The organism is Pseudaminobacter sp. Soil_N_29 (genome assembly GCF_057656055.1).
Map to the genome: position 1 here is coordinate 1167006 of NZ_JBDGLC010000001.1, position 56928 is coordinate 1223933.

At 64.8% G+C, this 56928-nt stretch carries 51 protein-coding genes and 1 tRNA gene (2 of these 52 running past the window's edge); 17 read left to right on the forward strand and 35 right to left on the reverse strand.

Translation table 11 applies throughout. The annotated features are described in order from the left end of the window. Positions 1 to 26 carry the 5' end (the start) of a metallophosphoesterase family protein gene (locus AC3A4H_RS05555; protein ID WP_487765775.1) on the reverse strand. Its footprint begins 1099 nt before the window's first position, so the window shows 26 of its 1125 coding nt (coding positions 1-26); it begins with the start codon at positions 24 to 26; its stop codon lies beyond the left edge, outside the window. A 275-nt stretch (positions 27 to 301) separates the two neighbouring features. On the opposite strand from AC3A4H_RS05555, the gene AC3A4H_RS05560 reads away from it, so the two are divergent. Next, on the forward strand, positions 302 to 1039 hold the full coding sequence (locus AC3A4H_RS05560; RefSeq protein ID WP_487765776.1) for an SIS domain-containing protein: 738 nt from the start codon (positions 302 to 304) through the stop codon (positions 1037 to 1039). A 129-nt stretch (positions 1040 to 1168) separates the two neighbouring features. After that, the gene (locus tag AC3A4H_RS05565) at positions 1169 to 1618 is read left to right on the forward strand and encodes a universal stress protein (protein WP_487765777.1); all 450 of its coding nucleotides are present in this window, start codon (positions 1169 to 1171) and stop codon (positions 1616 to 1618) included. Positions 1619 to 1660: 42 nt separating this feature from the next. On the opposite strand, the gene AC3A4H_RS05570 is transcribed toward AC3A4H_RS05565, so the two are convergent. From AC3A4H_RS05570 to AC3A4H_RS05590, 5 genes are read right to left on the reverse strand one after another with little or no spacing between them, the layout of a single operon-like run. Beyond that, positions 1661 to 3604, reverse strand: a complete 1944-nt coding sequence (locus AC3A4H_RS05570) for a molybdopterin biosynthesis protein (protein ID WP_487765778.1) — start codon at positions 3602 to 3604, stop codon at positions 1661 to 1663. Next, complete coding sequence (locus tag AC3A4H_RS05575; RefSeq protein WP_487765779.1) at positions 3601 to 4737, reverse strand: molybdopterin-binding protein; 1137 nt, start codon at positions 4735 to 4737, stop codon at positions 3601 to 3603. The genes AC3A4H_RS05570 and AC3A4H_RS05575 overlap by 4 nt, the downstream gene beginning before the upstream one ends. 50 nt (positions 4738 to 4787) lie before the next feature. After that, positions 4788 to 5621: an ABC transporter substrate-binding protein gene (locus tag AC3A4H_RS05580; protein ID WP_487765780.1), complete on the reverse strand. Its 834-nt coding sequence runs from the start codon at positions 5619 to 5621 to the stop codon at positions 4788 to 4790. Positions 5622 to 5654: 33 nt separating this feature from the next. Continuing rightward, positions 5655 to 6377 (reverse strand): energy-coupling factor ABC transporter ATP-binding protein, encoded by a 723-nt coding sequence (locus tag AC3A4H_RS05585; protein ID WP_487765781.1) that lies wholly within the window; start codon positions 6375 to 6377, stop codon positions 5655 to 5657. Further along, positions 6377 to 7072, reverse strand: a complete 696-nt coding sequence (locus tag AC3A4H_RS05590) for an ABC transporter permease (protein WP_487765782.1) — start codon at positions 7070 to 7072, stop codon at positions 6377 to 6379. Before AC3A4H_RS05590 ends, AC3A4H_RS05585 begins: the two co-directional genes overlap by 1 nt. A gap of 87 nt (positions 7073 to 7159) precedes the next feature. Between AC3A4H_RS05590 and AC3A4H_RS05595 the strand changes: the two genes are divergently transcribed. Then, positions 7160 to 8041, forward strand: a complete 882-nt coding sequence (locus AC3A4H_RS05595) for a substrate-binding domain-containing protein (RefSeq protein WP_487765783.1) — start codon at positions 7160 to 7162, stop codon at positions 8039 to 8041. Between the two features lie 14 nt (positions 8042 to 8055). On the opposite strand, the gene AC3A4H_RS05600 is transcribed toward AC3A4H_RS05595, so the two are convergent. From AC3A4H_RS05600 to AC3A4H_RS05635, 8 genes are all read right to left on the reverse strand, one after another. Further along, positions 8056 to 8181 carry an MFS transporter small subunit gene (locus AC3A4H_RS05600; protein WP_487765784.1) on the reverse strand — a complete coding sequence of 42 codons (126 nt, stop codon included), beginning with the start codon at positions 8179 to 8181 and terminating at the stop codon, positions 8056 to 8058. Positions 8182 to 8191: 10 nt separating this feature from the next. After that, complete coding sequence (locus tag AC3A4H_RS05605) at positions 8192 to 9607, reverse strand: L-lactate MFS transporter (RefSeq protein ID WP_487765785.1); 1416 nt, start codon at positions 9605 to 9607, stop codon at positions 8192 to 8194. A gap of 361 nt (positions 9608 to 9968) precedes the next feature. Next, complete coding sequence (locus AC3A4H_RS05610; RefSeq protein WP_487765786.1) at positions 9969 to 10832, reverse strand: ABC transporter permease; 864 nt, start codon at positions 10830 to 10832, stop codon at positions 9969 to 9971. A 4-nt stretch (positions 10833 to 10836) separates the two neighbouring features. Continuing rightward, positions 10837 to 11706 (reverse strand): ABC transporter permease, encoded by an 870-nt coding sequence (locus AC3A4H_RS05615; RefSeq protein ID WP_487765787.1) that lies wholly within the window; start codon positions 11704 to 11706, stop codon positions 10837 to 10839. Positions 11707 to 11710: 4 nt separating this feature from the next. Continuing rightward, positions 11711 to 12787 carry an ABC transporter ATP-binding protein gene (locus AC3A4H_RS05620; RefSeq protein WP_487765788.1) on the reverse strand — a complete coding sequence of 359 codons (1077 nt, stop codon included), beginning with the start codon at positions 12785 to 12787 and terminating at the stop codon, positions 11711 to 11713. 88 nt (positions 12788 to 12875) lie between these two features. Continuing rightward, complete coding sequence (locus AC3A4H_RS05625; protein WP_487765789.1) at positions 12876 to 13955, reverse strand: extracellular solute-binding protein; 1080 nt, start codon at positions 13953 to 13955, stop codon at positions 12876 to 12878. 135 nt (positions 13956 to 14090) lie between these two features. Beyond that, positions 14091 to 15569 carry an aldehyde dehydrogenase family protein gene (locus AC3A4H_RS05630; protein WP_487765790.1) on the reverse strand — a complete coding sequence of 493 codons (1479 nt, stop codon included), beginning with the start codon at positions 15567 to 15569 and terminating at the stop codon, positions 14091 to 14093. Further along, positions 15569 to 16672, reverse strand: a complete 1104-nt coding sequence (locus tag AC3A4H_RS05635) for a mandelate racemase/muconate lactonizing enzyme family protein (protein WP_487765791.1) — start codon at positions 16670 to 16672, stop codon at positions 15569 to 15571. Before AC3A4H_RS05635 ends, AC3A4H_RS05630 begins: the two co-directional genes overlap by 1 nt. A gap of 213 nt (positions 16673 to 16885) precedes the next feature. On the opposite strand from AC3A4H_RS05635, the gene pdxR reads away from it, so the two are divergent. Continuing rightward, complete coding sequence (pdxR, locus tag AC3A4H_RS05640; protein ID WP_487765792.1) at positions 16886 to 18382, forward strand: MocR-like pyridoxine biosynthesis transcription factor PdxR; 1497 nt, start codon at positions 16886 to 16888, stop codon at positions 18380 to 18382. Between the two features lie 23 nt (positions 18383 to 18405). Here the strand turns inward: pdxR and AC3A4H_RS05645 are convergent, their stop codons facing one another. Beyond that, positions 18406 to 20022, reverse strand: coding sequence for a GMC family oxidoreductase (locus tag AC3A4H_RS05645; RefSeq protein WP_487765793.1), 1617 nt, complete (start codon positions 20020 to 20022; stop codon positions 18406 to 18408). A 445-nt stretch (positions 20023 to 20467) separates the two neighbouring features. Between AC3A4H_RS05645 and AC3A4H_RS05650 the strand changes: the two genes are divergently transcribed. Beyond that, complete coding sequence (locus AC3A4H_RS05650) at positions 20468 to 21142, forward strand: BA14K family protein (protein ID WP_487765794.1); 675 nt, start codon at positions 20468 to 20470, stop codon at positions 21140 to 21142. Positions 21143 to 21173: 31 nt separating this feature from the next. Here AC3A4H_RS05650 and AC3A4H_RS05655 read toward each other — a convergent pair whose 3' ends face one another. Next, positions 21174 to 21680, reverse strand: a complete 507-nt coding sequence (locus AC3A4H_RS05655; RefSeq protein WP_487765795.1) for an N-acetyltransferase family protein — start codon at positions 21678 to 21680, stop codon at positions 21174 to 21176. A 440-nt stretch (positions 21681 to 22120) separates the two neighbouring features. Continuing rightward, positions 22121 to 22573 carry a pyridoxamine 5'-phosphate oxidase family protein gene (locus AC3A4H_RS05660; RefSeq protein ID WP_487765796.1) on the reverse strand — a complete coding sequence of 151 codons (453 nt, stop codon included), beginning with the start codon at positions 22571 to 22573 and terminating at the stop codon, positions 22121 to 22123. Positions 22574 to 23036: 463 nt separating this feature from the next. Here AC3A4H_RS05660 and ggt point away from each other — a divergent pair, with 463 nt between their 5' ends. Continuing rightward, entirely contained in the window at positions 23037 to 24620 is a 1584-nt protein-coding gene (gene ggt, locus AC3A4H_RS05665) for a gamma-glutamyltransferase (protein ID WP_487765797.1), read from the forward strand. A 103-nt stretch (positions 24621 to 24723) separates the two neighbouring features. Here ggt and glpK read toward each other — a convergent pair whose 3' ends face one another. The 12 genes from glpK to AC3A4H_RS05725 all read right to left on the reverse strand — a co-directional run bounded on the left by glpK (position 24724) and on the right by AC3A4H_RS05725 (position 38677). Next, positions 24724 to 26220, reverse strand: a complete 1497-nt coding sequence (gene glpK, locus AC3A4H_RS05670; RefSeq protein WP_487765798.1) for a glycerol kinase GlpK — start codon at positions 26218 to 26220, stop codon at positions 24724 to 24726. 99 nt (positions 26221 to 26319) lie between these two features. After that, entirely contained in the window at positions 26320 to 27753 is a 1434-nt protein-coding gene (locus tag AC3A4H_RS05675; RefSeq protein ID WP_487765799.1) for an aldehyde dehydrogenase family protein, read from the reverse strand. 32 nt (positions 27754 to 27785) lie between these two features. After that, positions 27786 to 29402: a GMC family oxidoreductase gene (locus AC3A4H_RS05680; RefSeq protein ID WP_487765800.1), complete on the reverse strand. Its 1617-nt coding sequence runs from the start codon at positions 29400 to 29402 to the stop codon at positions 27786 to 27788. An 8-nt stretch (positions 29403 to 29410) separates the two neighbouring features. Then, positions 29411 to 30643, reverse strand: coding sequence for an alpha-hydroxy acid oxidase (locus AC3A4H_RS05685; RefSeq protein WP_487765801.1), 1233 nt, complete (start codon positions 30641 to 30643; stop codon positions 29411 to 29413). Further along, on the reverse strand, positions 30640 to 31275 hold the full coding sequence (locus tag AC3A4H_RS05690) for a glutathione S-transferase family protein (protein ID WP_487765802.1): 636 nt from the start codon (positions 31273 to 31275) through the stop codon (positions 30640 to 30642). The genes AC3A4H_RS05685 and AC3A4H_RS05690 overlap by 4 nt, the downstream gene beginning before the upstream one ends. Positions 31276 to 31280: 5 nt before the next feature. Then, on the reverse strand, positions 31281 to 32522 hold the full coding sequence (locus AC3A4H_RS05695) for an aminotransferase-like domain-containing protein (protein ID WP_487765803.1): 1242 nt from the start codon (positions 32520 to 32522) through the stop codon (positions 31281 to 31283). 18 nt (positions 32523 to 32540) lie between these two features. After that, positions 32541 to 33602, reverse strand: coding sequence for an ABC transporter ATP-binding protein (locus AC3A4H_RS05700; RefSeq protein WP_487765804.1), 1062 nt, complete (start codon positions 33600 to 33602; stop codon positions 32541 to 32543). A 70-nt stretch (positions 33603 to 33672) separates the two neighbouring features. Continuing rightward, a complete protein-coding gene (locus AC3A4H_RS05705; protein WP_487765805.1) occupies positions 33673 to 34680 on the reverse strand; it encodes a DUF2804 domain-containing protein in 1008 nt (335 codons plus the stop codon). Between the two features lie 103 nt (positions 34681 to 34783). After that, positions 34784 to 35464, reverse strand: a complete 681-nt coding sequence (locus AC3A4H_RS05710; protein ID WP_487765806.1) for a GntR family transcriptional regulator — start codon at positions 35462 to 35464, stop codon at positions 34784 to 34786. A gap of 45 nt (positions 35465 to 35509) precedes the next feature. Continuing rightward, complete coding sequence (locus tag AC3A4H_RS05715; protein WP_487765807.1) at positions 35510 to 36373, reverse strand: carbohydrate ABC transporter permease; 864 nt, start codon at positions 36371 to 36373, stop codon at positions 35510 to 35512. Beyond that, positions 36370 to 37296 (reverse strand): carbohydrate ABC transporter permease, encoded by a 927-nt coding sequence (locus AC3A4H_RS05720; protein ID WP_487765808.1) that lies wholly within the window; start codon positions 37294 to 37296, stop codon positions 36370 to 36372. The genes AC3A4H_RS05715 and AC3A4H_RS05720 overlap by 4 nt, the downstream gene beginning before the upstream one ends. Before the next feature lie 28 nt (positions 37297 to 37324). Further along, positions 37325 to 38677, reverse strand: a complete 1353-nt coding sequence (locus AC3A4H_RS05725) for an ABC transporter substrate-binding protein (protein WP_487765809.1) — start codon at positions 38675 to 38677, stop codon at positions 37325 to 37327. A 212-nt stretch (positions 38678 to 38889) separates the two neighbouring features. On the opposite strand from AC3A4H_RS05725, the gene AC3A4H_RS05730 reads away from it, so the two are divergent. After that, positions 38890 to 40029: an acyl-CoA dehydrogenase family protein gene (locus AC3A4H_RS05730; protein WP_487765810.1), complete on the forward strand. Its 1140-nt coding sequence runs from the start codon at positions 38890 to 38892 to the stop codon at positions 40027 to 40029. Between the two features lie 31 nt (positions 40030 to 40060). Here the strand turns inward: AC3A4H_RS05730 and AC3A4H_RS05735 are convergent, their stop codons facing one another. Then, positions 40061 to 40909 (reverse strand): IclR family transcriptional regulator, encoded by an 849-nt coding sequence (locus AC3A4H_RS05735; RefSeq protein ID WP_487765811.1) that lies wholly within the window; start codon positions 40907 to 40909, stop codon positions 40061 to 40063. 382 nt (positions 40910 to 41291) lie between these two features. On the opposite strand from AC3A4H_RS05735, the gene AC3A4H_RS05740 reads away from it, so the two are divergent. Beyond that, a complete protein-coding gene (locus tag AC3A4H_RS05740) occupies positions 41292 to 42503 on the forward strand; it encodes a CaiB/BaiF CoA transferase family protein (protein ID WP_487765812.1) in 1212 nt (403 codons plus the stop codon). A gap of 460 nt (positions 42504 to 42963) precedes the next feature. Here the strand turns inward: AC3A4H_RS05740 and AC3A4H_RS05745 are convergent. Both AC3A4H_RS05745 and AC3A4H_RS05750 read right to left on the reverse strand, forming a co-directional pair. After that, positions 42964 to 43039 (reverse strand) — tRNA-Ala (locus AC3A4H_RS05745). A 166-nt stretch (positions 43040 to 43205) separates the two neighbouring features. Then, a complete protein-coding gene (locus AC3A4H_RS05750; protein ID WP_348779694.1) occupies positions 43206 to 43589 on the reverse strand; it encodes a TIGR02300 family protein in 384 nt (127 codons plus the stop codon). A gap of 206 nt (positions 43590 to 43795) precedes the next feature. Between AC3A4H_RS05750 and aroA the strand changes: the two genes are divergently transcribed. The 4 genes from aroA (at position 43796) to AC3A4H_RS05770 (ending at position 49544) form a co-directional block, all read left to right on the forward strand. After that, complete coding sequence (aroA, locus tag AC3A4H_RS05755) at positions 43796 to 45154, forward strand: 3-phosphoshikimate 1-carboxyvinyltransferase (protein WP_487765813.1); 1359 nt, start codon at positions 43796 to 43798, stop codon at positions 45152 to 45154. Further along, a complete protein-coding gene (gene cmk / locus AC3A4H_RS05760) occupies positions 45151 to 45798 on the forward strand; it encodes a (d)CMP kinase (protein WP_348779692.1) in 648 nt (215 codons plus the stop codon). Before aroA ends, cmk begins: the two co-directional genes overlap by 4 nt. Positions 45799 to 45999: 201 nt before the next feature. Beyond that, a complete protein-coding gene (gene rpsA / locus AC3A4H_RS05765) occupies positions 46000 to 47706 on the forward strand; it encodes a 30S ribosomal protein S1 (RefSeq protein ID WP_487765814.1) in 1707 nt (568 codons plus the stop codon). 188 nt (positions 47707 to 47894) lie between these two features. Continuing rightward, positions 47895 to 49544, forward strand: coding sequence for an MFS transporter (locus AC3A4H_RS05770; protein WP_487765815.1), 1650 nt, complete (start codon positions 47895 to 47897; stop codon positions 49542 to 49544). A gap of 237 nt (positions 49545 to 49781) precedes the next feature. Here the strand turns inward: AC3A4H_RS05770 and AC3A4H_RS05775 are convergent, their stop codons facing one another. The 3 genes from AC3A4H_RS05775 to AC3A4H_RS05785 are packed head-to-tail and all read right to left on the reverse strand — an operon-like array spanning position 49782 to position 52887. After that, on the reverse strand, positions 49782 to 51371 hold the full coding sequence (locus AC3A4H_RS05775; RefSeq protein ID WP_487765816.1) for a 5-guanidino-2-oxopentanoate decarboxylase: 1590 nt from the start codon (positions 51369 to 51371) through the stop codon (positions 49782 to 49784). Then, the gene (locus tag AC3A4H_RS05780; protein WP_487765817.1) at positions 51368 to 52018 is read right to left on the reverse strand and encodes a TetR family transcriptional regulator C-terminal domain-containing protein; all 651 of its coding nucleotides are present in this window, start codon (positions 52016 to 52018) and stop codon (positions 51368 to 51370) included. Before AC3A4H_RS05780 ends, AC3A4H_RS05775 begins: the two co-directional genes overlap by 4 nt. Then, positions 52015 to 52887, reverse strand: coding sequence for a dimethylarginine dimethylaminohydrolase family protein (locus AC3A4H_RS05785; RefSeq protein ID WP_487765818.1), 873 nt, complete (start codon positions 52885 to 52887; stop codon positions 52015 to 52017). Before AC3A4H_RS05785 ends, AC3A4H_RS05780 begins: the two co-directional genes overlap by 4 nt. Positions 52888 to 53097: 210 nt before the next feature. On the opposite strand from AC3A4H_RS05785, the gene AC3A4H_RS05790 reads away from it, so the two are divergent. From AC3A4H_RS05790 to AC3A4H_RS05810, 5 genes are all read left to right on the forward strand, one after another. Continuing rightward, entirely contained in the window at positions 53098 to 53913 is an 816-nt protein-coding gene (locus tag AC3A4H_RS05790) for an ABC transporter ATP-binding protein (RefSeq protein ID WP_487765819.1), read from the forward strand. 53 nt (positions 53914 to 53966) lie between these two features. Further along, positions 53967 to 54749, forward strand: a complete 783-nt coding sequence (locus AC3A4H_RS05795; protein WP_487765820.1) for a transporter substrate-binding domain-containing protein — start codon at positions 53967 to 53969, stop codon at positions 54747 to 54749. Positions 54750 to 55015: 266 nt separating this feature from the next. Beyond that, complete coding sequence (locus tag AC3A4H_RS05800) at positions 55016 to 55732, forward strand: ABC transporter permease (protein WP_487765821.1); 717 nt, start codon at positions 55016 to 55018, stop codon at positions 55730 to 55732. Then, entirely contained in the window at positions 55729 to 56541 is an 813-nt protein-coding gene (locus tag AC3A4H_RS05805) for an ABC transporter permease (RefSeq protein ID WP_487765822.1), read from the forward strand. Before AC3A4H_RS05800 ends, AC3A4H_RS05805 begins: the two co-directional genes overlap by 4 nt. A 136-nt stretch (positions 56542 to 56677) precedes the next feature. Then, a protein-coding gene (locus AC3A4H_RS05810; RefSeq protein ID WP_487765823.1) for a hypothetical protein crosses the window boundary here: on the forward strand, positions 56678 to 56928 show its 5' portion. The gene runs 10 nt beyond the window's last position; 251 of the gene's 261 nt are visible here — the first part of the coding sequence; the start codon lies at positions 56678 to 56680; its stop codon lies beyond the right edge, outside the window.

Consider the following 56928-nt stretch of genomic DNA (forward strand, 5'->3'; position numbering starts at 1 on the left):
GCCGTGTGAAGAAACCGGAACGCCATGCCGACCCTTGTTCTTGCCCGCCGAACCGGCGCGGCGGCGGTGCTTGCTTGTCCGCCCATCGGTCGAATCGGCGGGTACCCGAGATTGGGTCTGGATGCGGGAATGTCAATTCGCCGGGCTGGGCCAAAGGTTAGACGGGCGCGGCCCGTTGCGGCGGCGCTTTGGATTGGTATCATGGTGGTATTACTTTTGTATCAATATTTGCCGGAAAGGGCGTGAACGGAGCCCTGAACCGGTCATCAGGTTTCAACCCGTGCCCGAAACGGACCCTGCCATGAGCACCACGCCGATTGCCGCCGCCTATCTTGCCGAACTGACGGCCCGCATCGGCCGCCTCATCGAAGACAACGGGGCGGCGATCGCGGCCGGGGCGGACGCCATCGAGCACGCCGCCCGCAATGACGGGCTGGTCTATATCTTCGGCACCGGCCACAGCCACATGCTGGCGCTGGAGGCGCACTACCGCGCCGGTGGGCTGGCGCTGACGGTGCCGATCCTTTCCAGCGCGGTGATGCTGCATGAGGGCGCGGTGGCCAGCACGGTCTATGAGCGCATTCCCGGCGCGGTGGCGCCGATCTTCGCGCGCTATCCGATCGGCGCGAAGGACGTGCTGATCGTGATCTCCAACAGCGGCGTCAACGCAGCACCCGTGGAGGCGGCGCGCATCGGCAAGGAACGCGGCGCGACCGTGATCGCCGTGACCTCCGAGACCTATTCCACCCAGGCAGCGCAAGGGCGCCCGCGCATCGCCGACATTGCCGACATCGTGCTCGACAACGGCGCGCCGGCCGGCGACGCCATTGTCGACGTGCCGGGCAGCGAGCTGCGCGTGGGCCCGATCTCGACCTCGGTGGGTGCGGCGATGATGAATGCCATGTTCGCCGAAGTCGCCGCGCGCCTGGCTTCCGCCGGCTCCGACGCGCCGATCTACCTCAGCGCCAACATGCCGGGCGCCAAGGAGGTCAACGACGCGCTGGTGGCGCGCTATCGCAAGCGCAACCCGCATCTGTAACGGTTGGCCGGCCTCTGGCTCATGGCCGACGCCGGTCCTTGGCGCGCGCAGCCATCGGTGTTTGATCCATGTCAAGGACGGCGGCGCCGGCCCTGAAATGATATTCCTGCAACAGGAGAGGACTAGGGAATGTACAAGCACATACTCATCGCCACCGACGGTTCCGAACTGGCGCAGAAGGGCGTCGACCACGGCCTGTCGTTGGCCAAGAGCCTTGGCGGCAAGGTCACTATCATGACCGTGACCGAACCCTTCCCGATCTACGGCATGGCCGGCAGCTTCGCCTGGGCGGGCAGCCCGGCCGACATCGAGAGCTACAACGCAAGCAGCAAGGAATTTGCCGAGAAGGTGCTTGGCGCGGCCAAGGAAGCCGCCGACAGGATGGGCGTCCCGGCCGAGACGATCCACGCCGACGACAGCACGCCGGCCGAAGCGATACTCGCCATGGCCGAGGCAAAGGACTGCAGCCTGATCGTCATGGCATCGCACGGCCGCCGCGGGCTGGGCCGCATGCTCCTGGGCAGCCAGACGCTGGAAGTTCTGACCCATAGCAAGGTGCCGGTGCTGGTCGTCAAGTAAGGGCCCCGCACCCGAGCGCGCCAGCGGCACAGGCCGGACGCTCTAGGCCGGCCTGAAACCCGCCGCCTCCAGCGCCTGCCGGACCTCGGGCGAATGCAGCGCGGACAAGAATGCCTGCACCGCCGGCCGCTCGCGCCGCACTGACACCAGCGCGAAATCGTAGTGCTCTTCCGTCAGCGGAATGAAGCCGAGCCCGGCGGCTTCCGCTACCGGCGCGATGGTGACGCCCCAATCCGCCCTGCCCTGCAGCACTGCGGCCGCCACCGCATTGTGCGACTTCGGCTGGTTCCAATAGCCGTCGGGCCGCGCGCCGGCGAGCAGCGCGTCGATGAGGATGCGCGTGCCCGCGCCCTGGTTGCGGTTGACCATCAGGCAGGCTGGGTCGGCAAGGGCTGCCCTCACCGCTCCCTCGGCCGAAAGGCCCTCGAAGCGCATGTCGTGCCTGCGATGGACAATGCCCTGCATGCGCCGCCAGCCCGGCACCAGTTCGAGGCCGGGCGAGAGGAAGGGCTCGTTGTAGCTATGCGTCTTTTCATCAAAAAGATGGATGGGCGCGAGGTCGCATTCGCCGCGCCGGGCGGCGGCCAGCCCGCCAAGGCTGCCGACTGAAAGCGAGCGGACCAAAAACCCCTGCCGCGCCAGCGACGCCAGCACGCGGTCGAGCCCGGTGCAATGGCTGCCGATGATGACGAGATCGGGCACGTGGAACTGCGGCGTGAACAGCGTCACTTCGACCGCAGCGCCCGCCGGCAGGTGGTCGGCCAGCGCCTCGATGCGCACGAACCCGTCGGCCTGCGCAAAGGAGGTGATGGCGCCGGAGCCCTTGCCGGTGGGATAGGCGACCAGCCCCTCCTGCCCTTCGACAAGCGAAACCATGACGAATTCCGTGCGGCCGAGCTCGGAAGGGACCCGCAACGGCACGGTGGCCGCGACATGGGCATCCGAGCGCGGCGGCAGGCCGGCCATGCGGCGCAGCACCGGCACGATCATGTCGTGGAAGGTGAACATGGCCGAGGTGGGAAAGCCCGGCAGGATGACCACCGGCTTGCCATCGCACACTGCCAGGCACAGCGGCTTGCCCGGCTTGAGCGCCACGCCATGGGCGATGATGCCGGGCTTGCCGAGCCGCGCAACGATGCGGTGGGTGACGTCGCCCGCACCCTTGGAGGTGCCGCCGGACAGGATCAGCATGTCGTGGCCGGCCAGCGCCTCCCGCATGGCCGCTTCCAGCGTCGGCTCGTCGTCCGGGAAGGCGCCGAGGAATACCGGCTCGCCGCCGTTTTCGGCAACCGCCGCCGAAACGATGGCGCCGTTGGTGTCGTAGATGCCGGCGGGCGGCAGGGGCATGCCGGGCTGCACGAGTTCGTCGCCGGTGGAGAGCACCGCGACCTTCGGTTTTTGCGCCACCGGCACGACAGCGATGCCGCAAGCGGCGAGCATGCCGATCTCGCGCGAGCCGATCATGGTGCCGGCGCGCAGCAGGGTTTCGCCGCGCGCGATGTCGGAGCCGGCATAGGAGATGAACTGGCCGGGGCTGGCCGCGCGTCGCACCGAAATGCTCTCGCCGGCCGGCTCGGTGTGCTCGACCATGATGACGGCATCGGCGCCCCGCGGAATGGGGCCGCCGGTAGAGATCGGCGTCGCCGTGCCGCCGAGCACTGGCAGGATGGGCTCGGTGCCGCAGGCGATGCGCTCGTCGTTGAGCGCCAGCCGCACGGCGCGCGCTTCGCCGGCATCGGCAAGGTCGGCCGAGCGCACGGCAAAGCCGTCGACATTGGCGCGGTCGAAGGGCGGCACGTCGATGGGCGCAACGACGTCTTCAGCCAGCGCGAGCCCCAGCGCATCGGGAAGCGAGCGTTGCTCCATTGCGATAGGGCGCGGAAACAGTGCTGCCTCGAAGCGCGCCAACGCCTCCTCGCGCGACAGGATGGTCAAAAACTGCTCCTGCTCGATGTCGGGGCGGGGAGCCGGGCCGGGCTTGCTCATGAAGCGGTCCAATCGCGCAGAGGAAATGCCGTGACTTCAGTGCCGGCGGAAAAGCCCTCGCTCTCGGCCGGCACGGCCAGCCAGGCGTCGGCATCCGCGATTGCATGCAGGGGCAGGACGCCGGTAGCGAGCGGCAGCCACGACGCCTGCTCGCGCTTCAACAGCACAAGCTCCGTCACGCCGACGATGGAGGCGATTTTTCGTGCCAGCGGCAGGGCGAGCCCTCTGCGTGGCACGCGGCCCGAGAGGCGGTCGAGCACCGGCAGCGCGAGCGTCAGCCAGACGGCAAGCGCCTGGTCCGGCGCGCCGGGCAGGGCCACGACCGGCGTTTTCCCAAACTGGCCGACGGCGGCGCTGCGTCCCGGCTCCAGCGCGATGCCGTGGGCGGCCAGGGCCTGGCGCCGGGTCAGCGCCATCGCCGTTTCGTCGTGTCGCCCCTGCCCCGTGCCGCCGATGAGCAAGATAAGGTCGGCCGGTTCCGCGTCGAGCGCCTCAGCGATGGAAACCGCGTCGCGCGCGACGGCCTCGATGCCGACCAGCCAGCCGCCCGCCGCACGCCCAAGTTCGGCGACCAGTTCGGTGGTGGCGGTGCCGCCATCGCTGGCGGCAACATCGATGATGCGGAACGACGGTCGCCGCACCGGCAGGCGCTCCATGCCTGCGCGGCGTGCAAGCAGGAGATCGTAGGGCGAAATCGCACGGCCGGCCGTGACCAGCGGCTGGCCGGCTGCGATTTCCTGCCCGGCGCGGCGCACCCCCTGCCCCGGAACGGCATCGGCAAGCACCTGAACCAGCGACCCCACGGTCTCGACCAGGCCGGGCTCGATGACGCAGTCACAACCCCGTGGCATGGGCTGGCCAACTTCGACCCAGCGCGGCTCATTTGCCGGCATCACCGGCGAATAGGAAGACGCCCCCACCAGATCGCCTGCTGCAAAGGCCCAGCCGTCGGCTGCCGCTTCGTCGGTTTCGGGCACGCCCTGCTTGAGCGGCGGCATCCCGGCCGCAATGCGGCCCAGCGCCTCGGCCAACGGCACTTCCACCGGCACGACCGGCTCGAGGCCGTCGAGCAGCAGCGCAAGTGCTGCTTCGACGCCGGTCAGCGCAGTGACTTGCGGACGGGCGGTCATCATGGCCCATGATGAGCCATGATGGGCGCGCTTTGCAACGTCGCTCTGCGCGGTCAGGAGCCCCTGGCGGCGTTGGGGAAGAAAAGCTGCTGGCCGTCTATTCTGTAGGCGGCGATTGCCTGCTGCCCTTCCGGCGAGATCAGCCAGTCGACGAAGGCCTGGCCGAGATCGGCCTTCACATTGGGGTGCTTGGCCGGACTGACCAGCATGACGCCATACTGGTTGAACAGCCGCTTGTCGCCTTCCACCGCGATCTCGAGGTCGCCGCGGTTCTTGAAGGAAAGCCACGTGCCGCGATCGGACAGCACATAGGCGTTCATGGCGGCGGCGGTGTTGAGGGCAGCGCCCATGCCCTGGCCGATCTCGCGGTACCAGGGGCCCCTGGCGGCGTCGATGTCGATGCCGGCGTCCTTCCAGAGCTTTAGCTCGGCCGAGTGCGTGCCGGACTTGTCGCCGCGCGAGACGAAGGGCGCCTGCTTCTGCTCGATCGCCTTCAGCGCCGCGACGATGTCCTTGGTACCTGCCACGCCGGCCGGATCGCTCTTGGGGCCGACCAGCACGAAGTCGTTGTACATGACGTCGAAGCGTTTTACGCCATAACCCTCCTCCAGGAATTTTTCCTCCTGCGCCTTGGCGTGGACGAAGACGACGTCGGCATCGCCGCGCCGCGCGGTGTCCAGCGCCTGGCCGGTGCCTTGCGCCACGACCTTCACGTCGATGCCGGTCTTTTCCTTGAACAGCGGCAATATGTGCCCGAACAGGCCGGAATCCTGCGTGGACGTGGTGGAGGCGACGATGATGGAGCGCTCCTCGGCAAGCGTTGCGGCAGACCCCGCAGCGAGGAGGAACAGGGCGGGCAGGCAGAAAAGGAAGGCTCGGCGCAGCATCGGAAACTCCATTTTCAGCGGTTGAAGAAAAGGTCACAGAACGAGGTCGCCGCGCAGGAAGGCAGCGGCCTCCGGCGTCGACGGATTGTCGAGGAATTCCGCGGCCGCGCCCTGCTCGCACAGGCGGCCACGCACAAGAAAAAGCACCTCGCCGGCCAGACGGCGCACCTGGCCGAGATCGTGCGAGGCCATGACGATCTTGATGCCCGAGGCGGCGGCGGCCAGCACGATCTCTTCCACGCCGCGCGTGGCGGCGGGGTCTAGATTGGCGGTCGGCTCGTCGAGGAACAGCAGTTCGGGATCGCGCGCCAGCGCGCGGGCTAGCGCCAGCTTCTGCTGCTCGCCGCCCGACAACGAGCGCGCCGCGCGGTCCGCATGGCCGAGGAGACCGACACAGTCGAGCAGTTCATCCACCCGCCGGCTGCGCATGGCGCGCGGGCAGCCGGCCCGCGCCAGCGCATAGGCGACATTGCCGGCCACCGACCGGCGCAGCATGACCGGCCGCTGGAACAGGAAGGCGCGGCGCAGGGGGGGCGCCTCGCTGCGCCCGCCCCAGGTGACGGCGCCTTCGCTGGGCGGGACAAGGCCCATGCAGACGCGCAGCAGCGAACTCTTGCCCGCCCCGTTGGGGCCGATGACCAGCGTCGGCGAGCCGGGGCCGATCGAGAGGCTGATGCGGTCGAGGATCGTGGTTTCGCCTACGCGCAGCGACACGTTGTCGAGGGTCAGTGGCAGGTCGCTGAGGGAGGCCCGCATCACCCGCCCGCCCGCTGTTCGGACCACACGCGCACACCCCAGGCGGCGGCGTTGATAGCCAGGATGAGGCCGATGAGAATGAAGCCCAGCCCCATGGCGAGCGGCAGGTTGCCCTTGGAGGTCTCCAATGCGATCGCCGTGGTCATGGTGCGGGTGAAGCCGTCGATGTTGCCGCCCACGATCATCACCGTGCCGACCTCCGCCGCCGCGCGGCCGAAGCCGGCCAGAAGCGCCGTGAGCAGGCTGAAGCGGCTATCCCACAACAGCGTTGCGACGCGGCCGGCGGGGCCGACATCCATGGCGGTGAGCTCGTCGCGATATTCGCGCCACAGGTCCTCGATGGTCTGGCGCGCCAGCGCAGCGATGATGGGCAGCACCAGCAGCGCCTGGGCCACGACCATGGCGAGCGGCGTGAACAGGATGCCATAGACGCCGAGCGGCCCCGAACGCGACAGGAGCAGGTAGACGGCAAGCCCCACCACCACCGGCGGCAGGCCCATGAAGCCGTTGAGAAGAACGATGAGGGCGGTGCGCCCCGGAAAGCGCGTCAGCGCCAGCACAGCCCCGAGCGGGAGGCCGACGAGTGCGGCGATGGCTACGGCCGAGAGGCTGACGGCGAGCGACAGGCGGACGATTGCGAACAGCGTCGCATCACCGCTGACGATGAGCTGCCAGGCACCCAGACCATCCGGCATAGCCGCCTCCTTCTCCCATTCTGACAGCAACAATTCCGCAACTGTCAAATTATTGATCTAACGCAGGAATATGCATAGAAATGCAGGATGGAGTTCCTGACCACGGGCGAAGCGGCAGACTATCTGCGCATCGGCGAACGCAAGCTCTATGAGCTGGTCGCCGAGGGCGCCATTCCCTGCAGCAAGGTCACCGGCAAATGGCTGTTCCCGCGTCACGAGCTGGACCGCTGGGTGCTGTCAGGACTGATGCGCCCGGCAGGCATGACGGTCGCCGAGCCACCGCCCATCGTCGGAGGCAGCCAGGACGATCTGCTGGAATGGTGCCTGCGCCAGTCCGGCTCGGGACTGGCGACGCTGGCCGAAGGCACGGGAAGCGGCGTCGAGCGCCTGCTGCGCGGCGAGGCCATGGCCGCCGCGGTCCACTTCCATGACGGCGACGAAAGCGACGACCCCAATATCGCGGCCGTTCGCGCCATGCCGCGCCTGCACGACGCCGTGCTGGTGGGTTTTGCGCGGCGCGAGCAGGGCCTGCTGCTGCCGCCGGGCAACCCGAAGGGCTTGCAGTCGCTGGAAGATGTTCTTGGCTCCGGCGCAAAAATGGCGCTGCGGCAGAAGGGTGCCGGCGCGCATATGTTTCTGGAAGCACAACTGGCAAGGCTTGGCGCCAGCCCGGCGGAACTGAACCGGCTGGAGCGGCCCTGCCTGACCGGGCCGGACCTGGCCGTTGCCATCCGCACCGGCGCAGCCGATTGCGGCGTGGCCACCCGTGCCGCGGCTCGCGGCGCGGGTCTCGACTTCGTGCCGCTCGCCTGGGAGAATTTCGACCTGCTGATGCGCCAGCGCAGCTATTTCCAGCCGCCGTTCCAGGCCCTCACCGCCTTTCTCGCCAGCGATGGCCCTGCCCGCCGCGCCGCCGAGCTGACCGGCTACGACGTCTCGCCCGCGGGCCAGATCCGCTTTTCCAGCTGAACGCCGCCGCGAGTCTACTGGAACAGCTTCATCGCATCGAGCAGGGTTTGCGAGACGCCCCAAAGCAGGGGAATGCCGACGAACCCCCAGGCCAGCACGAGCTCCAGCGTGGTGGTGCCGCTTCGTTCGCTCTTGTCCATGGCGGCTCTCCTATTGCCGTTCCGCTGCCGTCTGCACCGGGCGCACTCCGTCCTTCATGTGGTAGCGGGCGTCTACCGCCTTGACGAGCAGGTTGCAGATGAAGCCGATGACCAGCAGCCCGGCCATGATGTACATGGTGACGTTGTAGGCTTCCGCCTTGGGCACGCCGTGGCTGATGTTGTATTCGCGGATGTAGTTGACCAGCACCGGGCCGAAGATGCCCGCCGCCGACCAGGCCGTCAGCAGCAAGCCGTGGATGGCGCCGACATAGCGCGTGCCGAACATGTCCTTCAGATAGGCTGGCACCGTGGAGAAGCCGCCGCCATACATGCTGATGATGATCAGGAAGCACAGCACGAAGCCCGCCACGCTGCCGACCCTTCCGGTGTAGGGCACGGTGCAGTAGAGGATAAAGCCCAGCACCATGAACACGAAATACGTGTTCTTGCGGCCGATATAGTCGGAAGTCGAGGCCCAGACGAAGCGGCCGCCCATGTTGAACAGGCTCATGAGGCCCACGAACCCCGCCGCCGCGACCGCGGTGACGCGGCCGGGAAACATCTCCTGGCTCATGGCCGATGCCTGCCCGAGCACGCCGATGCCGGCGGTGACGTTGAGACACAGGATCCACCAGATCAGCCAGAACTGCGGTGTCTTCAGCGCGTCATAGACATAGACGTCGCTTCTGGTGATGAGCTTGCCTTCTTCCGCCGGCGGCTCGTAGCCCACCGGGCTCCAGCCCGGCGGCGGCACCCGCACGATGGCCGCGCCGACCATCATGAAGATGAAATAGACGATGCCGAGCACGACGAAGGTTTCCATCACGCCGACATGGGTGGGCGTGGAAAACTCCCTCATCAGCCACACCGACAGCGGCGAGGCGATGAGCGCGCCGCCGCCGAACCCCATGATGGCCATGCCGGTCGCCATGCCGGGACGGTCGGGGAACCACCGGATCAGCGTGGAAACCGGGGAGATGTAGCCGATGCCCAGCGCGATGCCGCCCAGCACGCCGTAGCCGAGATAGATCACCCACAGCGCGTGGATATAGACGCCGAAGGCGGAGATGAGGAAACCGCCGGCCCAGCAGATGGCAGCGGTTGCCATGGCGCGGCGCGGGCCGCCCTCCTCCACCCAGCGGCCGAACACGGCCGACGAGACGCCGAGGAAGAAGATCGCCAGCGAAAAGATCCAACCGAGCTGCGTCAGCTTCCAGTCGCCCGGCGCCGACTCGGTGATGCCGATCAGCTTCGTCATCGGCAGGTTGAACACGCTGAAGGCATAGGCCTGGCCGATGCACAAATGCACGCACAAGGCCGCAGGCGGCACCATCCAGCGGCTGAAGCCGGGCTTGGCGATGGTGCGGGAGCGATGGAGCACCGAGTACAGAGAGGCTGAGCGCCCCTTGCTTGCAGCGTCGTTCATGTGGGTTGCCTCCGGTTCCCTCCGGGGCGCCGGCATGGCTGCCGGTTCGCTCGGAGAAGCTTCGCCGCGGGCGGGGCGGCAAAGGGAAGGCTGGCGCGAGGCGCTCGCGGGCCGCCGGCCAGGCGAAGGTTGGCCTGCCGACACTGCGCGGCATGCGGGCGGGAAGCCCAGTCACGGGCATTGTCGGCGCATTTCCGGCCGGGAACAATCGTTAATTGGTAGGAACGGGCCGGCACACGCGACAGGCCGATACCCTCGAAAAAAGAACGGACCGCCCGCGCCAAGCGGGGCGATCCGGTAGTGGAATGCACCCTTGCGGATGCATTCGGCGGCATGGCGGCTACATAGGCCGCCGCCGGGTTCAACTGGCGGGCTTGCCGCGCTGCGCGACGATGCTGAGCAGCGCCAGCAGGCCGGAGCCGATCATCAGGAAGACCGAGACCGCGTTGAGAACCGGGGTGGAGCCGACCTTGACCATGCGGTCATACATGGTGATGGTCAGCGGCGCGTCGGAGCCGACGAGCATCAGCGTGGTGTTGAAGTTCTCGAAGGAGACGAGAAACGCCACCACGAAGGCCGAGAACAATGCCGGCGCCAGATAGGGCAAGGTCACCGTGCGCAGCACCCGCACGCGCGATGCGCCGAGGTTCAGCGCCGCCTCCTCCAGCGCCACGTCGAACTTGCGCAGGCGTGCCGCGATCACCAGCGAGGTGATGGTGACGAGGAAGGAAAACTGGCCGAGCACGACGAGCAAGGTGCCGGGGCGCAGAAAATCCCATTCCAGGTTGAGCGTGTCTTCCACGCCGTTGGCGATCATGCTGGCGAAGACCAGGATGGAGATGCCCAGGATGACGCCGGGAATGACCAGCGGCACGATCATCAGCACATAGAGCACGCTCTTGCCGGGGAATTGCTTGCGCTCGAACAGGAAGGCATTGCAGGTGCCGACCACCACCGACAGCGCCGACACGATCACGCCGATATAGAACGAGTTGCGCAGGCCCTCCATGAGCCGCCGGTCGTGGAACATGCCAAGCTTGGGCTCGGTGGTGCCGAAGAACCAGTCCAGCGTGAAACCCTTCCACGGAAGCGCCGGAAACAGCGAATCGTTGAAGGCGAACATCGCCGCCGCCGTGAGCGGCGCCGCGAGGTAGAGGAAGAAGGCGAGCATGTACCCGCCATAGATCCAGCGCAGGACGTTTGACTGAGGTGCAGCAACGTTCATGGCGTTAGTCTTTCGCGACAGTGGAGGCCAGGCTCTGGCCGGTCAGACGCAGGCCAAGCCAGACGACGAAGGAGGTGAACGCCAGCAGCAGCACGCCGAAGGTCGCGCCCGATTCCCAGTTGTAGCGGGTCACGAACTGCTCGTAGATCTGTTCGGTGAACCACATGCTGTTCTTGCCGCCCAGCAGGATGGGCGTGAGGTAGCTGCCGGCCGTCAGCATGAAGACGATGATGCAGCCAGCCACGATGCCCGGCATCGCATAAGGCACGACGATGCGGCGGAACACGGTGAAGCGGCTGCCGCCCAGATTGTAGCCGGCCTCGAGCATGGAGTTGTCCATGCCGTCCAGCGTCGACACCAGCGGCACGATCATGAACAGGACGACCGTGTAAACCAGACCGACGACGACCGTGATGTCGTTGTAGAGCAGTTCCACCGGGCCGCCGATGAGACCGATATCCTGCAGGAAGCTGGAGATCAGCCCGGTCTCGCGCAGCAGCACGATCCAGCCGAACGCGCGCACCAGGTCGCTGACCCAGAGCGGGATGAGGCACATGAGAAACAGCGCCGCACGCGAACGCTGCTTGGCGATCTTGGCGATGTAGTAGGCGACCGGAAAGCCGACGAACAGCGCCAGGATCGTCACCAGGATCGACATCCAGGCAGTGCGCAGCAGCGTGTTCCAGTAGACGGGCTCGCCCAGGAAGTCGGCGTAGTTGGCGAAGCTGAAAGTGTACTGGCCCGGCCCCAGCTTCTCGCGCAGCGAGAGGTAGCCGATGCCGATCTGCGGCAGGATGATCAGCAGCGCCATCCACAGCGCGAACGGCATGAACAGAAGGATCAGGGACAGTTTGCCGGCGTCGGAGCGGGGCATGGTCTTATCCCGCCACGCTGAAGCACAGGCTGTGGTCCCGCCGCCAGGAAATGTCGGCCGTGTCGCCCGGCCTGATCGGCGAGGAGCCGTCCATGACCGCGTGACCCACTTCGATGAGGCTGCCGCCCGCGGTGCGCACCAGCACGCGGCTGTTGGCGCCGTTGAACAGCAGACTGTCGACCGTGCCGGACAGGCGATTGCCTTCCCTGCCCTCGCCGATCGAAATGGTTTCGGGGCGGACGAACACCTCGACCTTCGAGCCGGAGGCCACCTTGCCGTCGCCGGCCATGGCGATGACCTCGCCACCGGCATCAAGCTCGACCCGCGCCTCGCCGTTGGAAACGGCCGTCACGCGGCCCTGCCAGCGATTGCTGTCGCCGACGAAGCCGGCGACGAAACCGGACCCGGGGTTGTTATAGAGCTCCTGGGGCGAGCCGATCTGTTCGAAGCGCCCCGCATTCATGACCGCCACGTTGTCGGACATGACCAGCGCTTCCGACTGGTCGTGCGTGATGTAGAGGAAGGTGGTGTTGAACTGGTTCTGCAGGAGCTTCAGCTCAATCTTCATGCGCTCGCGCAGCTTCAGGTCGAGCGCGCCGAGCGGCTCGTCCAGCAACAGCACGTCGGGCTCCAGCACCATGCAGCGGGCGATCGCGATGCGCTGCCTCTGGCCGCCCGACAGTTGCGAGACCTGCTTTTCGGCGACCCCCGGCAGCCCGATGCGCTCCAGAACGGCCGCCACCTTGCGGCCGATATCGGCCTTGTTCTCGCCGCGGCAACGCAGGCCATAGGCGATGTTTTCGCCGACATTCATCATCGGGAACAGCGCCAGGTGCTGGAACACCATCTTGACGCTGCGCTTGTTGGGCGGCGTGGACAGAACCGAAGCGCCCTTGATGCGGATGTCGCCGCTGGTGGGCGTTTCGAACCCGGCGATCATGCGCATCAGGGTCGTCTTGCCACAACCGGAAGGACCAAGGATCGAAAAGAACGAACCGCGCGGGACGTCGAAGGAAACGTCGTTGACCGCGATATGCTGGCCGAACCGCTTGGTCAGGCTCTCGCATTGAAGATCGTGCATGGGGTGCTCGCCAATTGCCGGCTAAAAATTCCACAGCCCGCAGGGAGAAAATCATTCTCGCCTGCGGGCCATATCGGTGTCAGGTCGCTTAGTTGGAAGTAGCGGCCTTGATGCGCTCCAGCGCCTTGCCCTCGATATCCTCCAGCCCCGCCGGGATGTTGGCGAAGAACTTCAGGTTGGCGAGCGCCGCGTCGTCGAAGGCAACCTTCACGGCTTCCTTCTTGTCGTCGGGCAGCAGGTCGACGCCGCCCTTGACGGCCGAGATCGCGCCCGTCGAATCCGACATCAGCTTGACGATGTCGGGACGCATGACGAAGTTGATCCACTTGTAGGCGGCGTCATCGGCCTTGCCCTTGCGAGGGATGACGAAGGTGTCGATCCAGGCGAGAGCGCCGGTCTTGGGCGGAACGTAGACCAGGTTGCTGTTCTGGCCGTAGAGCTTGAAGGCGGTCGAGTCCCAGGCCTCGGAAGCAACCACTTCGCCCGAAAGCAGCAGCGTCGACAGGTCGTCACCGCCGTTCCAGTAGGTCTTCACGTTGCTCTTGCAGGAGATCATCTTTTCAGTGACCTCGTCGAGCATCGTCTGGTAGGCAGCCTTGTCGGCGTAGAGCGCGAACGGGTCCTTGCCGAGCGAGAAGGCCATGCCGAGCAGGACCGTGCGCTTCAGGCGCATCGAGGTGCGGCCCTTGTATGCAGGATCGCACAGATCGCCCCAGTCCTTGATGTTCGGCGCCTTGCTGACGTCGACGACCAGGCCGGAGGTGCCCCACTGATGCGGGACGGCATAGACGTTCCCATCGATGGTGGTGTTGGCCTTGACCGCTTCGAGCAGGTTTTCCTGCATGTCGGATGTGTTGACCTTCGACAGGTCGAGCGGCTTGTAGATGTCGTATTCCTGCTGCGCCGCGAAGATGCGGTCATGGCTGGGCTGGGCCAGGTCGAAACCGGCGCCGCCGGTGGCGCGCAGCTTGGCGATGATTTCCTCGTTGTTGGAAAGCGTCACCTCGACATTGACGTCGGGATATTCCTTCTCGAAGAGCTGGATGACGTTGTCCGGCGCATAGCCGCCCCAGGTCAGGATGCGGAGCGTTTCGGCGCTTGCGCCGTTCGAAACGGCCATGAGCGCGGTGGCGCCAACCAGCGCCGCGACCAGTTTTTTCAAAATCATTACTCTCTCCCGCCTTGATTTTGAGGCCGAGCGAAACGTCGGCCTGTCTCCCAGCGGCCACTATGCGAAAGGCCGCCGGGGGTTATAAGGTCCACTTTCAATCAAAGATGATGCCGCTTGGGGCTGCGTGTGACCTCAGATGCGAATCGAGACCGCCTTGGTCTTGCAGTAGCTGGTGACGGCTACTAGGCCCTTTTCCCTGCCGATGCCAGAGCGGCGGTTGCCACCGAACGGCGTCTCTATGCCGCCGGCAAAATACTCGTTCACATAGACCTGGCCTGCGTCGACATCGCGGGCGATGCGAAGCGCCCTGGTCAGGTCCCTGGTGAAGAGCCCCGCAGCGAGGGCGTAGTCGGTGCAATTGGCGGCCTCGACCGCCTCCTCCGCACTGTCCACGACCTGCACGGCCAGCACCGGCCCGAAGATTTCTTCCTGGACGACCGGGTCGTCCCACTTCACGTCGTCCAGCACTGTCGGCTCGAAGAACCAGCCCCTGCCGGTGGCCGGGTCCACGGCGACGTTGCCGCCCGTGGCGACGCTGATGCCCCGGGCCCTGGCTCCTTCAACATAGGAGGCCACCTTGGCCAGATGCTCGGCCGAATTGATGGCGCCGAAATTGACCCCTTCCGTCAACCCGTGGCCGATGCGCAGGGCGCGCGCCCGCGCGACCAGCTTTTCGATGAACTCGGCATGGATGGAGCGTTCGATGACGAGCCGCGAGCCGGCCGAGCAGATCTGCCCGGCATTCTCGAAGATCGCGCCGACGACATTGTCGAGCGCCAGCTCGATGTCGGCGTCGGCAAGCACGATGTTCGGCGACTTGCCGCCGAGCTCGAGCGTGACGGAGGCCACATTCTGCGCCGCCGACTTCATGACGTTGATGCCGGTGACGGTCGAGCCGGTGAATGTGACGTGGCGGATATCCGGATGCGAGACCAGCGGAGCGCCAGCCGCGATGCCGGTTCCGGTGACCACGTTGCAGACGCCGCGCGGCAGGCCGGCCTGGACCAGTATCTCGGCCAGAAGCAACGCCGTCATCGGCGTCTGCTCGGCGGGCTTCACCACGGCGGTGCAGCCGGCAGCCAAGGCCGGCGCGATCGAGCGGCACGCTGTCGACAGCGGATAGTTCCACGGCACGATATGGGCGGTGACGCCGATGGGCTCCTCGATCGAATAGGAGGTGTAGTCCTGCCCGAGCGGAAATGCCTTGCCCTCGTGCTTGTCGGCCGCGCCTGCGTAATATTCGAACGCACGCGCCGAGCCGCGCACGTCGCCGCGCGCTTCGCCAAGCGTCTTGCCGCTGTCCAGCACCTCGGCCATGGCGAGCCGCTCGGCGTTCTGGCGGAGAAGCTCCGCCGCCCGCATCAGAATGCGCCCGCGCTCGGCCGGCGTCGTCTTGCGCCACTCGCCGCGCTGCGCGCGCTTGGCCGAGGCGACCGCCTCGGCGACGTCCTCGGCGGTGCCCGCCGCGAAGCGGGCATGCGGCTCGGCGCGGCCGGGATCGAAGGTTTCCATCAGGTTCCCGGACTGCGGCTTGCGCCACTCGCCATCGATGAAATGCGCCGACGGCAGCGAATCGGAAAACGCAGCAGCACTCGTGGACACGTCGACCATCACTCAACCTCACTGATCTGGTAGCTGGACTTGGCAAGCCATTCGGGATCAATCTCCACTCCCCAGCCCGGCTCGTCCGAAACTGTGACCATGCCGTTTTCGACCGTATAGGGCGACTTGACAAATAGGCCCTCCTGCCACGGGTAGTAGTCCGGTCCCTCGATCGAGAATTCCAGATATTTGCCGGCACCCTCGATGGCGCGCAGCAGATGCATGGTGAACAACGTCACCAGGCCGAGATTGGCGCTGTGCGGCGTGATCGGCAGGCCGGCGGCGCGCGCCATGTTGCACACGCGCAAGGTGCGGCTGATACCGCCGAGATAGAGGATGTCGGGCTGAACGATGTCGACGGCGCGCATCTCGATCATGTGGCGCCAGGTCGGGATTTCGCAATCCTGCTCGCCGCCGGTGACCGCGATGTCGAGCGCGTCGGTGACCTGCTTGGTCTGCTCCAGCTCCCAGTAGAGGCACGGCTCCTCGAAATGCTCGATGCCGTTGTCCTTTAGCAGCTTGCCAACCTCGATGGCGCGCCTGGGCGAGAAGCCGCTGTTGGCGTCGACCAGAAGCGAGACCTCGTCGCCCAGCGCCTTGCGGATTGTGGGCACGATCTCTTCCGTGCGGCCCTCCCATTCGTCCACGTCGTGACCGTATTCGGCGGCGATGCGGAACTTGAAGGCGTCGAAGCCGAACTGGTCGCGCAGGCGCCTGAAGCGCTCGGCTTCGTCAGCCGGCGTAATATCGCGCTTCATGGAGGAGGCATAGGTGCGCAGCTTGCCCGGCGTGCCGCCGAGCAGGCTGACTACCGGCAGTCCGGCCACCTTGCCGCGCAGGTCCCAGATCGCGGTGTCGAGGCCGCCGAGCGCGCGTTTCATGTAGGAGCCGGGGAACTTGTGCTCGCGCTCGATCACCCTGTCGGTCAGCGCGTCGATATCGTCGAACTCGACGCCGAGCACGTAAGGCGCAACCTGGCGATGCAGCACGGCCGAGGTGATGTCGGAATTGTAGGTCGAGACCTGCCCGATGCCCTGGGCGCCATCTTCGGCCGTGATGCGGACGAAGCCGACAAACTGGTTTGCGAAGGTCTCTATGCGTTTGATCTTCAAGTCCGGAGGTCCTCGGAAAGCGAGCCAATGATAGGCGCTTGGACTAGGAGATCCCGCCATGCGCGGTAAGGTCCACTTTCGAAAAATCGGAAAGCCGGTTATCTCCTGCCTCGGTGAAATTTGCGGCTGCTGCCTGGGCCCGAAGTGAAAATCGCCGAGGCGGAGGCGCGCCTGTCGCCCGCGGCTTTCGGTCAGGCTCTTGAGGGAGACGGAATGGTAAAGAGGTCCTCAGGTGAATTGCTGTTTTCGATCGCCGTCGACCGTTCCCTGGACAAGTCCATCACCACGCAGGTCTACGGCGCGATACGCCAGTTGATCACCTCCGGCGACCTGCCGGCTGGCAGGCGGCTGCCCTCCAGCCGGACGCTGGCGAAGGAACTGGATATTTCGCGCACAACGGCAATGGCCGTGTTCGAGCGCCTGACCTCGGAAGGACTGATAGTCTCGCGCACCGGCTCGGGCTCCTATGTCTCGGACGTAGCGGAGACCACGAGGCCGAGCGAGCAGCTGGTGGTGCAGCAGCCCGGCGCGCCTGTCTCCACCAAGCTCGCCGACATAATCGCCGACGCCTCGCCGCGCTTCTTCCAGCGACTGTCACATCCGCGCACGCCGCGCGCCTTCGTGACCGGCCTGCCAGACTACGACGCCTTCCCGGTCGCCGTCTGGGCGCGCCTGACCGCCAAGCACTGGCGCGAGCCGCGCGACCAGATCATGGGCTATTCCGACGCCAACGGCCACCCGCGCCTTCGGCTGGTGATTGCCGAGCATCTGCGCTCCAATCGCGGCGTGTCCTGCGACCCTGAGCAGATATTCATCGTCAACGGCGCGCAGCAGGCCTTCGACCTGATCGGCCGCGTGCTGCTCAACCCCGGCGACCCGGTGTGGTTCGAGAACCCGGGCGCCATCGGCGCCCGCAACTGCCTGATCGCCTGCGGCGCGCGCATGGTGCCGGTGCCGGTGGACGCGGAAGGCATTTCCGTCGAGGCCGGGCTGCGCCTGGCACCGGACTTCCGGCTTGCCTTCGTCACCCCTTCGCACCAGCACCCGACCGGCGTGGAAATGAGCCTGGCACGGCGCGCGGAACTGCTGGCCGCCGCCAACCAGAACGACGCCTGGATCCTTGAAGACGATTATGACGGGGAGTTCCGTTACGACGGCCGGCCGCTGCCGACCCTGAAAAGCGGCGATACCGGCGAACGCGTCATCTATGTCGGAACCTTTTCCAAGACGATGTTTCCCGCGCTGCGCCTTGGCTTCTACATCGCGCCCAAGCCGCTGGTGCCGATCTTCCAGCGCATTTCAGGCGCGTTCCTGCAGGGCGTGCCGTCGAGCATCCAGGCGGTTCTGGCGGCCTTCATCGAGGAAGGCCATTTCGCCACGCATCTGCGCCGCATGCGCGAAATCTATGCCGAGCGCCACGCGGCCTTCCACGAGGCGGCCGAACGCCATCTGGGCGGGCTGCTGAACGTCACCCGCTCCGTCGCCGGGTTCCACGTGGTCGGCACATTCGCCTCGCCTGCCATGGACGAGGACCGGATCTCCGCCGACGCCGATGCCGCCGGCCTTTTCGTCTCGCCTATCGGCCGATTCTGCATCGACCGCTCGCAGGTCGAGCCCGGCCTCGTGCTGGGCGTGAGCGCCATAGACGAGCGCGCCATAGGCAAGGGCGTCGAGACGCTGGCCCGCGTGCTGGAAAAGCACCGCGGCTGAGCCGAGGCCGAGGTCAGGCCTGGCTAGCGATTGTCCTCCAGGATCATCGCCGCGCCCTTTTCCGCCACCATCATGGTCGGCGCATTGGTGTTGCCCGACGTGACATTGGGGAAGACCGAGGTGTCGACCACGCGCAGGCCCTGAATGCCATGCACGCGCAGCCGGGCGTCGACCACGTTGGTTCCGTCGTCGGGGCCCATTCGGCAGGTGCAGGATGCGTGGAAGACGCTGCCCGAACGGGCGCGGATGTCGGCGATGAGGTCGTCGTCGTTCTGCGTCTGCTTGCCCGGGCTCATCTCGTCGATGATGAGGGCGCGCATCGCCGGCTGCTCGGCAATGCGGCGTATGAGGCGCACGCCGGCCAGCATGTCCTCTATGTCGCCCGGCGTCGACAGGTAGTTCGGCTCGATGACCGGGGCCGCTTTGACATCGGGCGATCCGATGTTGATTGAACCGCGGCTGGTCGGCCGGCATGGCTGGATGCCGATGAAGAAGCCGGGGAACGGGTCAGGCATCGTCAGGCGCCGCACGCCGGGCGTCGGCTTGCTGTAGCTGACCGGCGAGAAATAGAGCTGCATGTCGACCCGGTCGAGGTCCGGGCTCGATTTGACGAAGCCGCCGGCCTGGTTGACGCTGAGCGAAAGCGGGCCGTCGCGGAACAGGACGTAGCGCGCCCCGAGCATTATCCGGCTCCACCAGGGCCGCAGCAGCGAATTGAGCGTCGGCTTGCGCGAACGATAAAGATAGTCGATGCCGAGATGGTCCTGCAGGTTCTGGCCGACCGCGGCCATGTCCTTCACCACCGTCTTGCCAACCTTCTGCAAGAGCGCGCCGGGGCCGACGCCCGAATGCTGGAGCAAGGTGGGCGAATGCACCGCACCGGCAGACAGGATCACCTCTCGCCCGGCACGCGCGGTGCGCTTTTGGCCACCGACTTCATATTCGATGCCGACCGCGCGCAAGCCTTCGAAAAGGACGCGGGTGGCGAAAGCACCGGTGACGACCGTCAGGTTGGGGCGCTTGGCCACAGGATGCAGGAACGCCGTGGCCGACGAGGCCCGAAAACCCTTGCTGGCGCTGATCTGATAGACCGAGATGCCTTCCTGGTACTCGCCGTTGTAGTCGGGCGTCCGGCTGAAGCCGGCCTGCTCGGCGGCCTGCAGCCAGTCCTTGCACAGCGGGTGGACGGAGGGCGCCATGTCGGTGACGTGGAGTTCGCCAGAACCGCCGCGCCATTCGTCGCCGCCGCGCTCGAATGTCTCCATCGACTTGAAATGGGGCAGGACGTCATCCCAGCCCCAGCCCGGATTGCCGGCCTTTTCCCAGTCGTCGAAATCGTTGCGCTGGCCGCGCACATAAACCATCGCGTTGATGGAAGACGAACCGCCCAGCACCTTGCCGCGCGGCCAGTAGCTGGTGCGCCCGGCCAGCGCTTCCTGCGGCCCGGTCTCGAATCGCCAGTTCACCTTCGGATTGTAGAAGCTGTGGCCATAGCCGATGGGCATGCGAATCATGAAGCGGCGGTCGCTGCCGCCGGCCTCCAGCAGCAGCACGCGAAACTTGCCCGACTTCGTCAGGCGATTGGCGAGCAGACAGCCGGCCGATCCGGCCCCGACAATGATGAAATCGAAATCAGCCACAGGTCTGCCCCTCCTTGCCAAGAGCCCGTGCTTCTACACCGGCGCGGCAGCCTGAAAAGGAGCCATTGCGACAAGACCTTAAAGCCACTGCAAATGAGCAGGCGAACCGCGTTCGGCCGGAGTGCCCGAGAGGCAACATGCAGAGCCCGCACAAGCGCCTCTTGGAAAATGAACCGCCGTCTCGCCGCCGGCCGCGCCGGACCGTCCTTCGCTCGGGCAAACGATACCTAGATAGCGGCTGGGTTTGCCTCTGGCAGCCCGGCAGGGATCAGCCTTTCCCACCTTGCGGCAAGGGCCCGGCCGCGCAGATCCGGCCAAGTCCATCGTACGGTTCGTATCCTCAGTGGCCCGCACCTTATGCCCTCTCGGGAAACTCGGACCAGTTTATGAGAGGCCAGATACTGCGTCATACCCGGATCGATCAACGCCGTGTCAGGCCTTGCCCATGGAACTGCATGGGGGTTTTCCGCATTTCTACATCTATATGGCGACCGAGAAAATGAAACCTGCGATTGCTATCCTGAGCGGCTTTATGGCCACGCTCCTGGCATTCGCCGGAGGCATCGCAATCGCCATTGTTTTCCTGACCGCCAAACCCGTTCCCGTTCAATTGCCGGACTCGCGTATGGCTTCGACGTGGACGCAAGAGGCCGTGAAGGTGAACAAGGCAGCCCAGGACTATGAGCGACTGCCGGCTCGCTTGGCGACCGGAGGCGATGCGGACAACAATGCCACCTCGGCTCGATCGATCGATACATTGACGACCGCAGCCACACGCGCCGAGCCCGAGGAAAAAGCGGCCGCCCCGGGCAACGCCGCTCACCTGGAATGGTGCGCGAGCCGATATCGCTCCTATAATCCGGACGACAACAGCTATAGAACCTATAGCGGCGTACAACGCGAATGCGTGTCGCCGTACTCCGACCTGGCAACGGCTGAAGGGTCGAGCAACAGTGATCCGGCTGATTACTCGATCTTGGTTTCCGAGGCCGGCTATGCTGACGACGCTGCGGCCGATACGGAGCACGTCCAATCTTGCTTCGCCCGTTATCGTTCCTATCGGCCGGAGGACAACTCGTATCAGCCCTACAGCGGCGGACCTCGCCGTCAGTGCGAGTAAAACCGCTGCTCTACGTCGAAAGCGTCGCCGCCTATTTCCGCTGGGTCTGATCGAGGACGCCGGCTGCATTGCAAGTGTCTGCGATAACAAGCTTGTAGCCGTAGTGGCTCCCGACGAAGCCCAAGCGCTCATAGAACCGATGGGCATCCGGCCGAGCTTTGTCGGTCGTGAGTTGCACAAGGTCACACCCTCGTTTTCTGCACTCGTTGATTGCCCATTCGAACATCTGCTGCCCGAGGCCCTCTCGACGATGAGAGGCAGATACCCTGACGCCCTCGATCTGTCCGCGCCACGCGCCCATTCGAGAAAGGCCCGGGATAAACGAGATTTGAAGCGTTCCGATGATCTTGCCCTCCAAAACCGCCACTGCCTGGATCTGGTTCGGATCGTCATCGATAGCGCAAAAGGCATCGACATAGCGGGGGCTCAACGGCTCGCTGGCGTCCTCCCGGCTTTTGCCCAACTCATCATCCGCCAGCAGGGCTACGATGTCAGGCAAGTCGGCGAGTTCAGCGCAGCGGAAGATAACAGCAGTCATCGCAGGGTCCTGAAAGGCTCACGAATTATCACACATGGCGCCATGCACAAAGAACGCCGCGCATGAAACGAAAACCCGGCCGGAGGCGGGTCCAACAGTTATAGCGCTTTGCAGTCCTCCGGCTTCTTTTACGCTCGATCACATCTGCAATCCGAGCGCCGAGTAGCCGACCGCTTGGCTCTTCTGCTTGCCATGCTACAGCTGTGTTTCCAATGCACTACGTCGAGCCGCGGATATACGGACTGCTTCGCTCGCCAACATATCGGACCAAGTGTCGGTTCACGGCCGCTCAAAGCTGCGCCAATCGCCGATGTCCGCTTCCGGGAATCGGCGGGGTCAAACCGAATTGACGTCGGGCGCGGAGCACAGCATGCCTGCTTACTGCCACATCACTTATTTTCGGTCGGCTGCATCGTCCACCGCTCGTCGTATATGCGCGCTCAGCAGGCGACAAGATCAGTGTGACCAAACCCCTTGGAGTAGTCGAGGACAGAGATGACTGTTGGCGTCACGCGGAAAATGCGGACCTGTTCAGCAGTCGGCATGGGCCCCGGCAGGGAGACTTGCTCCGGGTATTTCAATGGCAGCATCTGCAAGACCCTGTCTGCTTCAGCCCGATCCACCACTGCCTGAGCGCGGGCCGCCATGGAAAGTCCAGTGATTTCCATTATTTGCGCCGTATCGTGGTCGATGGTTAGGGACACGCGATCGTCTCTCGCCAGATTGGCCGCCTTCTGGCTATTCAGTCCGCAGAGGAAGTAAAGAGTGAGGCCTTCGCTTACATAACCGACGGTCGTGGCTTGCGGCCAACCGTCAGGCCTGAGTGTGGCAATCGTCATGATCCGGTGCTGAGACAACAACGCCAGGATCTTCTTTCTGAGCTGTTCGTCCATCGGATATCTCCACGATCATCGCAGTTTGATCATAACTGCCGCAGGTCGCTTGGCATTGATGCACCTCAAGCGAACGACGTCGCGCAACCAAGCATCAGACCCAACCTGAGCGCCTCTCCGAAAATCGGACAGTGACGGAAGCTAAGATGTGAAGTCCGCAGGTCTCCAAGGACGAGCAGCCAGCCCCTTCAGCACTGCGTCGGCGCTGGAGCGCAATCGCCCGCATCGGGGTCGACTGGATGACAGATCGACATGAAGGTGATGGCCTGCCTGGCTGCTTGTAACAACGAGGCCGTTTACTGACATCTCCCTATGATCATTACGAATGACATAGATCGATATATTCTATTTTTACAAATCTATATTAATCCCCACAAATCGCACCTTCTATTTTGCCGCTCACCGCCACTCACTGCTCGGCCGAAGCCCGAAGAACAAGGCCAGTCCAGAGGAATCCCAGATCATGCGTGACCTTCAACAGCCCGGCCGTTCCGCTGTCCGGGCCATGGACGGCCTGGTGGCAACGTCCCACCCGCTTTCCTCGCTGGCCGCCATCGATATGCTCCGCTCCGGCGGCAATGCCATGGATGCCGCCGTCTGCGCGGCCGCAGTGCAAGCCGTCGTGGAACCGCAGTCGACCGGCATCGGCGGCGACTGTTTCGTGCTCTTTGCGCCGAGCGGTAACGACAAGGTCATCGGCTTCAACGGTTCCGGCAGGTCGCCGGCCAGCGCGACGCTCGACTGGTACCTCGACAACGGTTTTTCGGAAATCCCCGACCTTGGCGCCCATGCGGTCACGGTCCCGGGCGCCATCGATGCCTGGTGCCGGCTACTGGAGGATCACGGGCGCAAAGGCATCGACGCGGCGTTGGCGCCGGCCATCCGCTATGCGGAGGAAGGCTATGTCATCCTGGATCGCGTCGCATTCGACTGGGACGACGCCGTGCCGAGGCTGAGATCCGATCCGACGGCCGCCCGCATCTTTCTGAAGAGCGGCGAGCCGCTACGGCCGGGTGACGTCCACCGTCAGCCTGAACTCGCCGCAACCATGCGCACCATCGCCGCCAAGGGCCGCGCCGGCTTCTACGAAGGCGAAGTTGCCGACGATCTCGTGCGTCGCCTGAATGAGCTTGGCGGCCACCACACGCTGGGCGATTTCGGCGCCACGACGGACTATGTCGAGCCGGTGAAGACGCATTATCGCGGCCTCGATATACATCAGATGCCCCCCAACAATCAGGGCCTGACCGCGCTTCTGATGCTCAACATATTGTCGGGCTTCGAGCTTTCCAAGCTCGACCCCAATGGCGCCGACCGGCTGCACCTGGAGATCGAGGCGGGGCGCCTCGCTTATCACGACCGGGACGCCTTCCTCGGCGATCCTGCGCTGGTGCACGTGCCCGTCGCCGAATTGCTTGCCCCTGCCTATGCCGCACGGCTCGCGACCTCGATCCAGGCGGACCGCGCGATGACGCACCTGCCCCGGGTCCGCCTGCCCGGAAGCGACACCGTCTATATCTCGGTTGTCGACCGCGACCGCAACGCCGTGAGCTTCATCAATTCCACATACGAATCCTTCGGCAGCGGCGTCGTCGGCCCGAAGTCGGGCGTCGTGCTTCAGAATCGCGGCCGCAGCTTCCGTCTCGTGCGCGACCATCCCAATGCGATCGCACCGGGCAAGCGCCCGATGCATACGATCATGCCCGGCATGGCGACAGCCAACGGGCGCGCGATCATGCCATTCGGCGTCATGGGCGGCTCCTACCAGCCTGTCGGCCATGTCCATGTGCTGAGCAACCTGCTCGATTTCGGCATGGACCCGCAGGAGGCCATCGACGCGCCGCGGGTATACCACAACGACGGAAAGGTGGCCGTTGAACGCAGTGTGCCGTCGGCAACCGTCGAAGGTCTTCGCCGTCTGGGCCATGACGTGATGCCGGCTGTCGAACCTCTCGGAGGCGGACAGTTGGTCTGGATCGATTGGGAGAACGGCACGCTCACCGGAGCATCGGATCCCCGCAAGGACGGTTGCGCGATCGGATATTGATTGCAACTTCTTTGCTGCTGCGTTGGGTGCCGTCGGGTGCGGCCAGCCATAACTCCGAGGGCCAGTGCCTTCGTCGGTTTCAACCGCAGAGAAATGCCGAAATTTATTGTATATTGACTCGTGTCCGGCGCACCGCGTCGTGCCAGCCCTGCAGCTTGACCGCGCGCGTCTGGTCATCCATTCGCGGTTGGAACCGCCGCTCCAAGGCCCAACTCTGGGCGAATTCTTCCTGCCCGGGCCATACGCCGGCCTGATGGCCGGCGAGCCATGCGGCGCCCAGGGCGGTCGTCTCCAGAACGATCGGCCGATCCACCGGCGCATCGAGGATGTCGGCCAGCCGCTGCATCGTCCAGTCCGAGGCGACCATGCCGCCGTCGACGCGAAGCACTGTGTCGCCGGTGTGGCTCCCCCAGTCCCTTCTCATCGCTGCAAGCAGGTCACTTGTCTGGAATGCCACCGATTCGAGAGCGGCGCGGGCAAACTCGGCGGGGCCCGTGTTGCGGGTCAGGCCGAAGATGGCCCCGCGCGCTTCGGCATCCCAGTACGGGGCACCCAGGCCGACGAAGGCAGGCACCAGATAGACATTCTGCTCCGGGTCCGCGCCGGCCGCCAGTTCGCCGCTCTGCTGCGCGCTGCCAATGAGTTTCATGCCATCCCGCAGCCACTGAACGGCAGCCCCGGCGATGAAGATCGATCCTTCGAGGGCATAGGTGGTCCGGCCGGCGATCCGGTAAGCCACCGTGGTCAAAAGGCGGTTGCTCGAACCCACCATGTCGGTGCCGGTGTTGAGGAGGGCGAAGCAGCCGGTTCCGTAAGTGGATTTCATCATGCCCGGCCGAAAGCAAGCCTGGCCGATCGTCGCGGCCTGCTGGTCGCCGGCCACGCCGCGGATGGCGATCGGCGCGCCGAAAACCGACGCGTCCGTGGTGCCAAAGTCGGCGCCGCAGTCCCTCACTTCGGGCAGAAGGTTGCGAGGAATGCCGAGTATCTCGAGAAGCTCGGAATCCCATTCCTGCGTCGCGATATTGAAGACGAGGGTACGCGAAGCGTTGGTCGCGTCGGTGGCGTGCACCCTGCCACCCGTGAGCCGCCAGATGAGATAGGTGTCGATCGTGCCGGCGAGCAATTCGCCGCGTTCGGCCCTGCCCCGCACGCCGGCAATATTGTCGAGCAGCCAGGCGATCTTGGTTCCGGAGAAATATGGGTCCAGCAGAAGCCCGGTCCGCGCCCTGAACAGTTCCTCCAGCCCCTCGCCGCTCAGGCGCGCGCAGAGCGGCTCGGTTCGGCGATCCTGCCAGACGATCGCGTTGTGGATCGGTCGCCCGGTGGATTTTTCCCAAATCACCACGGTTTCGCGCTGGTTGGTGATACCGAGCGCGGCAACGTCGCGCGGCTCCAGTCCGGCCTTGGCGATGGCCTCCCTGCCTGTAGAGACCACCGCGTTCCAGATTTCCTCCGGGCTGTGCTCGACCCATCCAGAGGCCGGATAGAGTTGTCGCAACTCCATCTGGCTGATGGCGACCGACCTGAGCGACCCGTCGAAGATGATCGAGCGGGAGGATGTGGTGCCCTGATCAATGGCGAGGATGTGAGAGCCCATGTTTTCCCTGCTTGCTTCGTTCCCGGTCGATGATCGCGCTGCCACATACAAGGTGGGGATGCGGCTGCAAGCGAGTTCAATGGGTGCAGCGGCCGGTCGTCAGGCCCAGCCGGAGATCGACTTGACCTCCAGGAACTCCTCGATGCCCCAGCGGCCGCCCTCGCGGGCGCGGCCCGAGGCCTTGACGCCGCCGAAAGGCGAGCCGGCGCCGCGCGGCTGCCCGTTCATTTCGACCATTCCGGAGCGTAGCCGGCGCGCCAGCCGGTTGCGGCGCTCGCCGTCCTGGCTCTGCACATAATTCGTCAGGCCGTAGGGCGTGTCGTTGGCGATCTCAACGGCATGGTCCTCCGTTTCGAACGGGATGATCGAGAGTACCGGTCCGAAGATTTCCTCGCGGGCGATGGTCATCTCGTTCGACACGTCAGCGAAGACCGTCGGCTGGACGAAATAGCCGCGGTTGAGACCCTGCGGGCGTCCAACGCCTCCGGCAACCAGCCGTGCGCCTTCCTTGATGCCGCTCTCGATCAGGCCCTGGATTCGTTCATATTGCTTGCCGGAAACGACCGGCCCGATATGCGACCCGGCTTCGCTTGCCGGGCCGACGCGGATCGATTCCGCTACCTGCCGGGCCGTCTCGACCGCGCGGTCATAGACGGAGCGCTCGACCAGCATGCGCGTCGGCGCGTTGCAGCTCTGGCCGCTGTTGTTGAAGCACTGGCGCACGCCGCGCTCCACCGCCTGGTCATCGGCGTCGGCGAAGATCAGGTTGGCGCCCTTGCCGCCGAGTTCGAGAGCGACGCGCTTCAACGTGTCGGCGGCACTCTTGCTGACGGCGATTCCTGCGCGCGTAGAGCCGGTAAAGCTGATCATGTCGACGTCGGGATGCGCGACCAGACGCGATCCGGCGCCAAGTCCATCGCCATTGATCAGGTTGAACACACCGGCCGGCACGCCGGCCGCGTCGATGATCTCGGCAAATACGATGGCCGAGAGAGGCGACAGCTCGGACGGCTTCAGCACGACGGTGCAGCCGGCCAGCATCGCCGCGACCACCTTTAGGGCGATTTGGCTGATCGGCCAGTTCCACGGCGTGATCAGGCCCGCCACCCCGATCGGCTCCATGATGATGCGATCGTTTGGCGCGTGCGAACCCAACGGCTGAACGAAATGGAAGTCGCGCATCGCCGCGAGGAAGTTCGCCATGTGGCGCGGGCCGGCTGCGGCCTGGGCATTGCGGGCGAGATCGATCGGGGCACCCATTTCTTGCGAGATCGCCCGCGCCATATCGTCCATTCGCTCGAGGTGGATCTCGCGAATGCGCTCGACGAAGGCGATGCGCGTTGCGGGATCGGTCGTCGACCACGACGGGAAAGCCGCCCTGGCGGCTGCGATCGCAGCGTCCGTATCCTGATCATCAGCGAGTGCAACGACGCCGAACGGCTCCTCGGTCGAGGCGTCGATCAGGATCTGCTCGGCTGTCGAGCGCGCGGCCTGCCAGCGGCCGTCGATGTAGAACTGACGCAATTCGATCATGCACGTATTCCTTATGTCGATATTGAAGCGGGTCAGGCGTTCTCTTGGAGGATCATCTCGGCGCCCTTCCAGCCGATCATCATCGTCGCCGCATTGGTGTTGCCGGAGATGACACTCGGGAACACGGAAGCGTCGATGACGCGGAGCCCATCCACCCCGTGTACCTTGAGCCTCGGCGACACGACGCCATCGGCAGCAGTGGGCGCCATGCGGCAGGTCGAGACAGGATGGAACACCGTGCCTGCCCGCTTGCGAATGTCGGCAACAAGTTCCTCGTCAGTCTGCAAAGACGGGCCGGGGCGCACCTCCTCCTCGATGAAGGGAGACAGGGCCCGGGTAGCCGCCATGCTGCGCAGGAAGCGCACGCCCTCAAGCATCTCCGCGATGTCGTCGTCATGCGACAGCGCGTTGGCCCTGATTTTCGGGGGAACAAGCGGGTCACGGGACGCCAGCCTTATCTCACCGCGGCTCTTCGGGCGGCAATTCGAGATGCCCATGGCGAAGCCCGGCCAGGGATCGATCTCGCGCACGGCCCGCTCGCCTGGACGCGGCGGCACGGTCGAGCTGGCCTGGAAATAGATCTGCAGGTTCGGCCGCGTCAGCGCCGGATCGGTGCGCAGGAAGCCGCCGCCCTGGTTCATGCTCATGGCGAGCGGGCCGGTGCGTGTGAGCAGGTATCGGGAGCCGATATAGGCCTTGCCCCACCATGGTCGCAGCAGGCCGTTGAGCGTGGAGACGCGGGATCGCCAAGCATAGTTCACGCTCTGATGGTCCTGCAAATGAGCGCCGACATTGTCATTGCCGACCCGCGTTTCGATGCCAAACTCGGCGAGCAGCCGTCCAGGCCCGATACCGGAATGCTGCAACAGAAGCGGCGAGTTGATAGAGCCGGCGCTGACGATCACTTCGCGGCGGGCGCGGGCGGATGCGGGCTTGCCGTTTCGAAGATAGTCGACGCCGACCGCCCTGCCCTGCTCGATGAGAATGCGTGTCGCCACGGCATGTGTCTCGACCCGGACATTCGGACGCTTCGACGCGGGCGCCAGAAAGGCGCGCGCGGCAGACACCCTGCGACCTTTCAGTATGTTCTGCTGGTAAAGCCCGACGCCTTCCTGGTCAGCGCCGTTGAAGTCCGCGTTGTACGGCAGGCCGAGCTCCTGGCCGGCCTCGATGAACCGGTGGGCGAGCGGATGGACCATTTTGGTGATATCGGTGACGCGGACAGGGCCACCGGTGGCGCGCCATTCGTCCTCGCCATTCGCGTTGTCCTCCAGCGCCTTGAAGGCAGGAAGCACGTCGTCATAGCCCCAGCCGATATTGCCGGACGCACGCCAGTCATCAAAGTCGGTGCGGTGGCCGCGTATCCAGACCAGTGCGTTGATCGAGCTCGAGCCACCGAGCACCTTGCCACGCGGCCAGTGGCTGACGCGGTTGGCGAGGCCGGGATCGGGCTCGGTAGTGAAATTCCAGTTCACCTCGGGATTGGTGAAGCAGTGGGCGTAGCCCAGCGGCATCTGGATGTGAAAGCGCTGGTCGGTCCCGCCGGCTTCCAGCACGAGGACGGAATTGCGGCCGCTGGCCGACAGACGCTCCGCAACCACTGAACCGGCCGAGCCGGATCCGATGATGATGTAGTCGTATGTGGTCATGAGGACCGCTACCCCTGAATGCGGCTCGGCACGGGCGCGGGGATGCGCATGAGGCGCTCGCGACCCATCTCGTCCAGCGAATTGATGCCCAGCAGAGCCATGTCGCGGTCGATCTCCTCGGCGAGAAGGCGATATGCATGAGCCACGCCCGCCTCCCCTGCGATCGCCGCGGAGAAGATGAAGGGGCGGCCGAGAAACACGAACGAAGCGCCGAGCGCCATCGCCTTGAGCACGTCCGAGCCACGCCGGAAACCGCTATCCATCATCACGGGAATTGCGCCGGAAATCGTTTCGGCGATCTCGGGAAGCACCCGCAGCGGCGAGGGCATGCAATCGAGCTGTCGGCCACCGTGGTTCGACACAATGATGCCGTCCACGCCCCGATCGAGCGCGATTTGCGCATCGGCGGCGGTCATGATGCCTTTGATCACAAGCCTGCCCTTCCAACGCTTGCGGATCAGGTCGAAATGCGACCAGTCGAGGTGATCCCTGCCCGCCATGTGCCGTACGACGTTGCGCGCCACGATCGGCGGCCCCCGGTCGACCGAAGAGTTCTCGAAATGCGGCATGCCGTGCAGCGCGATCGTCCGCAGGAATGTCTTCACGGTCCAGCGCGGGCGCACGATGCCGTCCCATGCCAGCCGCAACGTGGGATTGAGCGGGGCGGAGAAGCCGTTGCGGACATTGTTCTCGCGGTTGGCCACCACCGGCATGTCGACCGTCAGCACGAGGGTGCCGAAGCCCGCCCGCTCGACCCGGTCCAGCAGCGCCAGGATCCACTCAGGTTGCCCGGGCAGATAGGCCTGGAACCAGGTTCCCGGCGCCTCAGCCGCAACATCCTCGAGCCGAATGAGCGATGCGCCGCTCATGATCATGGGGATGCCGGCACGCGCCGCGGCGCGCGCCATGACGAGGTCGCCGCGATAGGCCGACAGCGCGCTGAACCCCACCGGCGAGATGCCGAAAGGCGCACTGTATTCGACCCCGAACAGGTCCGTCTTCTGGCTGCGCTTCGAGACGTTGACCAGCGTGCGCGGCAGGAACGCGTACTCCTCGAAGGCGGCGCGATTATCGCGGGCGGACGCATTGGTCTCAGAAGCGCCGGCGATGTAGCCGAAGATGGGACGCGGAAGATAGCCGTGGGCCAGCCTCTCGAAATCGTCGAGCGCGAGCGCGCGCTTCAGACGGCGCGCCGCACCGCGGCTGGGGCGCGGCAGCGTCAGTGTGGATGAGGCATTCATCGTGCAGGCATCGGGATGTCGTTGACATATGCCGGCACGTGGTAGCCACGCTGCACTGCCGGCCGCTCGGCGATCGCCAGATACCAGCGCATCACGTTCGGGTAGTCCTCAAGATCGATACGCTGCCACTCGAAGCGGGAGACCCAGGGCCAAATCGCGATATCCGCTATCGAATATTCATCGACGACGAACTCGCGCCCGTCGAGGCGGCGATCGAGGACGCCATAGAGGCGGCGAGCCTCTTTCGAGAACCGCTCCTCGGCATAGTCCGAAACGCCCGGATTATATTTCAGGAAATGATGGGCCTGGCCGAGCATCGGGCCGAAGCCGCCCATCTGCCAGTTCAGCCACTCAAGCGTCCTCATCCGGCCCTCGGCCGAGGACGGGATCAGCCGACCGGCCTTCTCGGCCAGATAGACGAGGATCGCGCCCGATTCCATCAGCGTGAAGCCGTTGTCATGGTCGACAATGGCGGGGATCTTGTTGTTGGGGCTGATCTTCAGGAAATCCGGCGCGAACTGCTCGTCCTTCGTGATGTCGATGGGGATCGCCTTGTAAGGCAAGCCCAACTCCTCGAGCAGGATCGAGGCCTTGCGACCATTCGGCGTCGTCCAGGTGTAAAGATCGATCACGTCCGTTACCTCACTCGTGCGACGTTGGCGCGATGCTGCGGAAAGCCTGTGGTCTCGAAGCAAAGCTGGGCGAGTTGCGCTACGCCCTCGCGGATGTCTTCCGCGCTCGGCAGTGCGAAGCACAGCCGCATGAAGCTTTGAGCGGCGTCGGCGTCGCAGGCCCAGTCCGGACCCGAATTGAAGACAATGCCGCGCTTTGCCGCCGGCGCGACCAGCGTGCGCACGTCGAAACCGTCGGGGAACTTCAGCCAGACGAAGATACCACCGTCAGGCCGCACAACATCGACCGAAGCGCCGAACTCGTCGCGAATCGCTTCGAGCATCACATCGAGCTTGACCGACAGGGACCGCACCAGGTCCCTGACATGTGTCTGGTAGCCGCCACGCAGGTATTCGGCGACAACCATCTGGTCGAGCGCGCCGGTGCCGCCATCGCTTTTCAGGGCGGCGATCTGGCGCAGTATGCCCGGCTCGGCGACGACGTACCCGATGCGCAGCGCCGGCGCGAGCGTCTTGGAGAATGAGCCAATGTGAATGACGGCTTCCGGCGCCAGTGCATAGAGGGCCGGCGGCGCCTGCTCGGCAAACGTCAGCTCCGCGTAGCATTCGTCCTCGAAGATCGGGACGCTGTAGCGACGCGCGATCTCGACCAGACGCTGCCTGCGCTCCAGATCGAGCACGGTGCCCGTCGGATTCTGGATCGTCGGAATCGTATAAATGTATTTCGGCGTGACGTTCCGACGCGCCATGGCGTCCAGTGTCTCACCAAGTCGCGCGACGTCGAGCCCGCCGGCGTCTAGCGGCACGCCGACCACTTCGGCACCGAGCTTGCGGGCTTTGTTGAGCGCACCGGAATAGGTGAATTCCTCGATGACGACTGTATCGCCAGGCTCAACCAAGGCGCCGTTGACCAAATCCAGCCCCTGCCCCGAGCCGGACGTGACGAGGATGTTGGCGCGCGTCACTTCGATGCCGCGCCTTTCGGCGAGTTGGCGGGCGATCTCGTTGCGCAATCCCTCGAAGCCCAACGCCCCGTGCCCCAGATTGTAGAGCGCCATTGACGGCCCGTTGGCGTTCAAGGCCGCGGCGGAAGCCTGAGCCAGTGCCTCGACGGGAATCGTGCCGGGATCGTTGTGCCCGCCGATGAAGTTGAAGCGCGGAAACCCGGCCCACACAGGCAAGGGTTCGGGCAGACCGCTCTTGAAACGGACGATCTGCTCGGCGACGGGAGGCGGCTGGGAAGTCATTTCAGTGGGCCTCCAGTCCTACATACCTATCTCTCGCCGCTTGCCAGTGCGGCTATCAAAGACGTGAAGATCTCTTGGCTGGACGTCCAAATGGATCGTCTCGCCCGGTCGGACATCGGTGCGTCCGCGTACCAGCACGCGCACAAGGTGGCCGGCTATGCGCGCGGTGATCTGCGTCTCGGAGCCAGTGGGCTCAACGACGGACACAGTCGCTGGCCAGCCGGCATCGCTGAGCACGAGATGCTCCGGGCGCACGCCGATGGTGAACCGGCTGTCGCCAGGCACGGCAACGGGGAGCGAAAGCCGCTCGCCGCCATCAAGCACGAGGCTCGTGCCGCCCTCGATCCCGCCCTCAAGGAAGTTCATCGGCGGCGAGCCGATGAAGGCGGCGACGAACAGGCTCTGGGGCTTGTCGTAGAGATCGAGGGGACGGCCCTCTTGCTCGACATTGCCGCCGTTCATGACGACGACGCGGTCGGCAAGCGTCATCGCCTCGATCTGGTCGTGCGTGACATAGACGGTGGTCGTCTGCAGCCGCTGGTGCAGTTCCTTCAGTTCCGAGCGCATCTCTCCGCGCAGCTTCGCGTCAAGATTGGAGAGCGGCTCGTCGAACAGGAAGACGTTGGGCTGGCGCACGATGGCGCGGCCCATGGCAACGCGCTGCCGCTGGCCGCCGGAGAGAGCGCGCGGCTTGCGGTCCAGCAATTTGTCCAGGCCCAGGATGCGCGCCGCCTCCGCCACGCGGGACTGGATCTCCGCTTTCGGGGTGCCCCGCTGGCGCAGCGCGAACCCCATGTTGTCGCGCACGTTCATGTGCGGATAGAGCGCATAGTTCTGGAAGACCATCGCAATGTCGCGGTCCTTCGGGGCGACGTCGTTCACGACGCGGCCGCCGATGACGATCTCGCCAGCAGTGATCTCCTCGAGCCCGGCAATCATCCGCAGAAGCGTCGATTTCCCGCAGCCGGACGGGCCGACCAGAGCGACGAACTCTCCGTCCCGAATATGGACGGACACGCCGTGGATGACCTCATGGCTCGAATACGATTTGCGGACATTCCTGATGTCGACTGTGCTCATCGTGCATTTCCTTCTACTTCTGTCCGGCCGCGTCTGCCCGCACCGCAATTCCAATCCTGATGCGATGCGCTCACCATCGGCGCTGCACTTCTTCGGCCCAGCCGAAAATGCGTTCCACAGGAACCCGCTCGCCGCTCTCGCCCACCACCGAGCCGTCGAACCAACCGAAGACCTGGTGCTCCTTGCTGCAGACGATCAGCCGGTCGAAATTTGAGTAGCGGTCGTAGACAGGCGTAAATGTCAGGTCGACGCGGTCGCCCCTGATGGTCCATGGCTTCATCCAGTCGTTCCGGTCGTAGAGCCACTCCAGTTCCTGGCTGATCTTCTCGATGCGCCCGTCGATGCGCAGGGAGTTCTCGGTGGAGGGCGTGCCGTCGGTCCACTTCGCGCCGAACTGCAGGCCGATCTCGCGGCCTTGCGTCACGCCGCTGCCCGACGCCCAGTTCCAGACGATCGAATATGGCCAGCGGCCCCGGCCATGATCGAGCGTCGCGTAGGCATCGGACAGCTCATAAGTGCGGCCGTCGGCGCGCACCGTGCCGGTGGCCGGCATGCAGTTGTCCTTGCGGGTGTATTGGAAGCGCTTGTTGTCCCAAGGGACGACGACGCACATGGACTCGTGACCGGGCTCCTCGCTCACCTGGATGGCCAGGTCGAGACGATCCGTCCTCGCCCGCAGCATGGTTCCTTGGGCGTTCGGCTCCATCGAGATGCGCATGCGGTCGCCGACGCCGGTCAACGGACCGCCGCCAGACCGCTCGGGCATCGGCGTCACCTTGCCCCGAGGCAGCCAATGGATTTCCGCCTCCGAAAAGGTTTCCATGGTTCTCAGGTCAAGGAAGAAGGTGGCCAAGGTGACGCGGTAGTCACCGTGCGAGATATTGATCGCCGCGACGATATCGGGCGTCGTCACGCACCAATACTCGAACCGCTTGTTGCGGCCCCATCCCTTCAGGTTTGCCGTATGCAAGGGCCTGCGCGACCAGCCCACCGCTTCCGGGTTCAGACTTCCGTCAGGACGACAGAGATCGACGGGCGCCGTGATTTCGCGCTCCGTCTTGCGGATGCCTCCTACCATTTGCGATGTACCTCTTCCGCAAGACCAAACACGTCGCGCACCGCGTGGGTGCATCCGTCGTCAGCGACCACCTCGCCGCTGCCGGCACTCAGTGCAATTTTTGTCACCCCCGCTTCTCCGCGGAGGCATCGCGCACTGCGGTGAGCTCCTTGATAAGCGCTGCTCCGGCAGCATGCTCGTGGCGCTTGACGAGCTCGGCGGCTCCGGCGAAATCCGCCTTGCGGATCGCATCGAGTATCATCCTGTGTTCGGCAAGCGACTCCGCCAGTCTTGCAGGCACTGCAGCAAAGCCCTGCTGGACTGTGGTTTGAGCCCGGAGATTCACGAGGATCTTCAAGCACCATTGCGAAGCCGGTGTGTCGCACAGAAGGACGTGGAACTCGTTGTTCAGCTGCGCGTAGAGCTCCACGTCGCCGCTCGCCACGGCCGCGGCTGCCTCCTCGATATTGGCGTCAATCTTCGCGAGCCGAGCCTCGTCATAAGTCGACCCGCCGAGTTGGATCGCAAGCGCGCCGATGAGGCCGCGCAGGGCATAGATTTCCTCGACTTGCGCGCCTCCGAAGCATGCGACGACGGCGCCGACATGGGATTGCACCTCGAGCCAGCCTTCCGACGCCAGGCTGCGGACGGCTTCGCGGATTGGCGTCTCGCTGATGCCGAGGGCTTCAGCGACCTCTCGCGTCGTGATACGGGCACCGGAGCGTACCGCACCGGACAGGATCATCCCCAGGATGTGGCGTCGGGCCACATCCGATTTGGTCATATATACAGGTGGCTGTGCCATGGCGACGTCCGCTCCTCCTTCCGACAACGGTCGGCTCCCCCCAAGTTATCCCTTGGTTGCGCCGTCTGAGAGGCCCTGTATGAGCCATTTCTGAACCAGCAGCGCGAAGACCGCGACCGGCAGTACCGTGATCGTCCCGACCGCGGTCAGGGCGGCCCAGTTGGCGCCGTTGATCGTGTCGCCGGCGATGCCCTGAATGGCGACCGGAATGGTCGAGGCGTTGCGGTTGGTCAGCACGAGGGCAAACAGCAGTTCCTCCCACGCGAGGATCATGCTGAAGATGAGCGTCGAAAGAATGCCGGGCAGCGAGATCGGCACGATGATCTTGAAGAAGGCGCCGAAGCGGCTGCAGCCGTCGAGCATGGCCGACTCCTCGAGTTCCTTGGGCAGGGCGAGGAAGAAGCCGCGCATCAGCCACATCACATAAGGCATCAGGAAGGTGCAGTAGGCGAGGATCAGCGTAATGTGCTGATCGGTGATGCCCAGGCTGCGAGCGACAAGGAACATCGGCACGGCCAGTGCGATCGGCGGCACGCCTCGCGACAGCAGGATCAGCGCGCCGATGGTGCCGGCGCCGCGCAGGCGGATGCGGGCAAGCGCGTAGCCGGCCATCGATCCGGCGATGATCGACAGGACCCCGGAGCCGATGGCGACGATGACCGTGTTGATCAGCCGGCGCTGGATGTCGGGTCGCTGCAGGTAGGTGACATAGTGCTCGATGGTCGGCGTGAAGAACAGGACCGGAGGCGAGGTGAAGATGTCGCGCTGGTCCTTGAACGAGGTGATGATCATCCAGAGGATGGGGAACAGGAAGATCGCGCAGGCGAAGACGCCGAGCGCCACGCGGACATGGCGGCCGATCTTGGTCTTGCGACGGCGGGGGGCTGACTGGAGCATGGCGGCGGTCAATAGAGTTCCTCCAGCTTTCGGCTGCCGCGCAGGAAAATGGCAGTAAGGACCATGGTGATGACGAGGATGACGACCGCCATCGCGGCAGATTCGGCGAAGCGCAGCGAGCGGAACGCTTCCTCGTAGATGAACAAATTGACGACGTTCGTAGCGCCACCCGGTCCGCCATAGGTGGCGGCGAGCGCGATGTCGAACATCTTCACGGCGCCCAGCCAGCGAATGATGAAGGTGGCGGCGATGATGGGCGTTAGGAGCGGCAGTGCGACGTGCCAGAGCGTCGACCACCAGCCGGCGCCATCGATTTCTGCGGCCTCGAAGACATCCTTGGGCAAGGCCAGCAGCGCGGCGGTGGCGATCAACACGACGAACGGGGTCCAGCGCCAGGTATCGATGATGACGATGGCGGCCATGGCCAGATTCGGATCGCTGAACCAGTCGAGCGGGCCGATGCCGAACAGGCCGAGGACGAAGTTCATCATTCCCCACAGCGGATCGAGAATCATCCGCCAGACGCCGCCCGCGACGACGGGAGCAACAACCATTGGGATGATGAACAGCGCTCGGACAATGCCGCGGCCGCGCCAATCGGCATTGATGAGGAAGGCGATGCCGAAGCCGAGCACGATCTGGAGCGGCAGGGCGAAGGCCAGGTAGACGAGCGTCACCTTCATGGAATCCCAGAAGCGATAGTCTTCCAGGACGTGTCGGTAGTTCTGCCAACCGACCCATTCGACGGCGCTGAAGGTCGCCAGGTCAAAACGCGAGAAGCTGATCTCGATCGTGTAGAAGATGGGATAGGCGAGGACCGCCATGAGGATGACCGTTGCCGGCAGCATGAAGGCCCAGCGCGATGCGAAATCAGCCAACCAGCCGGATCGGCGGCGGCGCGCGGGGCGCGGCGCAGTGGCAAGTTCGGTTGTCATGACAAGTCTCCGCCTATCCAACCCTGGTTCAATTCAGGGTCTTCGCGATCTTGTCGGACGCGGCTTGCAGCGCCTCGGCAGGGGTCACGTTGCCGGCCAGCGCACGACCGATCTCATCGGCGAGGATCTGCTGGGCAGCATCCGAACGCGGATGGCGCAGGCGCCACATCTCACCCTTGGCTGCAGCGTCATATGCCTGCTGCAGATTTGCGAAGACCGGCTCGAGCCAGGCGCTCTCCTGCTTGGCGGTGAGCGTCGACTTGCGGGACGGGAATGTGCCTTGCGCGTTGGCGCGGAAGGTTTCGCCCTCCTTTGAGCTCAGCCACTGCAGGAAAGTCCAGGCAGCCTGCTGCTTCTCGCTCTTGGCGCTGATCGCGCCGCTCCAGATGCCGCGGTGGGTACCGGCGCCGGCCGCACCAGCCGGCATGACCTGGATGCCGACCTGTTCCGGCTTGAGCGTGGTCGACTTCGGATCAACAGCCGAAGCACGATAGACGCTGCCCCACTGGAACATATTGGCGACGGTGCCTTGGCGGAATGACTGCATCGACTCGGTGTAGCCATGGGCAAGCGAGCCGGGAGGGGCGAAGTTCAGCAGGTCCTTGTGGGTCTGCAGGGCAGCCACGCCAGCCTCGTTGTTGAAGGCGGGCTTGCCTTCGGAGTCGTACATCTGGCCGCCGTTGGCGTTGTAGATGGCCTGCCAGATGGTCGGGGTCAGTGGCTCGCGCACGAAATAGGTGTCGATCGCCCAGGAGTCCGTCTTGCCGTCGGCATTGGTGTCCTGCACCAGCCTCGGAGCCTGCTCCATGAACTGCGCCCAGGTCAGGTCCGGGGTCGGCTCCGGCACGCCGGCCTTCTCGTAGAGAGTGCGGTTGTAGAACATCATCAGCATGTTCGCACGCAGCGGCACGCCATACTGGACGCCCTTCCACTCGCCGGCGGCGAGGGGCGCGCTGTTGAAGTCGGACCAGTCATAGTCGGCAGCGGTCCAGCTCGCGACGTCGGCGCTCCTCAAGTCGAGCAGGGCGCCGACTTCGGCGAGCTGCGGTACCCATGGATCGTCGACGATGAGAACGTCATAGGTGGGCGACCCGCCGGTCGCATCGAGCATGCTTTTGGCGAGCAGTTCGACATAGGGGACGCCATCGACCGTCACCTTGATATGCGGATAATGCCTGTTGAACTCAGCCACTTCGACCGCCTGGATGGCGCTGGCGAAGGCCTCATTGGCAATGACATTGATCTCCACCGGTTTCTCGGCCGTGCCAACGCCATCCTGGGCGAAAGCTAGCGGCACCGGCAGCATCGCAACGGCTGTGACGGACAACGCCGTGGCGATGAGCGCGCGACGAGATGTTGAAGTTTTCTGAAACACTTTCACCAGGTCCTCCCGAATAGCCACGCGAAAGCGCAACCTCCGCTCCCGTGGCAATATTCTATAGAATGCGGAATATACAAAGGCTAATTGGCGGCCAAGGGAGAGTCAATACCCATTTTTGGAACTAAATTCCGATTCCTGTTGAACGGCGCACCCAGCTGTGCCAGCCTCCCGTTCGCAAGAAATCGGCACCGGATCAAAATGGGTAATTTTGCATGATTAGAGACGCCAACCTGCTGGACGCTCTGGCGCAGACAGTTCAGCGCTTCGTGCGCGAGCGATTGTTGCCTGCAGAAGCGCGCGTCGAAGAGGAAGACGCCATCCCGTCAGAGTTGATCGACGAGATGCGCGAACTCGGCCTGTTCGGGCTGTCCATCCCCGAGGAATTCGGTGGACTTGGCCTCACCATGGAGGAAGAGGTGACGGTGGCGTTCGAGCTCGGCTACACCTCCCCGGCATTCCGCTCGGTCATTGGCACCAACAACGGCATTGGCTCTCAGGGCATCGTCGCCGACGGCACTCCGGCCCAGAAATCCTACTGGCTGCCGCGCATGGCGGCAGGCGAGGTCATCGGCTCGTTCGCGCTGACCGAACCTGATGTCGGCTCGGACGCCGGATCGGTGAGGACGACGGCCGTGCGCGTCGGAGATCACTATGTCCTGAATGGCACCAAGCGATACATCACCAATGCACCCGTGGCTGACGTGTTCACCGTCATGGCGCGCACCGGTGGGCCTGGGGCAAGTGGCGTGACGGCGTTTTTGGTTCCACGCAATTCTCCGGGAATCAGCTTCGGAGCCACCGACAGAAAGATGGGGCAGCGCGGCACGCGCACCTGCGACGTGATCTTTGAGAACTGCCGGGTGCCGGCCGACGCGGTCATCGGCGGCCTGGAGGGCCAGGGCTTCAAAACGGCGATGAAGGTTTTGAATCGCGGCCGCCTGCATATCGCTGCGATCTGCACCGGGGCGGCCCAACGGCTTTGCGACGAATCCGTCGCCTTTGCCCGCAACAGGGTGCAGTTCGGCAAGCCGATTGCCGAGCACCAGCTGATCCAGGCAATGCTGGCCGACAGTGCGACGGAAACCTACGCGGCCCGCTCCATGGTGCTGGAGGCCGCGCGCAGCTTCGATGCGGGCGAGCGCATCATTCAGCAGGCCGCCAGCGCCAAGCTCTTCTGCTCCGAAATGGTCGGACGCGTTGCCGATCGCGCCGTGCAGATCCACGGAGGCGCAGGCTACATGCAGGAATATCCTGTGGAGCGCTTTTATCGTGACGTGCGCCTCTTCAGGCTCTACGAAGGCACTTCACAGATCCAGCAGATCATCATTGCGCGCGAAATGCTCAACGCCTGAGTAAGCTCAACAGAAATAGCCTGTACCCTCGTTATTCAGGGCAGGTGTTCCGGGCAGGTGAGCGGAGCGGTTCGGGGTCCGGTTGTCCGGCAAGCCTGGCGCGCAGGCGTTGGGTCAAGCGCACAAGTTCCGGCCCAACCAGGTTGCGACAAAGGTCCTGCGGCAGCAGATCGACGATGCCGCCGCAGGTCAGCGCAACGAGCGGTGACCCGTCCGTCGGCCGGAACGCGACTCCAACCGCGTTGATATAGCTGTACCAGGTACCGAAAACGCCGACGAAGCCGTCCCGCCGGTAGTCTTCCACGGACTTGTCGATTTGCGCCACAAGCGCTTGCTTCTCCTTTTCAGGTTTCAGCAATTGCTCGACTACGGAGGCGCGCACCTCCGGTTCCATCTCCGCAAGATAGGCAAGGCCCATGGCCGTTCGGGAGATCGGAATCCTGGAGCCGATATTCAGCCGGAGAGTCACCGGTGACATCGACCGGCAATTCGAGAGGTAGACCATCTCCAGCCCGTCACGCGTGCCCAGCGCCACCGCGGCGCCGGTCTTGTCCGCCAGTTCCTGCATTAGCGGACGCGCCATGTGAATCACGGGATTGGAGCTCAGCGCCGAATAGCCCAGCGAAACGGTCGCTGCGCCGATGCTGTAGCGACCGAGCGCTTCATCGTAGCTGAGATAGCCGAGATAGACCAGCGTAGCGGTCAGGCGGGAGACGGTCGCCTTGGGCAGCCCAGTTCGCTCGATCAGGTCCTGGTTGCCGAGTGTGGCGTCGTCAGGCGTGAAAGCGCGCAGGATCTCGAGTCCTCGTGTCAATGAGGCCGCGGCGTTACTGCCCTCGGCGCCATCGCCTCTGTCAACCGGCTTGGTTCTCTTGCGCATATATCCGCCTCTCTCCCTCCGCGACGATCATATCGTTTCAAAAATCGGAATTAAATTCCATATACGTTGACGTCCGCCGCGGGGGTCGTCAATATTGACGTCATATCAGCCCCAACCGCACCCTGTCAGGTGGGCGGTGACGTCCGCCAGGAAGGATCCTTATCTTGTTGCCGTCCCTCATCGGATCGTGTTCCGCAAGCCGTCGCGAGCGCCGCGACGGTTGGCCCACCGACGAAGTCCGTACCGGCAGGCGCCCATCCGCAGCCGCCGTCCTGCCCCAGAAGCAGGAGACGACACCCGAGCGAGGGCCAGGCTCGGCATTTCCAAATGCAATCGACACTGGCTTATCGAACGGTGCCCACGCGGGCGCCCGGAGAACGACATGACTGATCAAAGACTCCCACTCCAGGGCATACGTGTGCTCGACCTCACCCGCGTGCTGGCGGGGCCATGGGCCACCATGAGTCTTGCGGATCTGGGCGCGGAGGTCTGGAAGATCGAGAACATCAAGGGTGGCGATGACACGCGTGCCTGGTCGGTTCCCAACTACAAGGGCGTCAGCACGTATTATCTATGCGCCAATCGCGGCAAGCAGAGCATCGCGCTCGATCTGAAGGCGCCCGAAGGACGGCAGATCGTGCTCGATCTGGCGGCGAAAGCCGACGTGATTGTCGAGAATTTCCGCGCCGGCACGGTGGATCGGCTGGGCATCGGCTATGAGGACATCTGCAAGATTAATCCGGGCGTCGTCTACTGCTCGATCTCCGGCTACGGCCAGTCCGGGCCTGAGCGTGATCGGCCGGGTTACGATTTCATCATGCAGGCTGAAAGCGGCCTGATGTCGATCACTGGCCAGGAGGACGGCCCGCCGAGCCGCCTCGGCGTTGCCTTCACAGACGTCGTCGCCGGAATGATCGCGACGCAATCGGTCCTCGCCGCGCTCTATCAGCGGCGCGAGACGAAGATCGGGCAGTACATCGATGTGGCCTTGCTCGATTCGACACTGAACATGCTGATCAATGTCGGCACCGGTTATCTGAACGCAGGCGTCGAGCCGATGCGCTATGGCAATGCCCATCCGACGGTCGTGCCCTATCAGGTCTTCGAGACGACTGATGGTGTGTTCGCGCTGGCGGTCGGCAACGACCGCATGTTCACCGATTTCTGCGAGCAGGTGATCAACCGGCCCGCACTGGCGTGCGATCCGCGCTTCGTCACTTCGCATCAGCGGGCGCTGAACCGCGGGGAATTGCTGCCCATGCTGGCCGACATCTTGCGCGAGAACACGTGCCAGCACTGGATCGAAGCCTGCCACAAGGCGAGCGTGCCGGCAGGACAGGTCAAGACTGTCGCGGAGGCTCTGCAAAGCCCAAGCGTTGTGGAACGCGGCGTCGTCGAGCAACTGGAACATGCCGAACTCGGTCCGATTTCGGTCATCCGAGCCGCGCATGGAATCGCAGCCCAGCGCTCGCACAAGCCCAAGGCCCCGCCCATGCTCGGCGAGGATACGCGCATCGTCCTGAGGGACGTCCTTGGCATCAACGATTCCCGGATAGACGGCCTTGCAGCCTCAGGTGTCGTCGCCTGCCGCTAAGTCGGTTTCGTTGCCCCCCGCACAATCATAGACGTCGCAGTAGTTACTGCTTGCCACTCATCGCCAGATATCATCCTCTCTTTTAGTGCCGATCGCTACTGCAGAAGGAAGCCGCGCGGCGTACGGCGCCATCTCGAGAAACGCCATGGTTCCCTTCGCTACCAGGATTGTCGCAGCCTCCGTGGCCAATCCCGAAGGATAGGCGGGAACACGTCGCCTTAGTTCGGCATTCTCACTGCTTGGGCTCGGCCCAGAGCGCGTCAAGTGGGCAGAAGATGAAGGAGCGCTTGAATAACGGCATTGGTGCTTACCTCCCGGTCACGGGTACAGGTTTGAGCATTAGCCGGCTCTCTGGAGGATAAGAGATTGGTGCTAGGGTTTGTGAGCAAGCTTCCTCGAACCGCCGAAACAAGCTTGCCTTTCAAGGCCTTGGCGACAATCTCGAGAAGAAAGTCCGATTTGGTGGAGCCAAGCGGGATCGAACCGCTGACCTCCTGCATGCCATGCAGGCGCTCTCCCAGCTGAGCTATGGCCCCACAATCCGGAAATTACCGGGCGCCGTTTCCGGCGGGATAGTCGCTTCAGTGTTGCCCCCGAACCGACCGTGAGGCGGCTTCTAGCGCCGCCTTTCGAGAAGATCAAGCCTCTTTCGAGCTTTTTCTTCAACAGGTGCGCCGCCCCTGCGGCGCACCTGTGGAAACATCAGTTTTCGTCGTCGTCGCCAACGCCGATGATGCCGGAAACGTCCTCGTCGCCGTCTTCCTCGTCCTCAAGGAAGGTGTCGTCGTCATCGCCCAGGTCGACGTCTTCCTCGTCGTCGATCGAGATGATGTCCTCGTCGCCCTTGGTCTCCTCATCGGCGTCCTCGAGCGAGACGATTTCCGCACCTTCTTCTTCGGTATCGATTTCGCGTTCCTCGACCTCTTCTTCCTCGTCGTCGATCGGCTTGCTGCTGGTCGTCTCGAAGAAGGAGCGCGGATAGGTCTTTCCCGTGTAGGGAGAAACGATCGGATCCTTGTTCAGGTCGTAGAACTTACGCCCGGTTTCCGGATCGATGCGCTTTGTGCCAAGTTCTGGTTTAGCCACCGTAGATCCTCGTCTGAAAAGTTTGGTCCCCATAACCACAGTTTTAGGCGCTGTCAAAGCTAAAACAATATGATTCTCCGCGGCCGTAAAGGCCCCGTTCCGGCGCTGCGCGCGCAAGGGGATGACCCGCGCGGCGGGCCATGATAGGAGACCCGCGCAACAAACGGAAAGCCTCGGTTTTTCGTGTTCGCCAAGAGGTTATATTCATGTCGCACAACGCCCTCCCGCAACCCGCCACGGCAGCAAAGTCGCCTGCGCTTTCCGGCACGGTCCGCATGCCGGGCGACAAGTCGATCTCGCACCGTTCCTTCATGTTCGGCGGCTTGGCCTCGGGCGAGACGCGCATCACCGGCCTTCTGGAAGGCGAGGACGTGCTGCGCACTGGCGAGGCAATGAAGGCGATGGGCGCCGGAATCGAGAAGCGTGGCGACGAGTGGATCATCCAGGGCACCGGCAATGGCTGCCTGCTGGAGCCCACGGCGCCGCTGGATTTCGGCAATGCCGGCACCGGCTCGCGCCTGACCATGGGGCTCGTCGGCACCTATGACATGGAGACAACCTTCATCGGCGACGCCTCGCTGTCGAGCCGGCCGATGGCCCGCGTGCTCGACCCGTTGCGCGAAATGGGCGTGCAGGTGCTGAACGCCGCCCCCGGCGACCGCATGCCGCTGACGCTGCGCGGGCCGAAGGTGGCCGCTCCCATCAGCTACCGCGTGCCGATGGCGTCGGCCCAGGTGAAGTCGGCCGTGCTGCTGGCCGGCCTCAACACGCCGGGCATCACCACCGTGATCGAGCCGGTGATGACGCGCGACCACACCGAAAAGATGCTGCAGGGTTTTGGCGCCAATCTCGAGGTCGAAACCGACAAGGACGGCGTGCGCCACATCCGCATCGAGGGCCAGGGCAAGCTTTCCGGCCAGACGATTGCGGTGCCGGGCGACCCCTCCTCCGCCGCCTTCCCGCTGGTGGCCGCCCTCACCGTGCCGGGTTCCGACATCGTCATCGAAAACGTGCTGATGAACCCGACCCGCACCGGCCTTATTACCACGCTGCTGGAAATGGGCGCTGAGATCGAACTGTTCAACCAGCGCAACGCCGGCGGCGAGGATGTCGCCGACCTGCGCGTGCGCTCATCCGAACTGAAGGGCGTCACCGTGCCGGCCGACCGCGCGCCGTCGATGATCGACGAATATCCGGTGCTGGCGGTGGCAGCCGCCTTCGCCGAGGGCGAAACGGTGATGCTGGGCCTGGAGGAACTGCGCGTGAAGGAAAGCGACCGTCTCGCTGCCGTCGCGCGCGGCCTGGAAGCCAATGGCGTCGACTGCACCGAAGGCGAAGCCACTCTCGCGGTGCGCGGCAAGCCCGGCGGCAAGGGCCTGGGCGGCGGCACGGTCAAGACCCATCTCGACCACCGCATCGCCATGAGTTTCCTGGTGCTGGGACTGGCAGCCGAAAAGCCAGTCACAGTCGATGACGCCAACATGATCGCCACCAGCTTCCCCGAATTCATGGGGCTGATGACCGGCATGGGCGCCAAGATCGACATTCTGGAGCCCGCCGCGTGACGGGCTTCGTCATTGCCATCGACGGGCCGGCGGGCGCCGGCAAGGGCACGCTGGCGCGCCGGCTTGCCGACTACTACCACCTTGCCCAACTCGATACCGGGCTGAGCTACCGCGCGGTGGCGCACACGCTGATCGAAAAGGGCTGGCCGCTGGACGACGCCGCGCACGCCATAGAGGCCGCGCGCATCGTCGACCTCGGCCATCTCGACCGCGCGGTGCTTTCGGCGCATGCGGTGGGCGAAGCGGCGTCGAAGGTGGCCGTCATTCCCGAGGTGCGGCGCATACTGGTTGAAAAGCAGCGGGAATTCGCCGGAAAGCCCGAGGGCGCGGTGCTGGACGGGCGCGACATCGGTACCGTCGTCTGCCCCGATGCAGACGTGAAGCTCTACGTGACGGCAAGCGCGGAAGTGCGCGCGCAGAGGCGGCTGGACGAGATCGAGGAAAAGGGCGGCCACGCCGAGTTTGCCGAGATCCTTTCCGACATCGTGCGCCGCGACGAACGCGACATGGGACGCGCCGATTCCCCGTTGCGACCGGCCGAGAACGCGCACTTGCTCGACACCTCGGAAATGGATATAGAAACCGCGTTTCTCGCGGCAAAGTCGATCGTCGACGACGCGATGGCCAAGAGAGGCACCGCCTGAGCTGGAATTTCCGCTCCTTCCCTTGCCGGAACCTGCGGAGCTCTCCATATCGGGCACGAACCCGCCTGCCAGCATTCACTTGCGCCGGAAAAGCCGCTTGATAGCGGTACAGGGCTAGAAAAGCCCGGGAACGCCGGCAGGACAACGCAACACGAACCCACGGCGCCAGTCCCCCACCAGAGGGACGCTCCAGGAGATCATATGTCACAAGCAAACCCGACTCGCGACGATTTCGCGAGCATGCTCGAAGAATCGTTCTCGGACGGTCATTCGGGCGAAGGCCAGGTCGTCCGCGGCATCATCACCGCGATCGAGAAGGACATGGCCATCATTGACGTCGGCCTGAAGGTCGAAGGCCGCGTCCCGATGAAGGAATTCGGCGCCAAGGCCAAGGACGGCACGCTGAAGGTCGGCGACACCGTCGAGGTCTATGTCGAGCGCATCGAGAACGCGCTGGGCGAAGCCATGCTGTCGCGCGACAAGGCCCGCCGCGAAGAGAGCTGGGTCAAGCTGGAAGAGAAGTTCAACAAGGGTGAGCGCGTCGAAGGCGTCATCTTCAACCAGGTCAAGGGCGGCTTCACCGTCGATCTGGACGGCGCCGTTGCCTTCCTGCCGCGTTCGCAGGTCGACATCCGTCCGATCCGCGACGTCACCCCGCTCATGCACAACCCGCAGCCCTTCGAGATCCTCAAGATGGATCGCCGTCGCGGCAACATCGTTGTTTCGCGCCGCACGGTTCTGGAAGAGTCGCGCGCCGAGCAGCGTTCGGAAATCGTGCAGAACCTCGAAGAAGGCCAGGTGGTCGAGGGCGTGGTCAAGAACATCACCGACTACGGTGCGTTCGTCGACCTCGGCGGTATCGACGGCCTGCTGCACGTCACCGACATGGCATGGCGCCGCGTCAACCATCCGACCGAGATCCTCAACATCGGTCAGACGGTCAAGGTGCAGATCATCCGCATCAACCAGGAAACCCACCGCATCTCGCTCGGCATGAAGCAGCTCGAGAGCGATCCGTGGTCCGACATCGGCACCAAGTTCCCGCTCGGCAAGAAGATCCGCGGCACGGTCACCAACATCACCGACTACGGCGCCTTCGTGGAGCTGGAGCCGGGCATCGAGGGCCTGATCCACGTTTCGGAAATGTCGTGGACGAAGAAGAACGTGCACCCCGGCAAGATCCTCTCGACCACCCAGGAAGTCGACGTGGTCGTGCTCGAGGTCGATCCGGCCAAGCGCCGCATCTCGCTGGGCCTCAAGCAGACGCTGGAGAACCCGTGGGAAGCCTTCGCCCGCAACCACCCGGTCGGCAGCCCGGTCGAGGGCGAGGTCAAGAACAAGACCGAGTTCGGTCTGTTCATCGGCCTGGAAGGCGATGTGGACGGCATGGTGCACCTGTCCGACCTGGACTGGAACCGTCCGGGCGAGCAGGTCATCGAAGAGTACAACCGCGGCGACGTGGTCAAGGCTCAGGTGCTCGACGTCGACATCGACAAGGAGCGCATCTCGCTCGGCATCAAGCAGCTCTCGCGTGACGCCGTCGGCGAAGCCGCCTCGTCGGGCGAACTGCGCAAGAACGCCGTCGTCACTGCCGAAGTGACCGGTATCAAGGATGGCGGCCTCGAAGTGCGTCTCGTCGACCACGACATCGAAACCTTCATCAAGCGTTCGGACCTGTCGCGCGACCGTGACGAGCAGCGCCCCGAGCGCTTCACCGTCGGCCAGAAGGTCGATGCGCGCGTCATCGCCTTCGACAAGAAGACCCGCAAGCTGCAGGTCTCGATCAAGGCGCTGGAGATCGCCGAAGAGAAGGAAGCGGTTGCCCAGTACGGCTCGACCGATTCCGGCGCTTCGCTCGGCGACATCCTGGGCGCTGCCCTGAAGAACCGCGGCAACAAGGACGACTGATAGTCGCCCCTTGCATGCAAGTAAAAAGCCCCGCCGGAGCGATCCGGCGGGGTTTTTGTTTGGACCAATGGCCACGCCGCGAGACGAATTCACTCTTTTGGCGCATTGCTCTAGGCTGATGCGCAGACAGACGATTCACGCAACCCCCAAGTCCTCGCCGAAATCCGCAAACTGGCCAGCCTGACGAAATGAAAGAAAATTCCGCGATCGAACGGGCCTCGCCGCTGGCACCATTCAGGCACGGCATCTTCCGCTCGGTCTGGACGGCGAGCCTCGCCTCCAACTTCGGCGGCCTGATCCAGAGCGTGGCGGCGGCCTGGATGATGACCGCGATTTCCAACTCGGTCGACATGGTGGCGCTGGTGCAGGCTTCCACCACGCTGCCGATCATGCTGTTTTCGCTTGCCTCGGGCGCCATCGCCGACAGCTTCAACCGCCGCAAGGTGATGCTGACGGCCCAGTGCTTCATGCTGCTGGTTTCGATGGTGCTGACGCTGACCGCCTGGCTGGGGGTGATGACGCCCTGGCTGCTCCTGACCTTCACCTTCCTGATCGGTTGCGGCACGGCGCTCAACAACCCGTCCTGGCAGGCTTCGGTGGGAGACATGGTGCCGCGCAGCGACCTGCCGGCCGCGGTGGCGCTCAACAGCATGGGCTTCAACCTGACCCGCTCCGTCGGGCCCGCCATCGGCGGCGTGATCGTGGCCGCGGCAGGTGCGGCTGTGGCCTTCGCGGTCAATACCGTCAGCTATTTCGCGCTGATCTTCGTGCTTCTTCGCTGGAAGCCGAAGGTGACGCCAAGCACCTTGCCGCGCGAGACGTTCGGCGGCGCGATGACCGCGGGGCTTCGCTATGTGGCCATGTCGCCCAACATCGAGAAGGTGCTGGTGCGCAGCTTTGTCTTCGGCTTCACGGCGATCTCGGTGATGGCGCTGCTGCCGCTGGTAGCGCGCGACATCGTGCAAGGCGGGCCGCTGCTCTACGGCGTGTTGTTCGGGGCCTTCGGTATAGGTGCCGTGGGCGGCGCGCTGATCAGCGCAAGGCTGCGGCAGGTGCTGACCAACGAATGGATCGTGCGGCTGGGCTTCGTCGGCTTTGCCGTCTGCGCCGCGATTGCCGGCACCAGCACCCTGGCCTGGCTGACCTGCGCGGCGCTGCTGGTGGGCGGGGCAAGCTGGGTGGTCTCGCTGTCGCTGTTCAACGTCACGGTGCAGATGTCGACCCCGCGCTGGGTGGTTGGCCGCGCGCTGTCGCTCTATCAGACGGCGACCTTCGGCGGCATGGCGCTGGGAAGCTGGATCTGGGGCCTGGTGGCTGACCGATACGGCCCGGGCCAGGCCCTGCTCTATTCGGCCGTGCTGATGATCGCGGGTGCTGCGCTCGGCCTGAAACGGTTCACCCTGCCCGAGCAGACCGCGCTTAACCTCGACCCGCTCAACCGCTGGAAGGAGCCGCATCTGGCGCTGGACGTGAAGCCGCGCAGCGGCCCGATCACCATCATGATCGAGTATGTGATCCGGGAAAGGGATATCGCCGAGTTCCTCCAGGTGATGGCCGAGCGCCGGCGCATCCGCCGCCGCGATGGCGCGCGGCAATGGACGCTTTCGCGCGACCTGGAAAACCCCGATCTGTGGATGGAGACCTACCACACGCCGACCTGGGTGGAATATGTGCGCCACAACCAGCGCATGACCCATGCCGACGCGGTTGTCAGCGAACGCATCCGCAAGCTGCACAGCGGCGCCGAGCCGCCGCGCGTAAAACGTATGATCGAGCGCCCCACGGACTGGTCGGTCGAGCTCAGCCAGCCGAAGCCGGTGATCGATATCCATCATTGAGGGCGCTGCGCCTCGCTTTGAGGACAAGGCCGTCACATGCTCAGATCATTTTGGCGGGCCTATACCCCCACCCCTGTCCCCTCCCCACAAGGGGGAGGGGGGACGATATCGTCGCCACAGCACTCAAAACTGTGAAGGTTGCGCCGGACAGTCATTGCAGCAGGGTCCCCCTCCCCCTTGTGGGGAGGGGTTAGGGGGTGGGGGTTATTTCAAATGGCCGGGACTTCGCCCGAGCCCCTACTCCACCCCGATCTCGATGAGGCAGGCCTTGCCGGCCGCACGTGCCCGCTTCAGCGCGGCGGGGAGATCGGCAATCGCCTCCAGCCTTTCCGCTCCCATGCCATAGGCCTCGGCCAGTCGACAAAAATCCGGCGGAGCGGGCGAGACGCCGACCGGTTCGACGCCGACGTCGCGCATGGAAGTTTCGATCTCGCGATAGCCGCGATTGTTCCACACCACGAAGATGACGGGGGCCTCGGCATCGAGTGCCGCACCCAGCTCCGGCAGCGTGAACTGGAAGCCGCCATCACCCGAGAGACAGACCACCGGCGCATCCGGCACGGCAAGGGCAGCACCGATGGCTGCCGGCGGACCAAAACCCAGCGCGCCAAAGCCGGTGGCGGCGTTGAACCAGCCGGACGGACGGTCGTGGTCATAGTAGAGGTTGGCGGCATAGATGGGCTGGGTGGAATCGCCGACGATGATCGAGCCCGGCAGCGCGTCGCGGATCATCTCCACCGCCTCGACCTGTCCACGCATGACCGGGCCGATTTCCTCCAGCGACTCGCTGCGCGCCCTTTCGGCGCGGGCCGCACCCCAGCCTTCATCCGATGCGTTGCGGCGCGACGAGGCCAGCAATGCGCCCATGCCTTCCAGCGTCGCCGCACAATCGGCACGGATGCCGAGCGTGGCCGGATGCCGGCCAAGCTGCTTGCCGTCGACGTCGATGCGGATGAGATTTTGCGGCTTCACGAAGCCACCGTCGCCATACATGTCATAGTCGGTCGGGCCGAATTCGGTGCCGGCGGCGATCACCAAGTCGGCCTCTGCCATCAGCGCCCGCACCGCCTTCAGGCTGGGGCTGGCCGGCACGCCGAGCGGATGCTTGTGCAAAAGTCCGCGCGCATTGGCGGTTTCCACCACCGGCGCGTCGAGAAGCTCTGCCAGCTTGCGCAAGGGCGCTTCGGCCATCTTGGCGCCGCCGCCGGCGAGGATAAGCGGGCGGCTGGCCGCGCCCGCCAGCCGGGCGGCCTCGGCCAGCGTGGCGGCATCGGGTTGCGGCGTACTTGCCTCGACCGGATGCGGGAAGAGCCCGTCGGCTGGCTTTGCCATGATGTCGGTGGGGATTTCGATGTGCACCGGACCGGGGCGACCGGATACAAACAGCGCGAAGGCGCGCGAAAGCACTTCCGGGAGCTCGCTGGCATTTTCGACTCGGTGTGAAAACAGCGCCACCTTTTCCATCATGCCGCGCTGGTCGGGCAGTTCGTGCAGGAAGCCCAGCCCCTTGCCGAGAGTGGGCGAAGCGTTCACGCCGGAGATCACCAGCATCGGGATGGAATCCGCCCGCGCCTGGCCCATCGCTGTAATGGTGTTGGTGAGCCCCGGCCCGGTAATCACAAAGGCCACGCCGGGTTTGCCGGTGACGCGCGCATAGCCATCGGCCATGAAGCCGGCGCCCTGCTCATGGCGCGGCGTGATATGGCGTATCCTGGAGCGGGCAAGCCCGCGATAGAGCTCGACCGTATGCACGCCCGGAATGCCGAACACGGTGTCGACCCCATGCGCCTCCAGCAATGAGATCAGCGCCTCCCCCACGGTGGTCATGTCTTTTCCTCCTCACGTAAATTCAGTCCCAGCAGCGCCTCGACGGTGGCGATGGCAATCTCGACCAGTTCGCCCGGCTCGAAAATGTCGCCGGCAAGGCAGCCTTCGATCCACAGGCCGTCGATGATGGCGTTGATGGCGATGGCGTGGCGACGCAGTTCGGCCTTGCCGGCGGCGCGGCCCTCCGCCCTCAGCACCTCCGCCACCAGCGCCTCGACCTCGTCGCGGAAGCCGAGATAGCCCTCGCGGTGAGCGGTCGCCAGCGCCGGGTCGGAACTCGCCCGGCCGATGAAGCCGGCCCAAAGCGAAAATACCCGCGCATCCACCACCGGCGGCCCGAGATTGGCCGCGACGAAGGCAGCGAGCCGGCGGCGCGGGCCCGCACCTTCCATGGCCAGCGCCGCCTTGGCCTGCTCGGTCATGCGGCCGACGATCGCCGCATAGGCGGCCTGCAACAGCTCTTCCTTGCCGGGAAAATAGTGCCGGATGAGCCCCGCGGTCACGCCGGCGCGCAGCGCGATGGCGCGCACCGTGGCGCCTTGCAGGCCGCGTTCGGCGACGCAGTCCAGCGTCGCCTCGATCAGGTCCTGTCGCCGCCGCTCCTCGCCCTCGCGGCGGAACTTGCGGCGGGAGGGGCCGTCGGTCATTGGCGCAGGATCGGCCGGGTCAGGCAGGTTGGGCCGCCCTCGCAGGCGATGCACAGCGCATCGGCCTCGAAGGTCCTGACCACGCAGCCGGCGGCCTCCATGGCGGCCTGCGTCTTGGGAAAGCCGGCCACGGCGATCACTTCGCGCGGGGCCGTGGGCAGCACGTTGAGGCTGAGGCCGTTCGAGGCATGGAACTCGTCGGCATCACCGTGGACCAGCGTGATGCCGCGCCCGCGCAGCATCTGGTAGAACGCGGCCGGCAGAAGCGGCGCATGGACCAGTGCGAGATCATCGGCAAGCGGGCTGATGACGGACATCAGATGCAGGCACGCTTCCTCGCCCTGCCACAGCGGCAGGTCGTAGCCCAGAACCTCCACACCGAGCGGACCCAGAATGCCAGCGAGCTGCCTGATCCCTTCCTGGTTGGTGCGCACGCCGCGGCCGACGGCGAGCGTGTGCGCGTCGACCCAGACGCAGTCTCCGCCCTCGACCTGGCCCGGCGCCTCGATGCGGCCGAGGATAGGAATGCCGAGGCGCGCATAGGTCTGCTCATGCAGCGCGGGCTCGGCTTTGCGCAGGGCCTTGCCCATCGAAAGAATCACCGCGCCATGATTGGTCATCAGCGACGGGTCATGCGTGAAGACGGAATCCGAAAGCCCGTCCTCGAGGTCCTCGATCCATTCGATCTTCGCTCCGGAAGCAGCCACCATCTCGGCCAGCGCGGCGTGCTGGATCGCCGCCCTGGCCGGGTCGAAACCGGGCCCATAGTGCCATGCCGCCCCATCGGCCCCGCGCATCGAATTGGCGGCGGAGCGCATCAGAACGCGCTTGAGCGGCGCGGCCATGGACTGAGACCCGAAAGCGTTCACGAGCACCTCTCCAGGGTGAAAAAAATCAATAAATTTTCATGCCGGAGCTATTTATACACTTGCATAACAACCCCGCAAGTGCCGTAATGACCGGGATTGACGGGCCCGCGCAGACGGGTCCATGCTGATCTTGGGGAGGATCGCGCTGGGCATGATGAGCAGCCGGAGAAGTTGTCGACGAATCACCTGGCATTGCGGGGAGCGCCGGGAATGAACGCCGAGGGGGCTGCTGAAACTGCACCGGACCAGGCGTCGAACGGCGCCGCCGAAGCCATCCGCATCGAGAACCTGCACAAGAAATTCGGCGAACTGCACGTGCTGAAGGGCGTGTCGCTGACGGCGCGCGACGGCGACGTTGTGGCGATCATCGGCGGCAGCGGGTCGGGCAAGTCGACGCTGCTGCGCTGCATCAACTGCCTGGAGAACCCCACCAGCGGCCTCATCCGCGTCAATGGCGAGGAGATCCGACTGAAGCGCGACAGCCACGGCAACGGCACGCCCGCCGACCGCCGCCAGATCGAGCGTATCCGCTCGCGGCTCGGCATGGTGTTCCAGAGCTTCAACCTGTGGAGCCACATGACGCTGCTGGAGAACGTCATCGAGGTTCCGGTGCATGTGCTGGGCGTCAGGCGCGAGGACGCGATCGTCACCGCCGAGAAGCTGCTGGCGCGCGTGGGGCTCTCCGACAAGAGCGACGTCTATCCGGCCTTCCTCTCGGGCGGCCAGCAACAACGCGGCGCGATTGCGCGGGCGCTGGCCATCCAGCCCCGCGTCATGCTGTTCGACGAGCCGACCTCCGCACTCGACCCCGAGCTAGTCGGCGAGGTGCTGCGGGTGATCGGCGACCTTGCGCGCGAGGGGCGCACCATGATCCTCGTGACCCACGAAATGAAATTCGCCCGCGAGGTCGCGAGCCACGTGATCTACCTTCACAACGGGCAGGTGGAAGAGGAAGGGCCGCCGGAGCAGATCTTCGGCGCGCCCAAATCGGAACGACTCAAACAATTCATCCGCAACATCGGCTGATGCAAGCGGAAGAAACAACGGGAACACTCAACAATTACAAGGGAGTCTTGCAAATGATCAAAGGTCTCAAAGCGGCAACCGCCGCGTTGGTGCTGGCCGTGGCGGGCATGGGCGTGGCGCAGGCCGATTCATTGAAGGTGGGCATCGCCGCAGAGCCCTATCCGCCGTTTGCCGCGCCGGATGCTTCGGGCACGTGGGGCGGCTGGGAAGTCGAGATCGCCAAGGCGCTGTGCGCGGAAGCCAAGCTCGAATGCGAAATCACGCCGATTTCCTGGGACGGCATCATCCCGGCGCTGACCACCAAGAAGATCGACATGATCACGGCCTCGATGTCGATCACGGCCGAGCGCGAGAAGACCATCGCCTTCTCCGACAAGTACTACAACACGCCCACCGGCATCATCGGCCCGAAGGGCGAGACCTTCGACGCCACGCCCGAGGGGCTGAAGGGCAAGATCATCGGCGTGCAGGTTTCGACCATCCACGAGGCCTATGCCAAGAAGCACTTTGGTCCGACGGCGGCTGAGATCAAGATCTACCAGACCCAGGACGAGGCCAATGCCGACCTGGCCGCCGGCCGCGTCGACGCCGTGCAGGCCGATGCCATCGCGCTCAAGGACTTCCTGGACACCGACCAGGGCAAGGAATGCTGCGACATGAAGGGCAATGTCGTGGACGATCCGGACGTGCTGGGCAAGGGCGTGGGCGTGGGCCTGCGCAAGGAAGACGCCGACCTCCGCGACAAGATGAACGCCGCCATTGCAGGCATCCGCGCCAACGGCAAATACGACGAGATCGCGAAGAAGTATTTCGACTTCGACATCTACGGCGGCTGAGCCGCGGCGCCAGTGTCGCTGGCGGCCGCCCGCGCGCTTCGTTCCCGTGCCTTCGGTTGGGGGTACGGGGCTGAGCTGGGTTGCTGCGTGCCTGCCTCGGATCGCCTGAGACCCGGGCGCGCATGCTGCGGACGCGACAAGGCCGCACCTACGGGAATTGCGAATACGCCGGCGCTGTCCTTCCCCGCCCGCGGGGAAAGGCAGCCGGTGACAGGATAAGGGCCAGACCCATCGAGACCTTTCTCTCGCCCCTTCTTCAGAGCGGAGTGATCGAGCTCCTCTCCCCCGCCCCGCCGGGCTGGGGCGGCAACCTGCTGCGCGGCCTGGCCAATTCGGTGCAGATCGCCATCGGCGCCTTCGGCCTCGGCCTCGCCATCGGCACCGCCGGCGCCTATGGCAAGCTCTATGGCGGGCCGATCGTGCGCGACCTTTTGGAAATATACACGACGGTGGTGCGCGCCGTGCCTGAACTGGTGCTGATCCTGCTGCTCTATTATGCCGGCACCGATCTCATCAACCGCCTGCTCGAGGCAGCCGGCTATGCCCGCATCGACATCAGCGGACTTGTGGCCGGCATCGTCGTGCTCGGCGTGGTGCAGGGCGCCTATTCGACCGAGGTGTTGCGCGGCGCCATCCTTGCCGTGCCGCAAGGCCAGATCGAGGCGGCGCGCGCCTATGGCATGTCGCCCGGCAAGATGCTGCGTCGCATCACACTTCCGGCCATGCTGCCTTATGCCATACCGGGCCTCGCCAATCTGTGGCTGATCGCCACCAAGGATACCGCGCTTCTGGCGGTGGTGGGCTTCAACGAGCTGACGCTGGAGACGCGGCAGGCCGCCGGCTCCACCAAGGCCTATTTCACCTTCTTCCTGGCCGCCGGCGTGCTCTACCTTCTGCTGACGCTGTTTTCCTCCGCAATAATTGGGCGCGTGGAGCGTTGGGCGCGGCGCGGGATGCCATCGGTCGCGGAGGGCGGAACATGACCATCAGCCTCGCCGACGACACCAAGCCCCGGCCGCGACCGCAGGGCTGGTTGCAGCCGCACCGCATCGGCCTGATCGCGGTGGCTGCGGCGCTGGTGGCCGCGGCAGCCATGTTCATGCGCTGGGACTGGCTGCCGAACTATTACGGCCTTGCGCTGGCCGGCATCTGGCGCACCATCTGGATGCTGGTCGTCACCTGCGCGGTCGGCTTCATGATCGCGGTGCCGCTGGGGCTTGCGCAGGCCGCCGGCCCGCGCTGGCTGGCCTGGCCGGCCAAGGCCTTCTGCACGGCCATTCGCGGCACGCCGCTGCTCTTGCAGCTGTGGCTGCTGTATTTCGGCCTCGGCTCGCTGTTTCCGCAATTTCCATGGATCAGGCAGTCCGAGCTGTGGCCCTATCTGCGCCAGGCATGGCCCTATGGCGTGCTGGCGCTGACGCTCTCCTTTGCGGCCTACGAGGGCGAGGTGATGCGCGGCGCCTTTGCCGGCGTCCCGCGCGGCCAGCTGGAGGCAGCGCGGGCCTTCGGCATGCGGCGCTGGAAGATTTTTCGCCGCATCTGGCTGCCGCAGGCGGTGAGCCGCGCTTTGCCGACGCTGGCCGGCGAAACCGTGCTGCAGCTGAAGGCGACGCCGCTGGTGGCCACCATCACCGTGGTCGACATCTACGCCGTCGCCTCGCGGGTGCGGCAGGACACGTTTATCGTCTACGAGCCGCTGCTGTTGCTGGCGCTGGTCTATCTGTGCGTCACCGGCATCATCGTCTTCGCCTTCCGCCGCCTGGAAGCGAGGATACCGGCGCGGCTGGGATAGAGCCGCCCGGGAACACCTCCCCGCATCGACGAAATCCGGCGGGCTTCGCGGCCCGGTGCTGCCGGCTTGATTTCCGTCAATGCGCGCCTTCGTGCCCCCTCCAGAATAGGCGAGTTCGTGAAAGCTGGAACGTCGCATGACCGGTCAGAGCTTGCCCATGAAATTGTCAGCCGAAGACATTCGTCGCATCTGCGGCGACCTGCCGGATTGGAAGCTCAACGAAATACAGGCGAGCGGCGCCGATCTGGACGATCTGAAGCAGGCGCTCGCCTGGTGCGCCGGCGACGATGAGACCACGCCGATGCGGCACATACCCCCGGGCAGCGCCGCCGCCAGGGTCTACGACGTCCTCATGGCCGGCGAAGAAGACGATGAGCGCGATGGCGG

Excerpts from the sequence above, each read along its gene's own strand:
- AC3A4H_RS05560 (WP_487765776.1), top strand. The coding sequence starts at position 302 with ATGAGCACCACGCCGATTGCCGCCGCCTATCTTGCCGAACTGACGGCC.
- AC3A4H_RS05565 (WP_487765777.1), top strand. The coding sequence starts at position 1,169 with ATGTACAAGCACATACTCATCGCCACCGACGGTTCCGAACTGGCGCAG.
- AC3A4H_RS05570 (WP_487765778.1), bottom strand. The coding sequence starts at position 3,604 with ATGAGCAAGCCCGGCCCGGCTCCCCGCCCCGACATCGAGCAGGAGCAG.
- AC3A4H_RS05575 (WP_487765779.1), bottom strand. The coding sequence starts at position 4,737 with ATGATGACCGCCCGTCCGCAAGTCACTGCGCTGACCGGCGTCGAAGCA.
- AC3A4H_RS05580 (WP_487765780.1), bottom strand. The coding sequence starts at position 5,621 with ATGCTGCGCCGAGCCTTCCTTTTCTGCCTGCCCGCCCTGTTCCTCCTC.
- AC3A4H_RS05585 (WP_487765781.1), bottom strand. The coding sequence starts at position 6,377 with ATGCGGGCCTCCCTCAGCGACCTGCCACTGACCCTCGACAACGTGTCG.
- AC3A4H_RS05590 (WP_487765782.1), bottom strand. The coding sequence starts at position 7,072 with ATGCCGGATGGTCTGGGTGCCTGGCAGCTCATCGTCAGCGGTGATGCG.
- AC3A4H_RS05595 (WP_487765783.1), top strand. The coding sequence starts at position 7,160 with ATGGAGTTCCTGACCACGGGCGAAGCGGCAGACTATCTGCGCATCGGC.
- AC3A4H_RS05600 (WP_487765784.1), bottom strand. The coding sequence starts at position 8,181 with ATGGACAAGAGCGAACGAAGCGGCACCACCACGCTGGAGCTCGTGCTG.
- AC3A4H_RS05605 (WP_487765785.1), bottom strand. The coding sequence starts at position 9,607 with ATGAACGACGCTGCAAGCAAGGGGCGCTCAGCCTCTCTGTACTCGGTG.
- AC3A4H_RS05610 (WP_487765786.1), bottom strand. The coding sequence starts at position 10,832 with ATGAACGTTGCTGCACCTCAGTCAAACGTCCTGCGCTGGATCTATGGC.
- AC3A4H_RS05615 (WP_487765787.1), bottom strand. The coding sequence starts at position 11,706 with ATGCCCCGCTCCGACGCCGGCAAACTGTCCCTGATCCTTCTGTTCATG.
- AC3A4H_RS05620 (WP_487765788.1), bottom strand. The coding sequence starts at position 12,787 with ATGCACGATCTTCAATGCGAGAGCCTGACCAAGCGGTTCGGCCAGCAT.
- AC3A4H_RS05625 (WP_487765789.1), bottom strand. The coding sequence starts at position 13,955 with ATGATTTTGAAAAAACTGGTCGCGGCGCTGGTTGGCGCCACCGCGCTC.
- AC3A4H_RS05630 (WP_487765790.1), bottom strand. The coding sequence starts at position 15,569 with ATGGTCGACGTGTCCACGAGTGCTGCTGCGTTTTCCGATTCGCTGCCG.
- pdxR (WP_487765792.1), top strand. The coding sequence starts at position 16,886 with ATGGTAAAGAGGTCCTCAGGTGAATTGCTGTTTTCGATCGCCGTCGAC.
- AC3A4H_RS05650 (WP_487765794.1), top strand. The coding sequence starts at position 20,468 with ATGGAACTGCATGGGGGTTTTCCGCATTTCTACATCTATATGGCGACC.
- AC3A4H_RS05655 (WP_487765795.1), bottom strand. The coding sequence starts at position 21,680 with ATGACTGCTGTTATCTTCCGCTGCGCTGAACTCGCCGACTTGCCTGAC.
- AC3A4H_RS05660 (WP_487765796.1), bottom strand. The coding sequence starts at position 22,573 with ATGGACGAACAGCTCAGAAAGAAGATCCTGGCGTTGTTGTCTCAGCAC.
- ggt (WP_487765797.1), top strand. The coding sequence starts at position 23,037 with ATGCGTGACCTTCAACAGCCCGGCCGTTCCGCTGTCCGGGCCATGGAC.
- glpK (WP_487765798.1), bottom strand. The coding sequence starts at position 26,220 with ATGGGCTCTCACATCCTCGCCATTGATCAGGGCACCACATCCTCCCGC.
- AC3A4H_RS05675 (WP_487765799.1), bottom strand. The coding sequence starts at position 27,753 with ATGATCGAATTGCGTCAGTTCTACATCGACGGCCGCTGGCAGGCCGCG.
- AC3A4H_RS05680 (WP_487765800.1), bottom strand. The coding sequence starts at position 29,402 with ATGACCACATACGACTACATCATCATCGGATCCGGCTCGGCCGGTTCA.
- AC3A4H_RS05685 (WP_487765801.1), bottom strand. The coding sequence starts at position 30,643 with ATGAATGCCTCATCCACACTGACGCTGCCGCGCCCCAGCCGCGGTGCG.
- AC3A4H_RS05695 (WP_487765803.1), bottom strand. The coding sequence starts at position 32,522 with ATGACTTCCCAGCCGCCTCCCGTCGCCGAGCAGATCGTCCGTTTCAAG.
- AC3A4H_RS05700 (WP_487765804.1), bottom strand. The coding sequence starts at position 33,602 with ATGAGCACAGTCGACATCAGGAATGTCCGCAAATCGTATTCGAGCCAT.
- AC3A4H_RS05705 (WP_487765805.1), bottom strand. The coding sequence starts at position 34,680 with ATGGTAGGAGGCATCCGCAAGACGGAGCGCGAAATCACGGCGCCCGTC.
- AC3A4H_RS05710 (WP_487765806.1), bottom strand. The coding sequence starts at position 35,464 with ATGGCACAGCCACCTGTATATATGACCAAATCGGATGTGGCCCGACGC.
- AC3A4H_RS05720 (WP_487765808.1), bottom strand. The coding sequence starts at position 37,296 with ATGACAACCGAACTTGCCACTGCGCCGCGCCCCGCGCGCCGCCGCCGA.
- AC3A4H_RS05730 (WP_487765810.1), top strand. The coding sequence starts at position 38,890 with ATGATTAGAGACGCCAACCTGCTGGACGCTCTGGCGCAGACAGTTCAG.
- AC3A4H_RS05735 (WP_487765811.1), bottom strand. The coding sequence starts at position 40,909 with ATGCGCAAGAGAACCAAGCCGGTTGACAGAGGCGATGGCGCCGAGGGC.
- AC3A4H_RS05740 (WP_487765812.1), top strand. The coding sequence starts at position 41,292 with ATGACTGATCAAAGACTCCCACTCCAGGGCATACGTGTGCTCGACCTC.
- aroA (WP_487765813.1), top strand. The coding sequence starts at position 43,796 with ATGTCGCACAACGCCCTCCCGCAACCCGCCACGGCAGCAAAGTCGCCT.
- rpsA (WP_487765814.1), top strand. The coding sequence starts at position 46,000 with ATGTCACAAGCAAACCCGACTCGCGACGATTTCGCGAGCATGCTCGAA.
- AC3A4H_RS05770 (WP_487765815.1), top strand. The coding sequence starts at position 47,895 with ATGAAAGAAAATTCCGCGATCGAACGGGCCTCGCCGCTGGCACCATTC.
- AC3A4H_RS05775 (WP_487765816.1), bottom strand. The coding sequence starts at position 51,371 with ATGACCACCGTGGGGGAGGCGCTGATCTCATTGCTGGAGGCGCATGGG.
- AC3A4H_RS05780 (WP_487765817.1), bottom strand. The coding sequence starts at position 52,018 with ATGACCGACGGCCCCTCCCGCCGCAAGTTCCGCCGCGAGGGCGAGGAG.
- AC3A4H_RS05790 (WP_487765819.1), top strand. The coding sequence starts at position 53,098 with ATGAACGCCGAGGGGGCTGCTGAAACTGCACCGGACCAGGCGTCGAAC.
- AC3A4H_RS05795 (WP_487765820.1), top strand. The coding sequence starts at position 53,967 with ATGATCAAAGGTCTCAAAGCGGCAACCGCCGCGTTGGTGCTGGCCGTG.
- AC3A4H_RS05805 (WP_487765822.1), top strand. The coding sequence starts at position 55,729 with ATGACCATCAGCCTCGCCGACGACACCAAGCCCCGGCCGCGACCGCAG.